The 57,671-nt window shown below is 55.1% G+C and carries 54 protein-coding genes (1 of these 54 running past the window's edge); 17 read left to right on the forward strand and 37 right to left on the reverse strand.

The features are described from left to right. Positions 1 to 37 precede the first annotated feature (37 nt). The 3 genes from KTJ90_RS11885 (at position 38) to KTJ90_RS11895 (ending at position 1,931) form a co-directional block, all read left to right on the forward strand. Positions 38 to 208: a hypothetical protein gene (locus KTJ90_RS11885; protein ID WP_003851420.1), complete on the forward strand. Its 171-nt coding sequence runs from the start codon at positions 38 to 40 to the stop codon at positions 206 to 208. Between the two features lie 335 nt (positions 209 to 543). Then, complete coding sequence (locus KTJ90_RS11890) at positions 544 to 1,605, forward strand: glycosyltransferase family 9 protein (protein WP_286866267.1); 1,062 nt, start codon at positions 544 to 546, stop codon at positions 1,603 to 1,605. After that, a complete protein-coding gene (locus tag KTJ90_RS11895; RefSeq protein WP_283543298.1) occupies positions 1,605 to 1,931 on the forward strand; it encodes a DUF1493 family protein in 327 nt (108 codons plus the stop codon). Before KTJ90_RS11890 ends, KTJ90_RS11895 begins: the two co-directional genes overlap by 1 nt. Here the strand turns inward: KTJ90_RS11895 and KTJ90_RS11900 are convergent. Both KTJ90_RS11900 and icd read right to left on the reverse strand, forming a co-directional pair. Beyond that, positions 1,928 to 2,938: a glycosyltransferase family 9 protein gene (locus KTJ90_RS11900; RefSeq protein ID WP_039661036.1), complete on the reverse strand. Its 1,011-nt coding sequence runs from the start codon at positions 2,936 to 2,938 to the stop codon at positions 1,928 to 1,930. The genes KTJ90_RS11895 and KTJ90_RS11900 overlap by 4 nt on opposite strands. A 720-nt stretch (positions 2,939 to 3,658) precedes the next feature. Continuing rightward, positions 3,659 to 4,909, reverse strand: a complete 1,251-nt coding sequence (gene icd, locus KTJ90_RS11905) for an NADP-dependent isocitrate dehydrogenase (protein ID WP_008925947.1) — start codon at positions 4,907 to 4,909, stop codon at positions 3,659 to 3,661. A gap of 104 nt (positions 4,910 to 5,013) precedes the next feature. On the opposite strand from icd, the gene rluE reads away from it, so the two are divergent. The 8 genes from rluE to KTJ90_RS11945 all read left to right on the forward strand — a co-directional run bounded on the left by rluE (position 5,014) and on the right by KTJ90_RS11945 (position 12,868). Further along, entirely contained in the window at positions 5,014 to 5,676 is a 663-nt protein-coding gene (rluE, locus tag KTJ90_RS11910) for a 23S rRNA pseudouridine(2457) synthase RluE (RefSeq protein WP_219848843.1), read from the forward strand. A gap of 44 nt (positions 5,677 to 5,720) precedes the next feature. Beyond that, positions 5,721 to 6,194: an NUDIX domain-containing protein gene (locus tag KTJ90_RS11915; protein ID WP_003849831.1), complete on the forward strand. Its 474-nt coding sequence runs from the start codon at positions 5,721 to 5,723 to the stop codon at positions 6,192 to 6,194. Positions 6,195 to 6,236: 42 nt separating this feature from the next. Continuing rightward, positions 6,237 to 7,349, forward strand: a complete 1,113-nt coding sequence (gene mnmA / locus KTJ90_RS11920) for a tRNA 2-thiouridine(34) synthase MnmA (RefSeq protein ID WP_003849832.1) — start codon at positions 6,237 to 6,239, stop codon at positions 7,347 to 7,349. Positions 7,350 to 7,391: 42 nt separating this feature from the next. Beyond that, positions 7,392 to 8,033 carry a high frequency lysogenization protein HflD gene (gene hflD, locus KTJ90_RS11925; RefSeq protein WP_008925946.1) on the forward strand — a complete coding sequence of 214 codons (642 nt, stop codon included), beginning with the start codon at positions 7,392 to 7,394 and terminating at the stop codon, positions 8,031 to 8,033. A gap of 43 nt (positions 8,034 to 8,076) precedes the next feature. Continuing rightward, positions 8,077 to 9,447, forward strand: coding sequence for an adenylosuccinate lyase (gene purB, locus KTJ90_RS11930; RefSeq protein ID WP_003849835.1), 1,371 nt, complete (start codon positions 8,077 to 8,079; stop codon positions 9,445 to 9,447). A gap of 104 nt (positions 9,448 to 9,551) precedes the next feature. Further along, positions 9,552 to 10,220 (forward strand): two-component system response regulator PhoP, encoded by a 669-nt coding sequence (gene phoP, locus KTJ90_RS11935; RefSeq protein ID WP_003849836.1) that lies wholly within the window; start codon positions 9,552 to 9,554, stop codon positions 10,218 to 10,220. 2 nt (positions 10,221 to 10,222) lie between these two features. After that, on the forward strand, positions 10,223 to 11,683 hold the full coding sequence (phoQ, locus tag KTJ90_RS11940; protein WP_003849837.1) for a two-component system sensor histidine kinase PhoQ: 1,461 nt from the start codon (positions 10,223 to 10,225) through the stop codon (positions 11,681 to 11,683). Positions 11,684 to 11,740: 57 nt separating this feature from the next. Continuing rightward, positions 11,741 to 12,868, forward strand: a complete 1,128-nt coding sequence (locus KTJ90_RS11945) for a ribosomal protein uL16 3-hydroxylase (RefSeq protein WP_008925944.1) — start codon at positions 11,741 to 11,743, stop codon at positions 12,866 to 12,868. Between the two features lie 70 nt (positions 12,869 to 12,938). Here KTJ90_RS11945 and pepT read toward each other — a convergent pair whose 3' ends face one another. From pepT to lolC, 5 genes are all read right to left on the reverse strand, one after another. Then, positions 12,939 to 14,168 (reverse strand): peptidase T, encoded by a 1,230-nt coding sequence (pepT, locus tag KTJ90_RS11950; RefSeq protein WP_039661035.1) that lies wholly within the window; start codon positions 14,166 to 14,168, stop codon positions 12,939 to 12,941. Positions 14,169 to 14,647: 479 nt separating this feature from the next. Beyond that, complete coding sequence (gene cobB, locus KTJ90_RS11955; protein WP_003849841.1) at positions 14,648 to 15,481, reverse strand: Sir2 family NAD+-dependent deacetylase; 834 nt, start codon at positions 15,479 to 15,481, stop codon at positions 14,648 to 14,650. Positions 15,482 to 15,627: 146 nt separating this feature from the next. Continuing rightward, complete coding sequence (gene lolE, locus KTJ90_RS11960; RefSeq protein ID WP_499024738.1) at positions 15,628 to 16,872, reverse strand: ABC transporter permease; 1,245 nt, start codon at positions 16,870 to 16,872, stop codon at positions 15,628 to 15,630. After that, entirely contained in the window at positions 16,872 to 17,576 is a 705-nt protein-coding gene (gene lolD / locus KTJ90_RS11965) for a lipoprotein-releasing ABC transporter ATP-binding protein LolD (RefSeq protein WP_003849843.1), read from the reverse strand. Before lolD ends, lolE begins: the two co-directional genes overlap by 1 nt. Further along, positions 17,569 to 18,768, reverse strand: coding sequence for a lipoprotein-releasing ABC transporter permease subunit LolC (lolC, locus tag KTJ90_RS11970; protein WP_033743171.1), 1,200 nt, complete (start codon positions 18,766 to 18,768; stop codon positions 17,569 to 17,571). The genes lolD and lolC overlap by 8 nt, the downstream gene beginning before the upstream one ends. 273 nt (positions 18,769 to 19,041) lie before the next feature. On the opposite strand from lolC, the gene KTJ90_RS11975 reads away from it, so the two are divergent. Next, on the forward strand, positions 19,042 to 19,251 hold the full coding sequence (locus KTJ90_RS11975; protein ID WP_003849845.1) for a hypothetical protein: 210 nt from the start codon (positions 19,042 to 19,044) through the stop codon (positions 19,249 to 19,251). Between the two features lie 228 nt (positions 19,252 to 19,479). Continuing rightward, positions 19,480 to 22,923, forward strand: a complete 3,444-nt coding sequence (gene mfd / locus KTJ90_RS11980) for a transcription-repair coupling factor (protein ID WP_078804281.1) — start codon at positions 19,480 to 19,482, stop codon at positions 22,921 to 22,923. Positions 22,924 to 23,066: 143 nt separating this feature from the next. On the opposite strand, the gene KTJ90_RS11985 is transcribed toward mfd, so the two are convergent. From KTJ90_RS11985 to hinT, 8 genes are all read right to left on the reverse strand, one after another. Next, positions 23,067 to 23,609 (reverse strand): glycine zipper 2TM domain-containing protein, encoded by a 543-nt coding sequence (locus KTJ90_RS11985; RefSeq protein ID WP_003849847.1) that lies wholly within the window; start codon positions 23,607 to 23,609, stop codon positions 23,067 to 23,069. A gap of 560 nt (positions 23,610 to 24,169) precedes the next feature. After that, positions 24,170 to 25,474, reverse strand: coding sequence for an NAD(P)/FAD-dependent oxidoreductase (locus KTJ90_RS11990; protein WP_003849848.1), 1,305 nt, complete (start codon positions 25,472 to 25,474; stop codon positions 24,170 to 24,172). Between the two features lie 212 nt (positions 25,475 to 25,686). After that, positions 25,687 to 26,229, reverse strand: coding sequence for an alpha/beta hydrolase YcfP (gene ycfP, locus KTJ90_RS11995; protein ID WP_003849849.1), 543 nt, complete (start codon positions 26,227 to 26,229; stop codon positions 25,687 to 25,689). 40 nt (positions 26,230 to 26,269) lie between these two features. Next, positions 26,270 to 27,310 (reverse strand): beta-N-acetylhexosaminidase, encoded by a 1,041-nt coding sequence (gene nagZ / locus KTJ90_RS12000; protein WP_078804280.1) that lies wholly within the window; start codon positions 27,308 to 27,310, stop codon positions 26,270 to 26,272. Between the two features lie 39 nt (positions 27,311 to 27,349). Continuing rightward, positions 27,350 to 28,132 (reverse strand): protein kinase family protein, encoded by a 783-nt coding sequence (gene thiK, locus KTJ90_RS12005; RefSeq protein WP_499026515.1) that lies wholly within the window; start codon positions 28,130 to 28,132, stop codon positions 27,350 to 27,352. A gap of 16 nt (positions 28,133 to 28,148) precedes the next feature. Next, the gene (gene lpoB / locus KTJ90_RS12010; RefSeq protein ID WP_003849852.1) at positions 28,149 to 28,745 is read right to left on the reverse strand and encodes a penicillin-binding protein activator LpoB; all 597 of its coding nucleotides are present in this window, start codon (positions 28,743 to 28,745) and stop codon (positions 28,149 to 28,151) included. Between the two features lie 11 nt (positions 28,746 to 28,756). After that, positions 28,757 to 29,125 (reverse strand): YcfL family putative periplasmic lipoprotein, encoded by a 369-nt coding sequence (locus KTJ90_RS12015; RefSeq protein WP_003849853.1) that lies wholly within the window; start codon positions 29,123 to 29,125, stop codon positions 28,757 to 28,759. Positions 29,126 to 29,140: 15 nt separating this feature from the next. Further along, complete coding sequence (gene hinT / locus KTJ90_RS12020; RefSeq protein WP_003849854.1) at positions 29,141 to 29,491, reverse strand: purine nucleoside phosphoramidase; 351 nt, start codon at positions 29,489 to 29,491, stop codon at positions 29,141 to 29,143. A 359-nt stretch (positions 29,492 to 29,850) separates the two neighbouring features. Here hinT and KTJ90_RS12025 point away from each other — a divergent pair, with 359 nt between their 5' ends. After that, complete coding sequence (locus tag KTJ90_RS12025; protein ID WP_008925937.1) at positions 29,851 to 31,449, forward strand: MFS transporter; 1,599 nt, start codon at positions 29,851 to 29,853, stop codon at positions 31,447 to 31,449. 3 nt (positions 31,450 to 31,452) lie between these two features. Then, complete coding sequence (bglB, locus tag KTJ90_RS12030; RefSeq protein WP_105099311.1) at positions 31,453 to 32,592, forward strand: beta-galactosidase BglB; 1,140 nt, start codon at positions 31,453 to 31,455, stop codon at positions 32,590 to 32,592. A gap of 52 nt (positions 32,593 to 32,644) precedes the next feature. Here bglB and ptsG read toward each other — a convergent pair whose 3' ends face one another. From ptsG to yceD, 14 genes are all read right to left on the reverse strand, one after another. Further along, positions 32,645 to 34,081, reverse strand: a complete 1,437-nt coding sequence (gene ptsG / locus KTJ90_RS12035; RefSeq protein WP_003849857.1) for a PTS glucose transporter subunit IIBC — start codon at positions 34,079 to 34,081, stop codon at positions 32,645 to 32,647. A gap of 289 nt (positions 34,082 to 34,370) precedes the next feature. Further along, positions 34,371 to 35,162, reverse strand: coding sequence for a metal-dependent hydrolase (locus tag KTJ90_RS12040; protein ID WP_140915877.1), 792 nt, complete (start codon positions 35,160 to 35,162; stop codon positions 34,371 to 34,373). An 18-nt stretch (positions 35,163 to 35,180) separates the two neighbouring features. Beyond that, complete coding sequence (gene holB / locus KTJ90_RS12045) at positions 35,181 to 36,170, reverse strand: DNA polymerase III subunit delta' (protein WP_078804279.1); 990 nt, start codon at positions 36,168 to 36,170, stop codon at positions 35,181 to 35,183. Continuing rightward, positions 36,170 to 36,802 carry a dTMP kinase gene (tmk, locus tag KTJ90_RS12050; RefSeq protein WP_003849860.1) on the reverse strand — a complete coding sequence of 211 codons (633 nt, stop codon included), beginning with the start codon at positions 36,800 to 36,802 and terminating at the stop codon, positions 36,170 to 36,172. Before tmk ends, holB begins: the two co-directional genes overlap by 1 nt. Next, entirely contained in the window at positions 36,792 to 37,811 is a 1,020-nt protein-coding gene (yceG, locus tag KTJ90_RS12055) for a cell division protein YceG (RefSeq protein ID WP_003849861.1), read from the reverse strand. Before yceG ends, tmk begins: the two co-directional genes overlap by 11 nt. After that, positions 37,808 to 38,623, reverse strand: a complete 816-nt coding sequence (gene pabC / locus KTJ90_RS12060; protein WP_003849862.1) for an aminodeoxychorismate lyase — start codon at positions 38,621 to 38,623, stop codon at positions 37,808 to 37,810. Before pabC ends, yceG begins: the two co-directional genes overlap by 4 nt. Positions 38,624 to 38,714: 91 nt before the next feature. Beyond that, entirely contained in the window at positions 38,715 to 39,956 is a 1,242-nt protein-coding gene (gene fabF, locus KTJ90_RS12065) for a beta-ketoacyl-ACP synthase II (protein ID WP_008925932.1), read from the reverse strand. Positions 39,957 to 40,041: 85 nt separating this feature from the next. Beyond that, positions 40,042 to 40,278 carry an acyl carrier protein gene (gene acpP, locus KTJ90_RS12070; RefSeq protein WP_003849865.1) on the reverse strand — a complete coding sequence of 79 codons (237 nt, stop codon included), beginning with the start codon at positions 40,276 to 40,278 and terminating at the stop codon, positions 40,042 to 40,044. Between the two features lie 154 nt (positions 40,279 to 40,432). After that, positions 40,433 to 41,167 carry a 3-oxoacyl-ACP reductase FabG gene (gene fabG, locus KTJ90_RS12075; RefSeq protein WP_003849866.1) on the reverse strand — a complete coding sequence of 245 codons (735 nt, stop codon included), beginning with the start codon at positions 41,165 to 41,167 and terminating at the stop codon, positions 40,433 to 40,435. 10 nt (positions 41,168 to 41,177) lie between these two features. Further along, entirely contained in the window at positions 41,178 to 42,110 is a 933-nt protein-coding gene (fabD, locus tag KTJ90_RS12080; protein WP_003849867.1) for an ACP S-malonyltransferase, read from the reverse strand. A gap of 16 nt (positions 42,111 to 42,126) precedes the next feature. Further along, a complete protein-coding gene (locus tag KTJ90_RS12085; protein WP_003849868.1) occupies positions 42,127 to 43,080 on the reverse strand; it encodes a beta-ketoacyl-ACP synthase III in 954 nt (317 codons plus the stop codon). Then, positions 43,081 to 44,121, reverse strand: a complete 1,041-nt coding sequence (gene plsX, locus KTJ90_RS12090; RefSeq protein ID WP_003849869.1) for a phosphate acyltransferase PlsX — start codon at positions 44,119 to 44,121, stop codon at positions 43,081 to 43,083. 25 nt (positions 44,122 to 44,146) lie between these two features. Continuing rightward, positions 44,147 to 44,317 (reverse strand): 50S ribosomal protein L32, encoded by a 171-nt coding sequence (gene rpmF, locus KTJ90_RS12095; protein WP_003849870.1) that lies wholly within the window; start codon positions 44,315 to 44,317, stop codon positions 44,147 to 44,149. A 14-nt stretch (positions 44,318 to 44,331) separates the two neighbouring features. After that, positions 44,332 to 44,853, reverse strand: a complete 522-nt coding sequence (gene yceD, locus KTJ90_RS12100) for a 23S rRNA accumulation protein YceD (protein ID WP_008925931.1) — start codon at positions 44,851 to 44,853, stop codon at positions 44,332 to 44,334. Between the two features lie 140 nt (positions 44,854 to 44,993). Here yceD and KTJ90_RS12105 point away from each other — a divergent pair, with 140 nt between their 5' ends. Beyond that, positions 44,994 to 45,581, forward strand: coding sequence for a Maf family protein (locus KTJ90_RS12105; RefSeq protein ID WP_003849872.1), 588 nt, complete (start codon positions 44,994 to 44,996; stop codon positions 45,579 to 45,581). Between the two features lie 13 nt (positions 45,582 to 45,594). On the opposite strand, the gene rluC is transcribed toward KTJ90_RS12105, so the two are convergent. Then, positions 45,595 to 46,551, reverse strand: coding sequence for a 23S rRNA pseudouridine(955/2504/2580) synthase RluC (gene rluC, locus KTJ90_RS12110; RefSeq protein ID WP_003849873.1), 957 nt, complete (start codon positions 46,549 to 46,551; stop codon positions 45,595 to 45,597). 573 nt (positions 46,552 to 47,124) lie between these two features. Between rluC and rne the strand changes: the two genes are divergently transcribed. Further along, the gene (gene rne, locus KTJ90_RS12115; RefSeq protein ID WP_499024751.1) at positions 47,125 to 50,577 is read left to right on the forward strand and encodes a ribonuclease E/G; all 3,453 of its coding nucleotides are present in this window, start codon (positions 47,125 to 47,127) and stop codon (positions 50,575 to 50,577) included. Between the two features lie 431 nt (positions 50,578 to 51,008). Here rne and flgL read toward each other — a convergent pair whose 3' ends face one another. From flgL to KTJ90_RS12150, 7 genes are all read right to left on the reverse strand, one after another. Next, the gene (flgL, locus tag KTJ90_RS12120; protein WP_078804277.1) at positions 51,009 to 51,974 is read right to left on the reverse strand and encodes a flagellar hook-associated protein FlgL; all 966 of its coding nucleotides are present in this window, start codon (positions 51,972 to 51,974) and stop codon (positions 51,009 to 51,011) included. 14 nt (positions 51,975 to 51,988) lie between these two features. Then, on the reverse strand, positions 51,989 to 53,638 hold the full coding sequence (gene flgK, locus KTJ90_RS12125; RefSeq protein ID WP_078804276.1) for a flagellar hook-associated protein FlgK: 1,650 nt from the start codon (positions 53,636 to 53,638) through the stop codon (positions 51,989 to 51,991). Between the two features lie 123 nt (positions 53,639 to 53,761). Next, positions 53,762 to 54,724 carry a flagellar assembly peptidoglycan hydrolase FlgJ gene (flgJ, locus tag KTJ90_RS12130; protein ID WP_003849878.1) on the reverse strand — a complete coding sequence of 321 codons (963 nt, stop codon included), beginning with the start codon at positions 54,722 to 54,724 and terminating at the stop codon, positions 53,762 to 53,764. Next, positions 54,724 to 55,833: a flagellar basal body P-ring protein FlgI gene (locus tag KTJ90_RS12135; protein ID WP_003849879.1), complete on the reverse strand. Its 1,110-nt coding sequence runs from the start codon at positions 55,831 to 55,833 to the stop codon at positions 54,724 to 54,726. The genes flgJ and KTJ90_RS12135 overlap by 1 nt, the downstream gene beginning before the upstream one ends. Positions 55,834 to 55,842: 9 nt before the next feature. Beyond that, a complete protein-coding gene (locus KTJ90_RS12140; protein ID WP_008925927.1) occupies positions 55,843 to 56,553 on the reverse strand; it encodes a flagellar basal body L-ring protein FlgH in 711 nt (236 codons plus the stop codon). Positions 56,554 to 56,613: 60 nt separating this feature from the next. Further along, complete coding sequence (gene flgG, locus KTJ90_RS12145; RefSeq protein WP_003849881.1) at positions 56,614 to 57,396, reverse strand: flagellar basal-body rod protein FlgG; 783 nt, start codon at positions 57,394 to 57,396, stop codon at positions 56,614 to 56,616. A gap of 17 nt (positions 57,397 to 57,413) precedes the next feature. Beyond that, a protein-coding gene (locus KTJ90_RS12150; protein ID WP_008925926.1) for a flagellar basal body rod protein FlgF crosses the window boundary here: on the reverse strand, positions 57,414 to 57,671 show its 3' end. 498 nt of this gene lie beyond the right edge of the window; only the last 258 of its 756 coding nucleotides appear in the window; its start codon lies off the right edge, out of view — the gene reads right to left on this strand; the stop codon is at positions 57,414 to 57,416.

A 57,671-nucleotide genomic window follows, 5' to 3' on the forward strand; every position in this document is an offset into this window, starting at 1 on the left:
AGTTACGTTCTGTTTCTGACAACATCAAGGTGACCTTATGAAAACACTTTCTGCTCTGCTGCTGGTTGCAGCGACGTTTACCTCTCTGGCGGGCTGCTCACAGAGGAGTGACGCGATTAAAGCGGATGGCCGTCCTCATGCGCCAAGCGGTCAGTCTTCACCGGGCGGTACGCTGGGCGCCGGACCCGTGGGGCAGCCTCAGTCATAATTCCCAGCCCCGGCACCTATGCCGGGGTTCATTCATGGCGTTGTACTCTCACTCAATCACATAAAATATCTTCGCTAATGATTAATCTGCTAGTAGTCCTGCCTGAAATTAAAACCTGCCTAATTCATTAATAAAACTTCCCAGAAAATTTCAATTTAATTACAAATAATTAAATTGCATTTTTATTTAAGTAAAAAAATCGGCCAAAGTTCAAACGAAAATTCAACGACTCAGAAAAACATTTCGTATTAATGAACTTTATCTGTAGCGTCAATCTCTAACACTCCATAATATTTTCATTTTAATAACATTATTAAGTTCAAGAGAATTCTGACGTGAAGAAAAAAAAGATTTATCTGATAGACCGACTTTTAACGCTTTATTCTCGATTTTCCACCAGAAAAAAACCTCAGGACCTTAAGACGCTGACGCCCGATACGGTGGTGATCTACTCCACGACGGCGCTGGGGGATTTCCTGATGAACACCCCGGCTATCTGTAGCCTGAAAAAGCACTATCCTGAGAGCAAATTTGTCCTGGTCTCCAGCAAGAAAAATAAAGACCTTGTCAGCCGTTATGATTGGTTTGACAGGATCTATATATGGGATAACAAAATTGCGAATTTCCTGCCGCTGTTTTTCAAACTGCGTCGCCACAAACCTGACCTCTCAGTCATATTACACGCCCATTTCCCCTACGATATTATGAGTTCAGTACTGACGGGCAGTAAGGTCATTGTGCGCGACCATTATGGCAGCGAGTCGCCGGTGTTAAATAAATATCTGGATCACTATTCAGGCTATTTTGACGACCATACCATCAAGCGTAAGCTGAAACTGATTGAAGCCCTGGGTGCAGAGACAGAGCAGACCCGGATGCATCTGCCCGAGACGAATAGCAGCCTGCCCCCTAAAGCTAACCATCGCCGTATCGGTTTTCAGTTGGGCGCATCGAAAGATATTCGCCGCTGGCCGCTGGCCTCTTTCCAGCAGCTGGCAATGACCCTGCTGGAACGCTGGCCCGACACTGAGATTATCATTACGGGTACCGCCGCTGAACAACCGCTGGAGCGGGAATTTATCGAAAGCCTGCCGCTGGAATACCGTAAGAATGTTACATCCATGGCAGGGAAAACTAATCTCAGTGGGTTGATTAACCTGATTCGCACACTGGACCTGCTGGTCACCGGTGATACCGGTCCACTGCACATCGCCGTAGCAGCGCAGACGCCAACGGTTAGCCTGTTCTCAACCGCCAATCCTCGCTATACCGGCCCCTGCCAGGACAGCGATCGCCACATTATCATTCATCGCCCGGATAAAACGGCGTCACAGCATCCGATGGCAAATATCAGGGTCGAAGAGGTCGGGCAGGCCGTGGCTAAGCTGGTGGGTTAATGAACGATTTTTCTCAAGCCATTGTTGCGCTGATTGAGTATCACAATCAGCCAACCACGCTGGGCTGGTTCCGGAAAGTGGATCGGAGAAATTTTCATCTGCAGCAATTACCGCTGAATGAGGTAGAGTTTGCCCTTCTGATGAGCGATTTCTTTAGCACTTTTGGCGTCAGCGCAGAGCACTACAATGAAGCGCGCTATTTTCCGGCCTCTGCCCCGCGGCGCTTCCTGCCTGACCGGTGGTTCAGCGCAGGCACATATTGTCCATTAACCGTTGCCATGCTGTGTGAAGCGGCCAGACAGGGACACTGGCCTGAAAATGATTAGGGAATAATGGTCTGGACGAAGGCGTCATAAACTTCGCGACTGCTCAGCGCGTTGACCTCACGTGACGCTGGTTGCAGAACCTGATAGTTAACCTGCCACGGATGCCAGCACGCCGGATCGCTGTCGCCAAACAGCGCCACCACCGGTAATCCCAGCGCGGCACCCATGTGCATTGCCCCACCATCACTGCTCACCAGCCCCTGACACAACGACATGGCTGCAATCAGCTGCGGCAGGCTGGTGGTTGACACCGCCTTGATCGGCAGGTGCGGGCAGAGCGCCATAATTTCATGTGCTTTTTCGTCATCACCTGGATGACGCGGATTATCGCGACTGCCGGGTGACCACAGCAGCATAATCTGACAGGCATGCCGCGTTGCAATCTTTTCAGCCAGTTCGGCAAATCGGGTGGCTTCCCACTGCTGGCTCGGCTTACGGGCGCTGATCTGTAAGGCATAGACCGGCACAGTGGAATCAATCGCACAGGTATCACGCAGGCTGGCGGCAATTGCCGTATCCGGCAACAGCGTCAGTTTGCCCGGCGCTATGGCGCTGAGACTGAAGGGCCGCCCCAGACTGAACAGGGTTTCGCTGATATGACACGGAGACTTGCCCGGCGGGGGCAACAGATCGGTAATTAGCGGATGCGACTGTTCACCTAAAGCAATCACTCTGGTGGGCCGCACCGTTTTAACCCACTTCATACCGTGCTGATCCCAGCGGCTTTTTGCCAGAATCACAGCGTCATAACGTTGCTTTTTCAGGGTCAGCATCAGCTTCAGTCGCTGTAAAACACAAGCCAGCCGGCTCTGCCCTGCCTCGCGGTGATGCAGCTTGGTGTAAAAGAAGAGCTGCCGGATATCGGGATTATGCTGCAACACGGGCGCAGCGTAATTGTTGGTCAGCACATCGACCTGATGCTGGCCAGATTGCGCCAGCGCACTAATGAGCGGCGTGGTCAGTAACGTGTCGCCAATATTATCCCGACAAATAATTAAAACCCGCATATCTGACATCCTCTGCGCACAGGCTACGCCGTACTGGCTGAATTAAAGTAAGACTTGCCCATTCAACGTTCTGAACGCGTTAACGTAACGGCACAAGTCAGCAAATTAGTCAGCGCAGATTGAGGTTGGTTCAATAGTCACGATATTCTGGAAAGACGTTGGCCATTTTAAAATCCCGTTCTCTGACTGATTCATTAGCCGGACTGTTGATTGAAAAAGTAAATAACACTTCAAAACTCAATGCCGACAAACACGCAATGAATTTTTTCAGACATGACTTCATGACTATGAATTAATTACCCACTTATAACGCCGGCAAAACCTGAGCAGAAAAAAGGCGAAAGATATTCAGCGTCATTAACTATTTAACGTTCTGAAAACTTTTCTCTGAGTACGCTATTTCATTAATCATTATTCAGATGATGCTGGAGGGAAGATTGACGATCGCGGTGTTTCTTTTACCGTGTAATCAGGCAGAGGAACGTATAGAAATATTACCGTGATACGCAGCGATAAATGATTCATCCACACACTTACCTGAAAAGACACCTGCAGCATGCGGTGCGAAAGCAATAAATGTCGTTGGGTTTTCTGCGTCTTTAAAGCGTGCGTCTGCTGAATCTGTTATGACTAAAAATGATGCGGAAGAAAGCGCGAGGGGTGAAAGCAGAAACAAAAAAACCAGCACAGCGTTGAACGCTATGCTGGCTCAGGCAGACATTACATATTTTCGATGATCGCGTCACCAAACTCTGAACATTTCAGCAGTTTAGCGCCATCCATCAGGCGTTCGAAATCGTAAGTCACGGTTTTGTTAGCGATAGCGCCTTCAACACCTTTAACAATCAGGTCAGCCGCTTCGAACCACTCCATGTGACGCAGCATCATTTCCGCTGACAGAATGACTGAACCTGGGTTCACTTTATCCTGACCAGCATACTTAGGTGCTGTACCGTGGGTTGCTTCGAACAGTGCACATTCGTCACCGATGTTCGCGCCTGGGGCGATACCGATACCGCCAACCTGCGCCGCCAGGGCGTCAGAGATGTAGTCACCGTTCAGGTTCATACAGGCGATAACATCATATTCTGCCGGACGCAGCAGGATCTGTTGCAGGAACGCATCAGCAATCACATCTTTAACGATGATCTCTTTGCCGGTGTTCGGGTTCTTAAACTTCATCCACGGGCCGCCGTCGATCAGTTCGCCGCCGAACTCTTCTTTCACTAACTGGTATCCCCAGTCTTTGAAAGAGCCTTCGGTGAACTTCATGATGTTGCCCTTGTGAACCAGGGTCAGTGAATCACGATCGTTGGTGATGGTGTATTCTACTGCCGCGCGTACCAGACGTTTGGTACCCGCTTCTGAACACGGCTTAACGCCGATACCGCACTGCTCAGGGAAGCGAATTTTCTTCACGCCCATCTCTTCGCGCAGGAACTTGATCACTTTGTCCGCTTCGGCAGAGCCCGCTTTCCACTCGATACCCGCATAGATATCTTCGGAGTTTTCACGGAAGATCACCATGTCGGTCTCTTCAGGGCGTTTAACCGGGCTTGGCGTGCCTTTGTAGTAACGTACAGGACGCAGGCAGACGTAGAGGTCAAGCTCCTGACGCAGTGCCACGTTCAGTGAACGAATACCGCCGCCGACCGGGGTGGTCAGTGGGCCTTTGATGGCCACGCGATATTCTTTGATTAAGTCGAGCGTTTCCTGTGGCAGCCAGACGTCCTGGCCGTAGAGTTCAACTGACTTCTCACCGGTGTAAATCTCCATCCAGGAGATTTTACGCTCGCCGTTGTAGGCTTTCTTCACCGCCGCGTCGACGACTTTCAGCATGACCGGGGAAACATCAACACCGATACCGTCACCCTCAATGTAAGGAATGACTGGATTGTTTGGCACGGTAAGCTTGCCCTGATTCAGGGTGATTTTCTGACCTTCCGCCGGAACAACTACTTTGCTTTCCATTAACCTCTCCTGGGCGTTTGTTAATGATTTGTAAGATGCGCGTCAATACTACTTGAATATTTCGGCCACGCCAATCACCGCAATTTCACGTTATAATGCGCCGATTGTCTCTGACTGCAAAGCCCATGCGAAAAACAACTCAACGAATTCACCAGGATAAACGATTCAGCCGCCCGACGCGTGATGCGCGACGCCCCCCTGCTCGCCCTGCGATGCCGCGCCGTGTGATTTTGTTTAACAAACCGTTCGACGTGCTGCCACAATTCACCGATGAAGCAGGTCGCCGCACCCTGAAAGATTTTGTCAGCGTCGCAGAAGTCTATGCCGCAGGCCGCCTCGATCGCGACAGTGAAGGTTTGATGGTGCTGACCAACGACGGCGCGCTGCAGGCCGCGCTGACGCAGCCCGGTAAACGGACCGGCAAGGTCTATTATGTGCAGGTAGAAGGCGAGCCACAGGAGGCGGATCTGCAGCCGCTGCGGGATGGGGTTAATCTTAAAGATGGCATGACCCTGCCCGCTGGCATAGAGAAAGTGCCTGAGCCTCAGTGGCTTTGGCCACGTCAGCCGCCGATCCGCGAACGTAAAAATATCCCGACGCAGTGGCTGAAAGTCACACTGTATGAAGGCCGTAATCGTCAGGTACGCCGGATGACAGCCCATATTGGTTTCCCCACCTTACGGTTAATTCGCTACGCGATGGGACAGTATTCACTCGACGATCTGGCTCCCGGTGCATGGCGCGAACTCAGCAATATTGCGCCTTGAGCTTCTATCTTTTATAACCTCAGGTTAACAATTGCGGAGAAGAGATGTTTAAACCTCATGTTACTGTCGCCTGTCTGGTTCAGGCTGAAGGTGAACTGCTGGTGGTAGAAGAGACGATTAACGGTCGTGCCACCTGGAACCAGCCAGCCGGACATCTCGAAGCGGATGAAACGCTGCTGGAAGCTGCCGAACGTGAACTCTATGAAGAGACCGGCATCGCCGCTTCGATGCACTATTTCATCGGAATAAACCAGTGGATCGCGCCCGACAGTACGCCTTTTGTGCGTTTTTTATTTGGCGTCGATCTGGCGGAGAAAGCACCAACCCAGCCGCAGGACAGCGACATCGATTGTTGCTGGTGGCTGCCGCCAGCGCAGATTCTCACTGCCTCCAACCTGCGTTCGCCGCTGGTTGCGGAAAGCGTACGGCTGTGGCAACAGGGCACGCGCTACCCGCTACATCTTGTCAGCCCGTTCCAGTGGCCGTTTCACGAGGGTGCGCGCCTGCCTTCTGCATGATAGAATGCGCCGCCTGTTTTTTTATCGTAATGCGAGCGTGTCATGTCTGACAACAGCCAGAAAAAAGTGATCGTCGGTATGTCCGGCGGCGTCGATTCTTCCGTTTCCGCCTGGTTACTGCAGCAGCAGGGTTACCAGGTTGAAGGCCTGTTCATGAAGAACTGGGAGGAGGACGATGGCGAGGAGTATTGTACCGCCGCGGACGATCTGGCGGATGCGCAAGCGGTCTGCGACAAGCTGGGTATGAAGCTGCACAAAGTTAACTTTGCGGCTGAATACTGGGATAACGTCTTTGAGCATTTCCTCGAAGAGTACAAAGCGGGCCGCACGCCTAACCCCGATATTCTCTGCAACAAAGAGATCAAATTCAAAGCGTTCCTGGAGTTCGCCGCAGAGGACCTGGGCGCAGATTTCATCGCCACAGGTCACTACGTGCGCCGCCATGACGTGGACGGCCAGAGCCAGCTGTTACGCGGTCTGGATGGCAACAAAGACCAGAGCTATTTCCTCTATACGCTGAGCCACCAGCAGATCGCCCAGAGTCTGTTCCCGGTCGGCGAGCTGGAAAAACCGGAAGTGCGCCGCATTGCCGAACAGCTGGACCTGATCACCGCGAAGAAGAAAGATTCGACCGGCATCTGCTTTATCGGCGAACGCAAATTCCGCGACTTCCTGGCGCGCTATCTCCCCGCTCAGCCTGGCGAGATTGAAACCACGGAAGGCCAGATTGTCGGTGAACATCAGGGGCTGATGTACCATACTCTGGGACAGCGTAAAGGCCTGGGGATTGGCGGCCTGAAAGAGAGCAAAGATGATCCCTGGTATGTTGTCGACAAAGATGTGGCACGTAACCGCCTGATTGTCGCCCAGGGCGGCGATCATCCGCGGCTGATGTCCGTAGGCCTGATTGCACAGCAGCTGCACTGGGTTGATCGCCAGCCGATTACAGCCCCGCTTCGCTGCACTGTGAAAACCCGCTATCGTCAGACCGATATTCCCTGTGAGATTATTCCACACGGCGACGATCGCATTGAAGTGCGTTTCGATGAACCCGTCGCTGCGGTCACGCCGGGTCAGTCTGCGGTGTTTTACCTTGGTGACGTTTGCCTCGGTGGCGGTATTATCGAACAGCGCCTGCCGTTAGTGGCGGAGTAAGCGGGAACAGCCCGCGTTGATGACGCGTAAACAGGAGTAACCGTGGCGAAAAATTATCAGGAAATTACGCTGGCGCTGGCGGGCATCTGTCAGTCCGCCCATCTGGTGCAGCAGCTGGCTCAGCAGGGTCACTGCCAGCCAGAGGCGCTGACCGTGTCGCTGCGCAGCGTGCTGGACCTTAATCCTGGCTCCACGCTGGCGGTGTTTGGTAACAATGAAGCCAACCTGCGCCTCGGGCTCGAAACCCTGATGGCGGTGCTGAACAGCAGCAGTCGCCAGGGCGCAGGCGCAGAACTGACGCGTTATACCCTGAGCATGATGGTGCTGGAGCGCAAGCTTAGCGCCAGTAAATCCGCCATGGCCACACTGGCACAGCGCATTACACAGCTGGATCGCCAGCTGGCGCATTATGAACTTGAGTCCGACACCATACTGAGCGCGATGGCGGCCATCTATGTAGATGTGATCAGCCCGCTTGGCCCACGTATTCAGGTTACCGGTTCGCCTGCGGTGCTGCAGAATACGCAGGTGCAGAGTAAAGTGCGCGCCACGCTGTTAGCCGGTATCCGTGCGGCTGTCTTGTGGCAGCAGGTCGGTGGTGGCCGACTGCAACTGATGTTCTCGCGTCAGCGTTTGCTGCGTGAAGCAAAAACCCTCTTATCCCGGCTGCCACTGACTTACTAAGTCGGTGCGGCAAAACACGCTAAATGATTCAGGAGTTGCACTGATGGAATTATCCTCTCTGACCGCCGTTTCACCTGTCGATGGTCGTTACGGCGATAAAGTCAGCCCGCTGCGTGCGATTTTCAGCGAATACGGTTTGCTGAAATTCCGCGTTGAGGTTGAAGTTCGCTGGTTACAAAAACTGGCCGGGACCGCAGAGATCAAGGAAGTTCCTGCATTTGATGCCGACGCAAACGCTTTCCTTGATGCGATTGTCGCCGGTTTTTCTGAAGATGATGCGGCACGCATTAAAGCTATCGAGCGCACCACTAACCACGATGTGAAAGCGGTAGAGTATTTCCTGAAAGAGAAAGTCGCCGATCTGCCTGCCCTGCACGCCGTTTCTGAATTTATCCACTTCGCCTGCACTTCAGAAGATATTAACAATCTGTCGCACGCGCTGATGCTGGAAACCGCCCGTCGTGACGTCATCCTGCCCTACTGGCAGCAGCTGATCAGCGCTGTCAAAGGCCTTGCCAGCGAATACCGTGATATCCCGCTGCTCTCCCGCACCCACGGCCAGCCAGCCACGCCGTCGACCATGGGTAAAGAGATGGCTAACGTGGCTTACCGTCTGGAGCGTCAGTTACGTCAGCTGAAGCAGATCGAGGTGCTGGGCAAAATCAACGGCGCGGTCGGTAACTACAATGCCCACATTGCCGCCTATCCGGAAGTGGACTGGCATGAACTGAGCGAGAACTTTGTCACCTCGCTGGGGATCACGTGGAACCCCTACACCACGCAGATTGAGCCGCACGACTATATCGCTGAGATGTTCGACTGTATCGCCCGCTTTAACACCATCCTGATCGATTTCGATCGCGATATCTGGGGCTATGTGGCACTGAACCATTTTAAACAGAAAACCATTGCGGGCGAGATTGGTTCATCCACCATGCCGCATAAAGTGAACCCTATCGACTTCGAAAACTCGGAAGGCAATCTGGGTCTGGCGAATGCCGTAATGCAGCATCTGGCCAGCAAGCTGCCGGTTTCACGCTGGCAGCGCGATCTGACCGACTCCACCGTGCTGCGTAACCTCGGTGTGGGCGTCGGTTATGCGCTGATCGCCTATCAGGCCACCCTGAAAGGCATCTCGAAGCTGGAAGTGAACCGTGACCGCCTGCTGGATGAGCTGGACCACAACTGGGAAGTGCTGGCAGAACCGATTCAGACGGTGATGCGCCGTTACGGTATTGAAAAACCTTATGAGAAGTTGAAAGAGCTGACGCGTGGTAAACGCGTGGATGCCGCTGGTATGCAGGCGTTTATCGACAGTCTGGCGTTGCCAGAAGAAGAAAAAGTCCGTCTTAAGCAGATGACGCCAGCAAACTATATTGGCCGCGCTATTCAGATGGTTGACGATCTGAAATAATACCCGCCGCAGACCGGCCCCGTCCGGTCTGCGTTAACATCTTGTTTAATACATTTCGCGTATACTTTCTGCAGGTTGACTCAAACAGAGTGTAAGGAATTTCTATGCGTGTTCTGGTTGTTGAAGACAATGCCCTGCTGCGCCATCATCTCGCCGTCCAGTTACGTGACATGGGCCATCAGGTCGATGCCGCCGAAGACGCCAAAGAAGCCGACTATTTTCTTCGCGAACATCTGCCCGATATCGCACTGGTCGATCTCGGCCTGCCGGATGAAGATGGCATGTCGCTGATTCGCCGCTGGCGCAGTGATGCCGTGCGTCAGCCGATTCTGGTGCTAACCGCCCGCGAAGGCTGGCAGGCGAAAGTGGAAGCGCTGGAAGCCGGAGCGGATGACTACGTCACCAAGCCGTTTCACATTGAAGAGGTCGCGGCACGTCTGCAGGCGCTGATGCGCCGTAACAGTGGGCATGCGTCGCAGATCATCGATATGGCACCGTTTCAGGTGGATCTCTCGCGCCGTGAACTCACGGTCAATGAAGAGCCGGTGAAGCTTACCGCCTTTGAATACACCATTGTCGAGACGCTGATCCGTAACGCGGGCAAAGTGGTCAGTAAAGACTCGCTGATGCTGCAGCTTTATCCTGACGCTGAACTGCGTGAAAGCCACACCATCGATGTTCTGATGGGGCGTCTGCGCAAAAAAATTCTGGCGTTGCACCCAACCGACGTCATCGCCACTGTCCGTGGCCAGGGTTACCGCTTTGATCTCTGACCATGTCCTGGTTTAACCGTTATCGCCCTATCTCGCTGCGCGCCCGCTTTCTGCTGGCGTCTGCAGCAATAGTTCTCTTCCTCTCGCTCTCTTACGGCATGGTCGCCGTGATTGGCTATGTGGTGAGTTTCGATAAAAACACCTACCGCGTCATGCGCGGCGAGAGCAATCTGTTCTTTACGCTGGCGCAATGGCATGACAACACGCTCACCATCGCCCAGCCGGAACGGATGACACTCAATTTCCCGACACTGGTGTTCATTTACGATGAGCACGGTAAGCTGCTGTGGCAGCAACGCGATGTGCCTGAGATCCGCAAAAAAATCCGTCGTGAATGGCTGCTGAAGCCCGACTTTTACGAGATTGATACCAGCAACCGCACCAGCATGGTGGCGATGGGCAATAACGTAAATGCTAAGCAGCGGCTCAACGACTGGGACACGGACAGCAACGACACCTTTACCCACTCAGTTGCTGTTAACCGTTACGATGCCACCACCAATCTCCCTGCGCTCACCATCGTGGTCGTCGATTCGATCCCGCAGGAGCTGCAGCATTCTGATGTGGTCTGGTCATGGTTCAGCTATGTGCTGGCGGCCAACCTGATACTGATTATTCCGCTGTTGTGGCTGGCGGCGCACTGGAGTCTGCGGCCGATTGGCGCGCTGACACAGCAGGTGCGTGAACTGGAGACCAGTCAGCGCGAGAACCTGGCAGATAATCCACCGCAGGAGCTGCGCAGTCTGGTGCGCAACCTCAATCTGTTACTGACGAATGAGCGGCAGCGTTATACCCGCTATCGCACCACGCTTTCGGATCTGACCCACAGCCTGAAAACCCCGCTGGCCGTCTTACAGAGCACCCTGCGGTCGCTGCGAAACGGCAAAGAGCTGACAATAGAGCAGGCTGAGCCGGTCATGCTGGAGCAGATCAGCCGTATCTCGCAGCAGGTCGGATATTATCTGCATCGCGCCAGTATGCAGGCCGACCACAACCCCTTGCAGCGCGACATCCATTCCGTGTCCGGTTTGCTCGACAGCCTCTGTTCGGCGCTGAATAAAGTCTATCAGCGCAAGGGTGTGGCGATTTCGCTGGATATATCCCCGGAGCTGACCTTTGTGGGCGACCAGAATGATTTTATGGAAGTGCTGGGCAACGTGCTGGATAACGCCTGCAAGTACTGCCTGGAGTTTATCGAAGTCAGCGCTTATCAGAGCGAAAATGCACTGCATCTCTATATCGACGATGATGGTCCGGGCATTCCTGAAAGCAAGCGTGATTTAGTCTTCGTCCGGGGTCAGCGCGCCGATACCCTGCGTCCCGGTCAGGGGCTGGGTCTGGCGGTGGTGCGCGACATTCTGGAGCAGTATGAAGGCAACGTGATTGCCTCCAGCAGCGCACTTGGCGGAACACGCATGGAAGTAGTCTTTCAGCGCCAGGAAGTCGAACATCGCCGCGAGTAGAAAACCCTCAGGGCTGTTATACTTGCTGGCATTTACAGCCCTAAGCGGAACCCTTTTATGGACTATCAGCTCGATATTAACTGGCCCGATTTTATTCAGCGCTACTGGCAGAAACGCCCGGTAGTGCTGAAGCGTGGTTTTAAAAACTTTGTCGATCCTCTTTCACCGGATGAACTTGCTGGTCTGGCGATGGAAAACGAGGTGGACAGCCGCCTCGTCAGTCATCAGGATGGCAAATGGCAGGTCAGCCACGGCCCGTTCGAGAGCTACGATCATCTGGGAGAGAACAACTGGTCGCTGCTGGTCCAGGCGGTCAATCACTGGCATGAGCCTTCTGCCGCGCTGATGCGCCCTTTCCGTTTCCTGCCTGACTGGCGCGTCGATGACCTGATGGTATCTTTTGCCGTGCCTGGCGGCGGTGTCGGCCCCCATTTCGATCAGTATGATGTATTTATCATTCAGGGTACCGGTCGCCGTCGCTGGCGCGTTGGTGAGAAAGTGCCGATGAAGCAGCACTGCCCGCACCCGGATCTGCTGCAGGTTGAACCGTTCGATGCCATCATCGATGAAGAAATGGAACCGGGCGATATTCTCTACATCCCGCCAGGATTCCCGCACGAAGGTTACTCACTGGAAAACGCCCTGAACTACTCCGTGGGTTTCCGCGCTCCAAGCGGCCGGGAGTTAATTAGCGGCTTTGCTGATTACGCGCTGGCCAATGAGCTGGGCAGCCTGCGCTTTAGCGATCCGGATGTGCCTTCTCGCGACTGTCCATCACAGATCCTGCCGCAGGAGATTGAAGGCGTTCGTCAGCTGATGCTGGATGTGGTCAATCAGCCAGAGCATTTTGAGCAGTGGTTTGGCGAATTTATTTCGCAGTCGCGTCACGAACTCGACGTCGCGCCGCCGGAACCGCCTTATCAGCCTGACGAAATTTATGATGCCCTGCAACAGGGTGATACCCTGAGTCGGTTAGGTGGCCTGCGTGTTCTGACCCTTGGCGACGCGGTTTATATTAACGGCGAGCGGGTTGAGTGTTCACGCCCCGATGTGATGGCAGTACTGGCAAATCACTATCGCATCACACTCGACGATCTGGGTGATGCGCTGGATGATCCCGCCGTACTGGCGCAGATCGCCGGTCTGGTGAATGCCGGTTACTGGTTCTTTGGCGACGACGAATAATCAATACAGCGCTATCGGGCGCTGCTGCTGAATCAGGCTCTCTGACCCTTGTGGCAGAGAGCCTTTTTATTTAACTCTTCTTCTGCGCTGCCAGCTCTGACAGACGCACAATCACTTCCACCGACTTCGCCATGATATTCAGCGAGGCGAATTCATGCTTGCCGTGATAGTTATAGCCGCCGGTAAAAATATTCGGGCAAGGCAACCCTTTCCACGACAGTGACGAGCCATCTGTACCACCGCGAATCGGTTTCACCACCGGTTCAATGTCACAGTCACGCATCGCCTGTAAAGCCAGGTCGATAATGTGCGGGAACGGCTCGACCTTTTCACGCATGTTGCGATAGCTGTTAGTGATCTCAACCGTGACGGAGCAGTCCGGGTGCAACGTTTTGTTAATCTCCGCTGCAATCTGCAGCAGCGTCTGTTTACGCTGTTCAAAACTCTCTGTTTCGAAGTCACGAATGATATAGAGCATCTCAGCGTGTTCTACACTGCCTTTGATCTGATGCAGATGATAGAAGCCCTCATAGCCGTCGGTATATTGCGGTTTTTCACTGGCCGGAACGGCAGCATGGAACTGATTTGCCAGCTCCAGCGCATTGACCATCACGCCTTTTGCGGAGCCCGGGTGCACGTTATTACCGACAATTTTGACGGTGGCGGAGGCGGCATTGAAGTTCTCATACTCGAACTCGCCCAGATCGCTGCCATCAATGGTGTATGCCCAGTCAGCCGCGAACGCGTCCACATCAAAATGTGAGGTGCCACGACCAATCTCTTCATCGGGCGTAAAGGCGACGCGGATCGCACCGTGCGGCGTGTCGCTTTTTGCCAGGTGCGCCATCGCCGTCATGATCTCGGCAATACCCGCTTTATCGTCCGCACCCAGCAGGGTTTTGCCATCGGTGGTAATGAGCGTGTGTCCAATCAGCTTGTGCAGCACCGGGAACATCACCGGCGAGAGAATCTCGTTGCCATTACCCAGGGCAATGTCTCCGCCGCGATAATTTTCGATAATCTGGGGGTTCACATGTTTTGCCGTAAAGTCAGGCGATGTATCCATGTGTGAGATAAAACCGATGACCGGCGTCGGCCAGTCGACATTGGCGGGCAGTGTGCCCATGACGCAGCAGTGATCGCTTAGGGTGACATCGACAAAACCCAGCGCCAGCAGCTCTTCCTGAAGCTGACGCGCCAGCGTCCACTGCCCTTCACTGCTGGGGACCTGACGAGCCTGCGGCTTAGCCTGCGTCTCAACTGCCACATAACTTAAAAAGCGCTCAAGTAACTGTTCCATAGCCCATCCTTTAAAAGTGCCGTCCGATATTATTCACAGACCCGGCGGTTATAACGTTGCGTAAAATCATCTGGAGACAGGTTAGCGCTGTCGATAACCTTTGGGAAAGCAATAAGCCCGAAATAAACGCCTTATTACAAGATTGTTGCAGCAAACCTCGCAATGTTAATAACAAAGAGGCGGTTTGACCCGGCGAGAAAATCACCGCAGCGTGCAGACTCAACACAACGGTTACAGGGTCAGAGGAGAAAAGCGTCCCGTGGCTGGGACAAAAATCCGGGCGCGTTTTGAATAACGTAAGCGTCGGCCTGTTTACGGGCGCACCTCAGGGATGAGGTGCGTCATCGTGCGGGCCAGGCAGTTATGGATGACGGTTTTGCGGCTTTCCGATCTGACCGTGTTCCCGGTGCAGGCTGGATCTCACCACTAATCGGGCCAGATTTTGCCTGTAACCTCGGGTGCGGTTATAGCCGCCCCGCTTACTTATAAAGCCCGCGCAGCAGCTTATGCACAAACTCCGGCACCACTTCGCTCGCCAGACCATAGTGCCGCTCGGCAAATTCGTTGCCCACCTGGCTCGGTTCCAGATTCAGCTCAACGGTATGCGCGCCCTGGATTTTGGCTTCATGGACAAAACCTGCGGCCGGATAAACGTGGCCTGAAGTGCCGATAGCAATAAAGTAGTCCGCCTGTTCCAGCGCCTGATAAATCTGCTCCATGCCCAACGGCATTTCGCCAAACCACACCACATGCGGCCGTAGTGCAGAGGGGAACTGGCAACAGGTGCAGCGATCGTCCGGCGTGATATCACCGGTCCACTCAATCACCTGACCGCTGGTGACACAGCGCACTTTTAACAGCTCACCGTGCATGTGCAGCACCCGACTGTTTCCGGCTCGCTCATGCAGATTGTCGATGTTTTGCGTGACCAGCAGGAAATTGTCGCCTAATACCTGCTCCAGTTCTGCCAGCGCCAGATGAGCGGCATTGGGCTGAATCTCCGCCTCCTGTAACTGCTGGCGGCGCGCATTATAGAAGCGCTGCACCAGCGCAGGATCGCGCCTGAAGCCTTCAGGCGTTGCAACATCTTCCACGTGGTGCTCTTCCCACAGGCCGTCAGCCGCGCGGAAGGTCCGGATGCCGGACTCCGCTGAAATGCCTGCGCCGGTCAGCACCACAACATGCGGCTGAGGATGGGCGGCAAGTTCGGCCTGACGATCGCGCTCAAAAATGCGCTGGCGAAAGCGCTGATGCACTTTTCTCCGGGTTTTCTTCAGGCGGGCAAGTCGTATGCGGCGACGTGGTGTACGCATAAAATCTCCTGGCGTAGCGGCTGCGGTGAGCCGCTCTAAACAGATTCCGGGTCAACATCACCCGATAGTAACGGTTGCTGAGGGCACAACCCAACAGCAAAGGTCTTAAACAGATGCGGCGCGAAAACCTCTCGCGCCGCATTTTTTCACTGACCGCTTAATACCCGAGCCGGGTCAATGCGGCTGGCACGTCTGGCGGGATACCAGCTCGCCAGCAGGCTCAGCAGAATCGCCGTAATCAGTACTGAGAACACATCAATCCAGTGCAATTCCGACGGCAGGAAATCAATGAAGTAAATATCCCCCGCCAGCAGATGATGGCCGGTAATCGACTCCAGTCCGCGCACCAGCGAGGTCAGGTTAAGCGCCACCAGCACGCCCACGACCACGCCGCTGACGCTGCCCAGCAGACCCGCCAGCAAACCGTACCAGATAAAGATGGCGCGGATCAGCCGATCTTTAGCGCCGAGTGTGCGCAGCACTGCAATGTCACTGCTTTTGTCTTTTACCGCCATTACCAGCGTGGAAACGATGTTAAAACAGGCAACGCCAATCACCAGCACCATCGCCAGATACATGATCGCGCGGATCATCTGAATGTCGCGATACATATAGCCGTAAGTGCTAATCCAGCTCTTGATGTAGACGTAAGAGCGGGTCGCCTCACCCGCATCGCGCACCAGTTTGACCGCCTGGAAGGGGTCGGTCATCTTCAGGGCGATGCCCGACACGCTGTCACCCATCTCCAGATAGTGCTGCGCATCGGCCAGCGGCACCAGCGCCAGACTGTGATCGAGCATGCCGCTCAATTGCAGGATACCGCTGACCTGAAGCCGGATACGTTTTGGCTGCAGCAGTTTGTTATCACCATCGTTATTGGGGATCATAATGGTGATCCAGTCGCCCTGCTTCACATTCAGCGATTTCGCGATGCCGCCGCCCAGAATGATTTGCTGCTTACCGGCGGCAAAAGTGGACCAGGCGTTATTGGCGACAAACTGTGGCAGTGCGCTGAGACGCGGCTCTTGTGCGGGATCAACGCCTTTAACCTGCAGCGCTTCCAGCCGGGCACCGCTCTCAATCAGGCCAGTGAAGTTCACGTAGGGCGCTGCCGCTGCAATGCCGGGCACCTTTTCAATCGGGGCAATCATCGACTGCCAGTGCTGAAACGGCTGATTGACCGCCTCGATCTCACCGTGCGGCACCACCGCCAGAATGCGATTGTTCAGCTCACGCTCAAAACCGTTCATGGCGCTCAGACCGATAATCAGCACCGCCACGCCCAGCGCAATCCCGATAGTAGAGATCACCGAAATCAGCGAGACCATGCCGCCACGACGGCGGCCGCGGCTAAAGCGCAGGCCCAGCAACAGGGATAACGACGAGCCCATTACAGCGCTCCTGCCATAGTAAGCTGCTCGCTTAACTGACCGTCACGCATCTCCATCTGTCGCGTCATGCGTTTTGCCAGCATCAGATCGTGCGTGACCACCAGAAACGCGGTGCCCTGACGCACGTTCAGTTCGCCCAGCAGTTCAAAAATAGCGTCAGCGTTGCGCGCATCCAGGTTGCCGGTTGGCTCATCCGCCATCACCAGACGAGGACGGTTGACCAGCGCACGGGCAATCGCCACGCGCTGGCGTTCGCCGCCTGACAGTTCAGAAGGCCGGTGCGTGGCGCGATGGTCCAGACCGACTGCCGCCAGCATCTCACGGGCGCGATCCTGCGCTTCCGCTTTCGCAGTTTTGCCAATGAGCAGTGGCATCGCCACGTTCTCCAGCGCACTGAAGTCCGGCAACAGATGGTGGAACTGATAGATAAAGCCCAGCTCGCGGTTACGCAGTTCGGCTTTGGCTGATGAGGACATGGCATTCAGTGACTGACCATCAAACACCACGTCACCCGAGGTCGGCGCATCCAGACCGCCCAGCAGGTGCAGCAGCGTACTTTTACCGGAGCCTGAGCTGCCAACGATAGCCGTCAGTTCACCGGGCTGGAGGCTGAAAGCCACATTGCGCAGCACATCGGTCTGCACGCTGCCTTCCTGATAGCGTTTGCACAGGTCGCGGCACTGCAACAAAGGAGTGTTACTCATAACGTAAAGCCTCAGCAGGTTGAACGGCGGCAGCGCGCCACGAAGGATAGAGCGTAGACAACAGCGCCACAATCATCGCGCTGAGGGCGATAGTGACCACCTGCCACACATTAATATCAACCGGCAACGCGGCCCCATCAAGGAACAGGCCAATTACCGGCATTAAGTTGTTGAGCTGGCTGGCGAGCAGGACGCCGAGCAGCGTGCCGAGCAGCGTGCCGATAATCCCGGCGCTGGCACCCTGAACCATAAACACCGCCACGATTTGCCGGCGTGTCAGGCCCTGGGTCTGGAGGATCGCCACTTCGCCCTGCTTCTCCATGATCAGCAGGCCTAATGACGTGATGATGTTAAAGGCTGCGACGGCGATGATCAGGCTCAGCAGCAGGCCCATCATGTTTTTCTCCATGCGCACTGCCTGGAAAAGATCGCCTTTGCGCTCACGCCAGTCTTTCCAGATAAGGCCCGCAGGCAATGTCTGCTGACTCAGACTGTCGACTGATAGCGGTTTATCCAGCCACAGTCGCCAGCCAGTAATATTCCCGGCCGGATAACGCATGACGCGCGACGCATCCTGCAGATTGACCAGAATCTGATACCCGTCGACTTCGCTATTGGCAGCATAGGTGCCCGCTACCGTAAACAGACGCTGACTCGGCACCCGCCCCATTGGCGTGAACTGGCTGACAGACGGCACCATCAAACGCAGCTGATCGCCACGTTTTACGCCAAGTTGTGATGCCAGCTGTTCGCCGAGAATGACATTGTACTGTCCGGGCTGCAGCACGCTCTGCTGGGTATTCACCAGGAACGGCGTCAGCGGATCTTTTTCATCCGGATTAATGCCCAGCATTACGCCAACGGAGACGCTGCGCGGGCTTTGCAGCACCACATTGGCGGTGGTCAGCGGCGCGATGCGGTTAACGCCCTGCAGATTCAGCGAGGCGGCGGGTTGCTGTTGGGGATTGAGACTGCCTTTGTCGCTGGTAATCAGCGCCTGCGGCATCAGCCCAAGAATATTGCCTTCGAGTTCACGCTCAAAACCGTTCATCACCGATAACACGGTGACCATCGCCAGCACGCCAAGCGTAATGCCAATCGTTGAGAGCCAAGAGACAAAGCGACCGAAGCGATCCGATGCTCGTCCGCGCATGTAACGCAGACCGATAAATAGCGCGACAGGTTGATACATGGAATCCAGTAAGCCGTTGCCTGAAAATAGGTAGTGGGATGATAAAGGAGCGGCTGGCTTTATGAAACCTCTAACCCTCTGAGTCGGCAGCAAAGTTGCATCCGGATGCGTCATCTCTTGCCTCAAAGCCGCGGAATAGCCGATAAAGCCGCCGCTTATTGGCTGATTATTCAGCGCAGGTGGGGTGTAGACTATAATCAGTAACAGGATAAGGGGTGAATTTATCGCACAGCGGTAGAGGTAGAGGTAGAGGTAGAGGTAGAGGTAGCGACCATGTTGAAATTTCCCAAAGGCAGTATCGTCAAACATAAATCCGGGGAGATCAGAGGCGAAATTATCAATGTCTTTGAGCAGGGAAACGCACCCGCCGGCTACTACGTAAAGTGGGACGACGGCAACCTCAGCTACCATCCTGAGCAGGAACTATCCTGGGCAAATATCGACCGCCCACGCATGCATTACACACAGCAATCCATAAAATAAAATGCCCGCTTAACCCCGTCGCTGCATAGCGACGGCGGTTTTTTATGTTGCCTCGCCAGACTCCGTCTATTCTCTCTCTATCCGCTGCATTACCGCTGACGCCAGGTAATGGCTGACCAATCCCTGGATTCAGCGCGGCGCGGCAGGAAAATTGTGCCGCAAAGGTGATCCCCCTGACATAATATGGAATGATTACGTCCTGGAAAAATGGAGCAACCCCGAGATCCCATGCCCGAACAGACTCGTTATACCCTGCCCGTTAAATCCGGCGACCACCGTCAGCTTGGCCAGATTATAGGCGCAGCGCACGCGGTGGAGTGTGCCAGCATTACCGAACACCATGCGGGTCCGGTATTGATGATTACCCCCGATACCCAAACCGCCCTGCGTCTGCTGGATGAGATCCGTCAGTTTACCGATCTGCCGGTGACGCACCTCGCTGACTGGGAGACACTCCCCTACGACAGCTTCTCGCCGCATCAGGATATTATCTCCGCGCGCCTGTCGACACTCTACCAGCTGCCGGTGATGCAGCGCGGTATGCTGATCATGCCGGTCAACACCCTGATGCAGCGCGTCTGCCCGCACAGTTTCCTGCATGGCCATGCGCTGGTGATGAAGCAGGGACAAAAACTGTCACGCGACCGGCTGCGCGACCAGCTTGAGCAGGCCGGTTATCGCCATGTCGATCAGGTGATGGAGCACGGTGAATACGCCACGCGCGGCGCCCTGCTCGACCTGTTCCCGATGGGCAGCGATCAGCCTTATCGCATCGACTTTTTCGATGATGAGATTGATAGCCTGCGCCTGTTCGACGTCGACAGTCAGCGTACGCTGGAAGCCGTCCCGGAAATTAACCTGTTGCCGGCCCATGAGTTTCCCAGCGACAAAGCGGCTATTGAGCTGTTTCGCAGCCGCTGGCGCGAAATTTTTGATGTGCGCCGCGAGTCGGAGCATGTCTATCAGCAGGTAAGTAAAGGCACGCTGCCTGCGGGCATTGAATACTGGCAGCCGCTCTTTTTTGAACAGCCATTACCGAGTCTGTTCAGCTATCTGCCTGATAACACCCTGATTGTGAACTGTGGCGATCTGGAAGGCAGCGCCCGCCGCTTCTGGCAGGATGCTGAGGTGCGTTATGAGAATCGCCGCGTTGATCCGATGCGTCCGCTGCTGGAGCCGGTTACCCTGTGGCTGCGTCCCGATGCCCTGATGGGTGAGCTTAAAGCCTGGCCGCGCATTCAGATGACCAATGAAGTGCTGCCCGACAAAGCGGCGAATACTAACCTCGGTTACACCCCGCTGCCCGACCTTGCCGTTCAGGCGCAGGCGAAAGCGCCGCTCGACCATCTGCGTCAGTTTATTGAAACCTTCAGCGGTGCTGTCGTCTTCTCGGTTGAAAGCGAAGGCCGCCGCGAGACCCTGCAGGAACTGCTGGCCCGGATTAAACTGCGCCCTCAGCCGGTACATCGTTTCGATGAAACTGTCGACGATCGTTTCAGTCTGATGATTGGCGCCAGCGAGCGCGGTTTCATTGATACCCAGGGTAACCGGGCACTGATTTGCGAAAGCGATCTGCTGGGCGAACGCGTCAGCCGTCGCCGTCAGGATACCCGTCGCACTATCAATCCGGACATTCTGATCCGTAACCTGGCGGAGCTGAGCCCCGGCCAGCCGGTGGTGCATCTGGAGCACGGTGTGGGGCGCTATATCGGCCTGACGACGCTGGAAGCGGGTGGTATTCAGGCGGAATACCTGATGCTCTCCTACGCCAATGACGCCAAACTCTATGTGCCGGTTTCGTCCCTGCACCTGATCAGTCGCTACGCGGGTGGCGCGGACGATAACGCCCCACTGCATAAACTGGGCAGCGATGCCTGGTCACGCGCCCGGCAGAAAGCGGCTGAGAAAGTGCGTGATGTGGCGGCGGAACTGCTGGATATCTATGCCCAGCGCGCCGCCAAATCCGGCTTTGCCTTTAAGCATAATCGTGAACAGTATCAGCTGTTCTGCGAAAGCTTCCCCTTTGAAACCACACCGGACCAGGCGCAGGCAATCAATGCGGTGCTGAGTGATATGTGCCAGCCTCTGGCGATGGACCGCCTGGTGTGCGGCGACGTCGGCTTTGGTAAAACCGAAGTGGCGATGCGCGCGGCGTTTCTGGCGATTGAGAACCATAAACAGGTGGCCGTGCTGGTGCCGACCACCCTGCTGGCACAGCAGCACTACGATAACTTCCGCGATCGCTTCGCCAACTGGCCGGTCCGCATTGAGATGCTCTCCCGTTTCCGTACCGCCAAAGAGCAGGCACAGGTGCTGGAACAGGCCAGTGACGGCAAGATCGACATTTTAATCGGCACCCATAAGCTGCTGATGAGCGATCTCAAATGGCACGATCTCGGCCTGCTGATTGTTGATGAAGAGCACCGCTTCGGAGTGCGTCACAAAGAGCGCATCAAGGCGATGCGTGCCGATGTGGACATTCTGACCCTGACCGCCACGCCGATCCCGCGTACGCTGAATATGGCCATGAGCGGCATGCGCGATCTCTCGATTATCGCCACACCGCCTGCCCGCCGTTTAGCGGTAAAAACCTTTGTGCGTGAATTTGACGATCTGGTGATCCGTGAAGCGATCCTGCGTGAAGTTCTGCGTGGCGGACAGGTCTACTATCTTTACAACGACGTTGAAAATATTGAGAAAGCGGCGCAGCGTCTCAGCGAACTGGTGCCGGAAGCGCGTGTGGCGATTGGTCATGGCCAGATGCGTGAGCGCGATCTGGAACGGGTGATGAACGATTTCCATCATCAGCGTTTTAACGTGCTGGTCTGTACCACCATTATCGAAACCGGTATCGACATTCCGACTGCCAATACCATCATCATTGAGCGGGCCGATCACTTTGGTCTGGCACAGCTGCATCAGCTGCGTGGTCGCGTTGGCCGTTCGCATCATCAGGCTTATGCCTGGCTGTTAACGCCGCATCCAAAATCGATGACCGCCGATGCACATAAGCGACTGGAAGCGATCGCCTCTCTGGAAGATCTGGGAGCCGGTTTTGCGCTGGCTACGCACGACCTGGAGATTCGCGGTGCCGGCGAGCTACTGGGTGATGAGCAGAGCGGACAGATGGAGACGCTGGGCTTCACACTCTATATGGAACTGCTGGAGAATGCGGTCGACGCGCTAAAAGCGGGTCGCGAGCCGTCACTGGAAGATCTCACCAGTAATCAGACAGAGGTAGAGCTGCGGATGCCAGCCCTGCTGCCAGAGACGTTTATCCCGGATGTCAGCACCCGTCTTTCGCTCTATAAGCGCATCGCCAGCGCAGAGGTTGAAGAGGAATTACAGGAGCTGAAAGTGGAGATGATCGACCGATTTGGCCTGCTGCCCGATCCAGCCCGAAATCTGCTGGACGTGGCGATTATCCGTCTGAAGGCCCGTGCTGTCGGTCTGCGTAAGATCGAAGCCAGCGACAAAGGCGGTTATTTCGATTTTGCGCCGAAGAACAATGTGGATCCAGCATGGCTGATCGGCCTGTTGCAGAAAGAGCCACAGCAGTGGAAGCTGGATGGCCCGACACGCCTGCGGTTTACCCGCGAGCTGTCGGAAAGGAAAATACGGATGGAGTGGGTGCAGGGCTTTGTTTCACAACTGGCTGAGCATCAGGCGTAACACCTCTGCCCGCGCACTACTGAGCTAATCGGTAAAGCGCGGGAAATGGCGATAAAAAAAGGCGCATCATACGATGCGCCTTTTTCATTATTTCACTATTACGTCGTGCTGTGTGGCCGCGAGTGCAGCAAAGCTTTGCCCAATTACGCCTGATCGCCGTTGAGAACCAGCTGACCATTGCGATCCAGAGGAATACGCGTGCCGGGGTCATTTTCCATGCGGATTTTACCCTGCTGATCGCCTATTTTATAGGTCACGTCATATCCCAGTTTTTTCTCTTGTTTATCATAAACTGTTTTGCAGCGCTGTTCGGTTGTGGTGTAGGTATCCCGATCCTGCAGTCCACCCTGGACCTGATTACCGGCATAACCGCCCGCTACCGCACCCGCTACTGTCGCTACATCCCTGCCGCGACCGCCACCAAACTGGTGACCCAGCACCCCACCTGCCACTGCACCTAATACAGAGCCAGCAAGACGGTTTTCATCCTGTACGGCCCGACGGTGGGTCAGTGTGACGTTCCGGCACTCCTGACGTGGCTGTTTGATGCTCTCTTTGATTGGTGTTGCAGAGAGTACCTGAGCGTATTGAGGACCGCGATCAAACACATTCATGCCTGCTACGGCTGCAACACCCAGCGCTGCTGCTACACCAATACCGATACCCGCTAACATTGATTTATTCACAGGAAGTTCCTCCTGAAAAGTGTTACCGCGCAATCCTGCTGTTAAAGCATCCTCGTTAACTGAGGTATAACCGGCGTGCGCGACGCGCCGTGTTTGTTGAGATGAAGTTTTACAGATGGACCGAAAATGCAACATCAGATAAATGGAGGAAATTGGTCACTTTGCTATCAGGGCCAGTTTTTAGGAGAGTTCTGATGAGATGTAAGCCAGAAGTAATCGACGCCAGAATTTACTTTAATCACTTCAAATTCAATACATTAAGAGATGACCAATATTGGCGCTACGCCCTGATCATATTGACACGTGAACCCTGTCAGATTCGATACAGTGAGCCGATTCGCAGGAACAATAAGCGGCTGTAAACCAGTCAGACTGGTGATATCCCATTCACGCTGACGCCTCAGGGTTCGCGCGGCATAGCTGACTGAACGGGGCTCCAGCGCGACGAATAAACCGTTGCACGGCTGTCCGCCAGCCGCGACTCCCGGCCAGTCTGGCGCAAAAAAAAAGCCCCCTCAATATCGAGGAGGCTTAGCCTTGACCAGACTGATTACGCTTGCTTAGTGCAGCTTAAGCCGGGGACGGATCACCCGGTTAATGCTGCCCACCAGCATCATCAGGCCAGTTTTAAAGTAGCCGTGCAGCGCGACCTGGTGCATACGGTAGAGTGAGATGTAGACAAAGCGTGCAATACGCCCTTCCACCATCATCGAGCCACGCATCAGGTTACCCATCAGGCTGCCGACCGTACTGAAGCGGGAAAGCGACACCAGCGAGCCATGGTCTTTATAGACATAGGCTTTCAGCGGTTTACCGTGACGCTGCGCCAGGATGTTTTCCATCGCGCGTGAGGCCATCTGGTGCGCCGACTGGGCACGTGGCGGAACAAAACCGCCGCCTGGCAGGGCGCAGGAGGCACAGTCGCCAATGGCGTAAATGTCATCGTCCAGCGTGGTCTGCAAGGTCTCTTTCACCACCAGCTGGTTGATACGGTTGGTTTCCAGTCCGCCAATCTCTTTCAGGAAGTCAGGCGCTTTGATCCCTGCTGCCCAGACCATCAGGTCGGCTTCGATAAACTCGCCGCCTTTGGTATTCAGGCCATTACGCTCAGCGCTGGTGACCATGGTCTGCGTCAGAACGCGCACGCCCAGTTTGGTCAGCTCCTGGTGCGCAGCAGCAGAGATGCGCGGTGGGAGTGCAGGCAGAATACGTTCGCCCGCCTCCACCAGCGTCACGTTCAGCGCTTCGCGTCCGAGGCCTTTGAAGCCGTAGCTGTGCAGCTGTTTCACCGCGTTGTGCAGCTCCGCTGACAGCTCAACGCCTGTTGCGCCGCCGCCCACGATAGCGATGTTCACTTTCTCGACCTTGCCTTCGCTGGCAGAGAATTTCAGGAACAGGTTGAGCATTTCGTTGTGGAAACGACGCGCCTGATGTGGATTGTCCAGGAAGATGCAGTGATCTTTGACACCCGGCGTTCCGAAATCATTGGAGGTGCTGCCCAGCGCCATGACCAGCTGGTCGTAGGCCACTTCACGCTGTGGCACCAGCACTTCGCCCTGTGCGTTCAGCACTTCGGCCAGGCGGATCACTTTGCGGCTGCGATCAATATCGGTGAGCGAACCCAACTGGAACTCAAAACCGTGGTTGCGGGCATGGGCCAGATAGCTCAGTGCGTCAATGCCTTCATCCATCGAACCCGTGGCCACTTCGTGCAGCAGCGGCTTCCACAAATGGCTATGGTTACGATCAACCAGGATAATCTCGGCTTTCTTTTTACGACCCAGTTTATGGCCCAATTGCGTCGCCATTTCCAGGCCGCCCGCTCCCCCGCCGACAATAACAATTCTCTTAACAGACGTAGTCAACAAAGACCCCCTCAAATTGTGAACCAAAAGTTAACCAAAGGTTAAATTAAACCTTAAGAAACATAGGGTTGGCGAAGTTAAAATCGCAATCTGCGGCCAGAATAGCATGGCGGGAAGAGGAGAACATAAGAATATTGATATACATCAAAGCGGAGAAATAAAACTCAGATAATTACGTAACGAAAACAGGCACCTTGCGGTGCCTGACAGGTTTAACCTGATGTTTTAAAAGATTTTATCCGCTGAAGGTGTGGGGATATGTTTTTGAATTTGTGCCCTTCTGTCTCATCCCAGACGATGTCATAAAACGGATGCAGCTGGTCGGCGATGCGCTGGCTGTCCAGCGCCTCATCATGACGGGAGAGGAAGGTCAGACAGCGGTCACGATTGCGCTCGCGAAAATCGCTGACGCATTTGGTGGCGATGTCCTGATACTCCTCGGGACGGTCAATCTTCCCTTCCATATTCTCCTGCGGAAAGAGGTTGGGATTGAAGATCGCCTGGCGGATGCCGCACAAAAACCCGATGCGCTCTGACCAGAAGCCGCCCAGCCCGACACCGCAAATCAGAGGGCGGTCATCGTCGGACAGCGTCAGCATCTTATCGGTCTCTTTCAGCAGAAACTGCATATCATGTTTAGGATGGCGGGTGCTGTAACTGATCAACCTGACGTCAGGATCGATAAATTGCAGTTGCAGCACCTTTTCGTGATTGCCCGGACTGTTGGAATCAAAACCGTGCAGATAAATGATCATAATAATCCTCAGGGTTGAGATAGCGCCGGGCAGTCACTGCTTACCACGACGCCTTGTGAGCCAGCCAGCGTTCCTGAAGCGCACTCAGTTGCTGGGCATTGGATTTCCAGCGATGCGTAGCCTGCAGCTCACCGCGGGTAAACCTGCCCTGATGATACAGCTGCGTCACGCGCTCTGACCCGACCGGGATCAGGTTATCCAGCACACTGATGGCTCCCTGGCGCTGATTGCAGACCAGAATCATGTCGCAACCGGCAGAAAGGGACTGCTGCGCCCGCTCAGAATAGCTTCCCATCACGGCGGCGCCCTCCATCGACAAATCGTCGGAGAAAATCACGCCATTAAAGCCCAGTTGCTCGCGCAACACGGTTTTCAGCCAGTATGGCGAGCCGCTGGCGGGCAGCGGATCAACGTCGGTGTAGATGACGTGAGCAGGCATGATGGCATCCAGCGCCTGCTCGGTGATCAGCTTGCTGAAGATCGCCATGTCATGCTCACGCAGCGTTTTTTCGTCGCGCGGATCCCGTGGCGTCTCTTTATGCGAATCGGCGCTGACCGCACCATGCCCTGGGAAATGTTTACCTGTGGTCTTCATGCCCGCCTCGTGCATCCCCGCAATAAAGCGGCGGGCAACAGCAAGAGCAATGGCCGGATCGGCGTGGAAAGAGCGGTCGCCGATGGCAGCGCTGATATGACCAATGTCGAGCACCGGCGCAAAGCTGATATCGATATCCATCGCGATCATTTCGGCCGCCATCTGCCAGCCCGCCTGCTGCGCCATCTCACCTGCGGTGTCTGCATCGTGAAGCGCGGCGAAGGATTGCATCGCGGGCAGTTGAGTAAAGCCGTCACGGAAACGCTGAACGCGACCGCCCTCCTGGTCCACCGCAACCACCAGCCGGGAGTGAGAGGCCGCGCGGATCTGCCGCACCAGCTCTGCCAGCTGAGCCGGGTCGTGATAATTTCGGGCAAATAAAATTAAGCCGCCGACCAGCGGGTGCTTCAGGATGTCGCGCTCTTCGCCATCCAGTTCATAGCCCTCAACGTCAAGCATCAGCGGGCCGGGTAAATGTGTTCTCATAACCTGAATCCTGTGGCGTTATGCAGCTGCATAACGCGATTAAATCTGTTCCCAGCTCTGTCGGGCCAGCTGGTGTAATGTTTCGTTTTCACTCTGACTGGCACGCAGCTGATACCAGCTGGCCATCAGCAAGCGCAGCCAGGGTTGCCAGCGTCTGACCTGCTGCACCAGCGCGGGAAGCGGCAGCTGCATCGCCGCTGCATACTCTGCCAGCCATTCGGCATCGTGCTGCGGATCGCTGGCACAGACGGCCGCCAGTTCCAGCGCCACGTCGCCATCGGCGGCATACTCCCAGTCAATCAGACGCAGGCCTTCGGGACCTTGTATGACATTACCGGCATGCAGATCCATGTGCAGCGGTGCCAGCCTCAGCGGCCGGGGCTCACCCTGCTGCGTCAGGCGCCTGAGCGCTCGCAGCCAGCGATGATGCCGCTGAGGTGTAAGCTGCCAGTAATCCCACAGTAGCGATAACATCGACAGTTGATAGCCGGTCAGCGGCTGCTGGTGCAGTTGCTTCAGAAGGGCCACGATCTGCGGACGTTGCTCGCCGAAGCGTTGTGCATCCAGCGCCTCGCCCGCGCACCAGGTCAGGATAATTCCCTGACGATGTGACTCTACGGGCTGCGGCGCCAGCCCCGTGGTTCTCAACTTTCGTAACAGTCGGAATTCTCGCTGCCGGTCCACAAAGGGAATAGCCGGTTGCGGTGTCGCCCGAACGATAAAGGTGCCGGACGGGCTGACAATCTTCTGGCTGTGTCCGGTCAGACCGGCCAGCGGCATAATCAATGCTTTGTCTGGTTCGCCCGTGACCTGTTCAATGATCCGCTGGAATGCCGGATTAATTCTGAGCAATGCCGTTGCCGGACCAGATGATCTCGCCGGTCTGAACCAGCATCAGCTGCATCTGCAGGGTCGGTGTTTTAACATCGCCACGCGCGTTACTGTAGAGCACATACTGTGCGTTGAGGTTACGCGCCAGGCCAATGGCTTTACTGCGCGAGTTCAGGCTGTCATCCGGCGATAATCCCAGCGTCTGCTTGGCCTGTGCCAGTTGATCTGCAGAGACGAGGGTGAATTTACCGTTATTATTCAGCGCATTCTGGATTGCTGCCGTGGCTTTGTCGCTTTGCAGCGAGCCATTGGTGCTGTTTTTGATCCGATCGACCAGCAGCACGCTGCCAGGCTCGGCGCTGGCGGCCTGTAACATCTGCGCCACCAGCGGCTGAACGGTGGCATCCCAGTTGATAGTCACCAGTTTTGGCGGCTGCGGCACAGGCTGCGGTTGCGGTACCGGTTCAGGTTGCGGAACGGGCTGGGTTGGCTCAGCAGGCTGGGTCGGTTCAACCGGTGCAGGCTGCTGCTGTTGTTTCACAACACAGCCGGTCAGAATGAGCGCCATCAGAAGCGTTCCGGTACGATTAAAACTGCGTATCACGATGAAAATCCTTAAAGATAGAGATAAAGACGAACCTTACTGGCAGTCAGGTTACCCATTTGCGAGGCGGCGACTATGCTGCCCTGCGCCGGAACGGTGACTGTCTGCGCCGGTTCCTGCGGGGTGATTTCCAGCCCTTTGTCGTCATACCAGTAATAACGGTAGTGCACAACGACCGGTGTTTCGCGCTGATTATAGAGCACGCTGGTGGCACGTTTGAGTCCATCGTTCTCATCCAGCGTCGGCTCATCGGTAATAATCCCTGCCGACAGCACAGAGGACTCCATCACCAGTGACTGTGACGTATTGATCATCGGTTTATCACTGCTGCAAGCCGTCAGGCAGAGCAGGATCGGCAGGCCAGTCAGCCAGGATCGCATAGCACGTTTCCGTTATCAGTTAGAGAGCATCGGACCCAGCGGTTCGCCGCCCAGCAGATGCATATGAATGTGATAAACCTCCTGACCACCATGTTGATTGCAGTTCACAATCAGACGATAACCATTTTGGTCGATACCTTCCTGGCGGGCGATTTTCGCCGCGGTGGTAAACATGCGTCCCAGCGCGTGCTCGTGCGCGGCTTCCACCTCGTTGACCGTGGGGATCAGCACATTCGGCACGATTAAAATATGCGTCGGTGCTTTAGGCGAAATATCACGGAAGGCCGTGACCAGCTCGTCCTGGTAAACCACATCAGCGGGGATTTCGCGGCGGATAATTTTACTAAAAATGGTTTCTTCAGCCATGGTGCAATTCCTTTAGCCTGAGTCGTAATCAATCAGTATGCGGGAGAAATTTGTTTTCTTTCAACCTCAGTACCACTTTTCTTGCATTGTTCGCGTGCCTTTGCAGCAGCCCCTCACTCCCCTGCCTGAAACCCCAGTATGAATACCCATAAAGCAGCCGCCATCACATAAAAATGAAACGCTGTTTTATAAATTAGAATTATGCCCCCCTTTTCTTTGCCTGATTGCCACTTCAACGCTTTTGGTTGCCAGATTGCGAAGGTTTAACCGCCGCGTCAGCTCTACTTTGCTAATCAGTCCGGGGGAGATGTCTGGCGTCACCCGGTCAAATTGCCCCATAACATTAAGGAGCCTCACACATGCGCTCACGTAAAATTGGTCCTGGCCACTATCTGGCCTATGGATCTGGCGATTTTCTCGGAGCAGGCACAACGGCGCTGACTGCCGCCTGGTTACTCTATTTTTACACGACCTTTTGTGGATTAACCCCCATTCAGGCCACGCTGATTTTCGCCGCCGCTCGCGTGCTGGACGCCGTGGTCAGCCCGCTGATGGGCTTCCTTACCGACAACTTCGGTTCAACCTGGCTGGGCAAACGTTTTGGCCGCCGGAAATTCTTTATCCTGCTCGGCATACCCTGTGTCTTCAGTTATAGCCTGATGTGGGTTAGCGACATGAGTTTCTGGTGGTATCTCTGCACTTACCTGCTGTTTGATATCGTCTACACCATGATTCTGGTGCCTTATGAAACGCTGGTGCCGGAAATGACCGACGACTTTAAACAGAAGACCCGCTTTTCCGGGGCGCGAATTGGTCTGGCACAATTATCAGCGATACTGGCCGCATTCTTACCCGGTATTTTGCTGAGCATGCTGGGCAAAGAAAATCCCCTCTCCTTTTTCTATGCCAGCCTGGTGTTCTCAGTAATTTGCGCGCTGGTACTGACGCTGGTGTGGTGCTTTACCTGGGAACGTCACCCCGATGACTTTTCTGCCGAATCACGCCGTGCGGAGCAGGAAAAGCAGCAGCTGACGCTGATGCAGAGTCTTAAACGGCTCTATGTCGAACTGGCCTCAACCTTACGTATCCGTATCTTCCGGCAACACCTTGGCATGTATCTCGGCGGCTATATTGCTCAGGATGTGTTTAACGCCGTCTTTACATGGTACGTGGTGTTTGTGCTGATGCAGAGTGCACAGGTTGCCTCCAGCCTGATGGGCACAATGGCAGTCTTGCAGTTTATTGCTGTGATGGTGATGATCCCGCTCTGTATCCGTATGGGACCGGCCCCTGCCTATCGTCTGGTCGCCATACTCTTTGGCCTCGCCGCGCTCTCCTATGCCGGTCTTTGGTATACCGGAATGAACGACAACATGTCTCTGCTGCTGGTGATCTCTGCCGTCGCAGGCCTGGGGCGTGGCGGCATCAACTATGTGCCGTGGAACACCTACACCTATATCGCCGATGTGGATGAGGTGATCACCGGTCAGCGCCGTGAAGGGATATTTGCCGGCATCATGACCCTGACGCGTAAAGCGTCCCAGGCGGGTGCCGTCATGCTGGTGGGCATCGTGCTGCAGCTCTCCGGCTTTGTATCTGGCCAGGCCACGCAGGCGCCGGGCGTCAGCCACACTATTCTGGCGATTCTCAGCATCGGCACGGTGGCCGTGCTGACCTGCGGCTTTATTGTCTCACTGCGTTTTAAACTGAATTTGCAGACGCACACCGTGCTGCGCCAGGAGACGCTGAAGATGCGCGAGGCAGGCCGTATCGTGCCGGAAAGTCTCACCCCGGAAGCACGGAGCATTGTCGAAACGCTGGCAGGCATGCCTTACGAGAATCTGTGGGGTAATAACAACATTGGCTTCCTTAATCGCAACAAGCCCGCGCCGCAAAAACTTACCGCACATCCCGTATTAACCCCTTCTTTAAACACCACCTTAAAACGACAGGAATAGACCATGACTGTATTTCCCGTTAAACACAGCAACTTATTGTGCCAGCCTGAGTATCTGCTGCCACGCAGCGAACTGGTTCAGCTGATTCAGAAACTGACTCAGAATCTGGTCAATATCACGGATGAAACAGGCGAATTTTTATTACGGCTGGACGATGGCCGGGTGATTGATACTAAAGGCTGGGCGGGTTGGGAATGGACACACGGCATCGGCCTGTACGGCATGCTGCACTACTATCAGCAGACCGGTGACGCGCAGACGCTGGCCATCATTGACAGATGGTTTACGCAGCGTCTGGCGGAAGGCACGCCGACCAAAAACGTGAATACCGTGTGCCCCTTTCTGACGCTGGCTTATCGTTATGAAGAGACCAGAAACCTGGCCTGGGTGCCGGTGCTGGAGCGCTGGGCAGAATGGGTCATGTATGAAATGCCGCGTACTGAACAGGGCGGCTTGCAGCATATTGTCTATAACAATGAGAACACCCAGCAGCTCTGGGACGATACGCTGATGATGAGCGTAATGGCGCTGGCTAAAATTGGTCAGTTGCTGAAGCGCGATGAGTGGGTTGAAGAAGCGAGCTATCAGTTTCTGCTGCATACCCAGTATCTGATGGATCGCGAAACCGGCTTATGGTTTCACGGCTGGAACTTTGATGGCCGCCATAACTTCGCCAATGCGCGCTGGGCGCGCGGCAACAGCTGGGTGACGATTGTCATTCCCGACTTCCTGGAGATGATGAACTGGCCTGAACATCACGCGACCCGTCGCTTTCTGCAGCAGGTGCTGGAGAGCCAGGTCAACGCGTTGAAGGCCTGTCAGCACAGCAGCGGATTGTGGCACACCCTGCTCGATGATCCGCACAGCTATCCGGAAGCGTCTGCCACCGCCGGGTTTGCCTATGGCATCCTGAAAGCGGTGCGCAAGCGTTATCTGCCCGCTGCGTATCGAGAGGTGGCAGAAAAAGCGCTGCACGGAGTAATTGCCAATATTGATGAAGATGGCGAGCTGAAGCAGGTCTCTTTTGGTACTGCAATGGGCAGTGACCTGGACTACTACCGCACGGTTCCCCTGACCTCCATGCCGTACGGTCAGGCGATGGCCCTGCTCTGTCTGACTGAGTATCTGCGTGTTTACCTCTGAGTCCTGGCCAAAAAAAAGCCCCGCTTAGCGGGGCTTTTTCATCTCTTAATGATTACATGCTGCGGATGTAATCATCCATATCGGTTTTCAGGTTATCGGATTTGGTTCCGAAAATTGCCTGTACACCGGAACCCGCAACCACCACGCCACGAGCGCCGAGGTTTTTCAGCTCAGACTGATCCACTTTCGCTACATCAGCAACGCTGACACGTAAACGGGTGATACAGGCATCCAGGTTGGTGATGTTCTCTTTACCACCAAACGCAGCTACCAGTTTGCCCGCCATCTCCGTTCCGGTCGCGGTAGACTGCTCGCTGCTGCTGCTCTCTTCACGGCCAGGCGTTTTCAGATCCAGTTTCGCAATCAGGACGCGGAATACGGTGTAGTAAACCAGGCCGTAGATGATGCCGATAATCGGGAACAACCAGATTTTGCTGCTGTTGCCGCTCAGCACGATGAAGTCGATCAGACCGTGTGAGAAGCTGGTGCCATCACGCATTCCGAGCAGGATACAGATTGGGAAGGCCAGACCTGCCAGCAGCGCATGGATCACATACAGAATCGGCGCCACGAACATGAATGAGAATTCAATCGGTTCGGTGATACCGGTCAGGAATGAGGTCAGCGCAGCAGAGATCATGATGCCGCCAACTTTGGCACGGTTTTCAGGTTTCGCTGAATGCCAGATAGCAATCGCGGCTGCTGGCAGACCGTACATTTTGAACAGGAAGCCACCTGAGAGTTTACCTGCGGTCGGGTCACCTGCCATGTAACGTGGGATGTCGCCGTGGAATACCTGACCTGCCGCATTGGTATATTCACCAATCTGCATCTGGAAAGGTACGTTCCAGATGTGATGCAGACCAAATGGCACCAGCGCGCGCTCAACAACGCCGTAGATACCAAAGGCAACAACCGGGTTCTGATAGGCCGCCCACTGTGAGAACTCCTGAATCGCAGCACCGACGGGTGGCCAGATAAAGGAGAGCAGCACACCCAGCACAATCGCCGCCAGGCCAGAGATAATCGGCACAAAGCGTTTACCGGCAAAGAAGCCCAGATATTCTGGCAGCTTGATGCGGTAGAAGCGGTTGAACATGTAAGCGGCGATGGAACCGGCGATGATACCGCCCAGCACCCCGGTATCGGCGAGGTGTTTCGCCTCGATCTCTGCCGCTGGCAGATGCAGCACCAGCGGTGCAACGACCGCCATGGTTTTCACCATGATGCCATACGCGACAACGGCGGCCAGTGCCGAAACGCCGTCGTTGTTAGTAAAGCCCAGCGCCACGCCGATAGCAAAAATCAGTGGCATGTTGGCGAACACCGATCCACCCGCTTCTGCCATTACATGGGAAACCACTGCTGGTAACCAGCTGAAATTGGCTGAACCGACCCCTAACAAAATACCGGCAATCGGCAGAACCGATACCGGCAGCATCAGCGATTTACCGACCTTTTGAAGGTTGGCAAAAGCATTTTTGAACATAGCGTGAAGCTCCTGAGTATGAGTGCATATTTGCGCAGAGCGCGTGGCAAAGAGGGAGGGTTCTTTGCCGGGCTGGCGGTGACCGCCTTTTGATTTATTACGAAGGGTAAAATAAATCCCGAATTGTTACTTTGACGGCTATCACGTTTCAACAAACAGAGCCGCGCACTTTACGAAATTTCTGACTGATCCGCACGAGTAATCGACGATAAAAAGCTGACCCTGGCTGAATAGACAGGGTCATATAAGCAGGTTGCAGATTAATTACAGAGAGTGAAATAAAAGACGGTTAGCCGCCCAGCTTACTCATGGGGATATGAAACAGCGTTGAAAAGTTTTGAGTGGTGGCAGCGGCCAGCGTTTCCATATCCACGCCTTTTAATACGGCCAGATATTCGGCAACATCGCGCGTATAAGCGGGCTGATTCTCTTTACCGCGATACGGCACGGGTGCCAGATAAGGTGAATCCGTTTCCACCAGCATCCTGTCCAGCGGCACATAACGCGCAGCTTCGCGTAACTGTTCAGCATTGCGGAAGGTGACAATACCGGAAAATGAGATGTAAAAGCCCATATCCAGCAGCTTTGCGGCGGTGGGCTGATCCTCGGTGAAGCAATGCAGCACGCCGCCACAACGCTCGACCTGCTCTTCACGCAAAATCGCCAGCGTATCTTCGCGTGCATCCCGGGTATGAACAATAATCGGTTTATTCAGCGCGATGCCGGTACGGATATGTTCCCGGAATGAGCGCTGCTGCTGATCTTTGGTCTCTGGCTGATAGTGATAATCCAGCCCGGTTTCACCCAGTGCCACGACCTGAGGATCGGCAGAGAGCCGGCGAAACTCCTCAACGTCATAGGCCTCTTCCTGATTCAGCGGATGCACGCCGCAGGAGAGGGCAATGTTTTTTCGATCGCCAACCAGACTTTTCAGGGTGTGAAAACCCGGCAGCGTGGTGGCAATAGCCAGCATAAATTTCACGTCACGCGCTGCTGCTTTAGCGATCACATCATCAAGGTCACGGTGGTTCTTTTCATAATCCAGGCCATCAAGATGGCAATGGGAATCAACAATAAACATAATTACTCTCAGGTAGGTTTAGCCGACCAGCGCGGGCTTCTGTAGGTCCGCCCAGCTCAGGAGCTGATCGGTCAGCAATAATTCGCGATTGACTGACGCCACATGCAGTAACTGCTCACGACAGCGCATCCATGCCTGGGTGCTGCTGTTGAGCGCACTGGCGGAAAAGTAACCGGCCAGGAGCTGCACCACATCCTGTCGATCAATATTACTCAGCCATTGTCCCGCATTTTGCTGCCATTTCATGGCATCCAGCAATAACGAGAGCAGCCAGCCGATACGTGCGGCCGCGTCGTCCGCGTTCAGTGCAGGCAGCAGTTGCAGGATGTCCTGCTGTAACGCAGCGGGCAGCGCGTCACAAAGCTTCTGACGGGCTTGCCACGGTCCGGTTTCCAGCAGGCTCAGTGCCGCTCCGGGTGCGCCCGCGCCCAGGCGCAACGCTGCCAGCAGCATCTGTTCATCGTGGGAGGATTGCTTCTTCAGCCAGAGCAGACTTTGTCCTTCGTCCGGCGGTGTCAGATGAAGCGTCATGCAGCGGCTGCGCAGCGTGGCCAAAAGGCGTGAGGGGTCACGGCTGCTGAGGAAGAACCAGCTGTTGGCAGGCGGCTCTTCAAGGGTTTTCAGCAGTGCGTTAGCTGCGGCTTCCGAAAGCTGCGCAGCATCTGGCAGCCAGACCACTTTCGCGCCGCCCTGCTGACCAAAGTGATACATCTTTTCCGTCACCTGACGCACCGCATCAATGCCCAGGGTACTTTTGCCCTTCTCTGCCTCAAGTCGATACCAGTCAGGATGGGTGTTGGCCTGCATCAGCTGACAACCGTGGCACTCTCCGCAACTTTTCAGGCCATCCCGCTGCTGGCACATCAGCCAGCGGCTCATTCCCCAGACCAGTGCCTCATCGCCCATGCCCGCCATCGCCTGGATCATCAGCGCATGGTGCGCGCGATTTTCCTGGTGCTGACTGATCACCTGACGGTAAGGCTGATTCAGCCACGGATACCAGTTCATCACGCCTGCTCCGCCAGCCAGCTATCCAGCGTCGCTTTAAGTGACGCGGTCACTTCTTCCAGCGACTGAGTGGCATCAATGGTAAGAATGGTGGGATCGTCTGCTGCCAGCGTCAGATAGCGCGCGCGGGTGCGCTCAAAGAAGCGCAATGACTCCTGCTCAATACGATCCAGCTCGCCACGTGCACGGGCACGCTGGAGACCAATATCAGGTGTCACATCCAGATAGAGCGTCAGGTCGGGACGGAAATCGCCTAAGACAGCATCACGCAGCGTCTGCATCAGTTCACTGTCGAGTCCCCGACCGCCGCCCTGGTAAGCCTGAGAAGAGAGATCGTGTCGATCGCCAATCACCCAGGCACCGCGAGCCAGCGCAGGTTTGATGACGGTCTCCACCAGCTGAACGCGCGCTGCATAGAGCATCAGCAGCTCTGCTTTATCCGTAACCTGCTCACCCTCAATCCCCTGCTTGACCAGTGTCCGCAGCTGTTCTGCCAGCGGCGTGCCGCCCGGTTCACGGGTAAAGACCAGATCGTTGATGCCCCGGGCGCGCAGCGTGGCAACAATAGCATCACGCGCAGTGGTCTTTCCGGCGCCTTCCAGGCCTTCAATGACGATAAACTTACTGTTCATTTTTTTCCTTCAGTGTCTGCCGGTAAATCTGCACCGCTTTGTTATGGCTGGCAAGGTTGGTGGTGAACGTATGTCCACCCTTCCCGTCTGCAACGAAGTAGAGATAGTTCGTTTTTTCAGGATGCGCTGCTGCCTGCAGCGATGCTTTGCCCGGCATGGCAATCGGGCCAGGCGGCAGCCCGTTAATCGTGTAAGTATTGTACGCGCTGGCGGTTTCAAGATCTTTGCGGGTCAGCGTGCCGTTATAACTGTCACCCATGCCATAGATGACGGTGGGATCGGTCTGCAACCGCATTCCCGTGCGCAGGCGATTAATAAACACCGAGGCGACACGTGCGCGCTCTTCGCTGACACCGGTCTCTTTCTCAATGATGGAGGCCATCGTCACCATATCCTGTGGCGTTTTATAGGGCAGATTGTCCGCCCGTCCCTGCCACACCGCATCAATGGTCTTTTTCATCCGATCATGCGCCCGCTGCAACAGCGCCATATCGGTGGTGTTCGCCGTGTAGAGATAGGTATCCGGGAAGAAGTTGCCTTCCAATTGTTCAGGCTCCACCTTGAGTGCGCTGGCCAGGGTGGCGAACTGATCGTCTTTCAGGGTGTGCCGGATGTAGGGCGCTTTACGCAGTTCACTCAGCCACTCTTTGAGCCGCTGACCTTCGACGAACCGCACCGGGAATTGCGCCTCTTTGCCGCTGGCCAGCAGCTGTAACAGCGAGCGTACGGTCATGGTTGGCTCAAGGCGATAAGTGCCCGCCTTAAAGGTCGCCAGTTCCGGCTCCAGACGCAGCAGCGCACCAAACCAGATACTGTGGGGAATAATTTTCTGCTCTTCCAGCTGCGCTTCAAGCGCAACCCGCCCCGTGCCGGCAGGCAGCGTATAAATCGTTTCCTGTTTCAGCGTCAATGGGGTGGCAGCAAACTGCTTAACCTGCCAGTAACTCAGCACCGCTGCGAGAACGACGATTGCCAGCAGGCTGACGAGAATCTTTTTACTTCGAATCATGATGCATCCATTATTTGTTCACAGCTTGCCAGCAGCTGCTTAAACAGCGAGCGCTCAGTAAACTGCACCGCTTCTATCTGTCGGACCGGCAGAACCGGCATCAGCGCGTTACATATCACCACTTCATCGGCGGCCAGCAGTTGCGCCGGTTCGCTTTTCACTATCTGGCAAGCCTGACCTGCGGCAGCAAGTTGCGCCATAAGACTCCGCCGCATAATGCCATCGACACCCGATGCCGAGAGATCGGGCGTGAAAATCTGCGTGCCCTGACGCCAGAATAAATTGGCCGCACAGCATTCCACCACCCAACCTTCAGTGTCAAGCACCAGCGCCTCGTCGGCGTCTGTCTGGTCAAGATGAGCCCGGATCATCACCTGCTCCACGCGGTTCAGGTGCTTGATACCGGCAAATTGCGGGTTTCGCGCCAGACGAATCGGACTAAGCCGGAGTCGGGCACCACGCTGCTGTATATCGGTGTAGTGTTGTGGCCAGGCGGCCAGAGAGACGATTCGCACAGGTTCGCCACAGCCGCGACGGCTGTAACCCCGCCCGCCGCTGCCCGCGCTGATAATCACTTTCAGCACCGCCTGGGTTTGTTCATAAGCGGCCTGCTTCATCTCGGTCTCAAGCTGATGCCAGTCGACGCCAGCGATCCATAACCGCTCACAGCAATCTTTAAGGCGCTGAATATGGCTTTCCAGCATCACAATTTTACCCTGACGCACGGCGGCGGTAGTAAAACAGCCATCGCCGAACTGCAGTGCGCGGTCGCTGGCGGCCACTGTCGATTGTCTGAACCCGTTAATCCACATCGTTCTCTCCTGAGCGTGACCTCTGATTTCACCGCATTTTGCAGGATAAAAAAAGGCCCGCATCGCGGGCCTTTTTAGCAATCAGCAACGATTACACTTTACGGAAAATCAATGAACCGTTGGTTCCGCCGAATCCGAAAGAGTTACACAGCGTGTATTCCAGACCAGAAACCTGACGCGCGGTGTGAGGTACGAAGTCAAGATCGCAGCCCTCATCCGGATTGTCGAGATTGATAGTCGGAGGAACAGCCTGGTCGCGCAGTGCCAGAATCGAGTAAATCGCTTCAACAGCGCCTGCGGCACCCAGCAAGTGCCCGGTCATTGATTTGGTTGAGCTGACCATCACACTGCTGGCCGCTGCCCCGAAGACCGATTTCACCGCCTGCGCTTCCGCTTTATCACCCGCTGGCGTGGACGTACCGTGCGCGTTGACATAGCCAATCTGCTCTGGCGTCATTTGGGCATCGCGCAGCGCATTGATCATGGCCGCCGCGGCACCTGAACCATCTTCTGGTGGTGAAGTCATGTGGTAGGCATCGCTGCTCATACCAAAACCTACGATTTCAGCGTAGATTTTTGCGCCACGCTTCTTCGCATGCTCGTACTCTTCGAGTACCACAATGCCGGCACCGTCACCCAGCACAAAACCGTCGCGATCTTTATCCCACGGGCGGCTGGCCGCTTGCGGGTTTTCGTTTCGGGTTGAGAGGGCACGTGCTGCACCAAAACCACCCACGCCTAATGGCGTACTGGCTTTCTCTGCGCCACCCGCCAGCATCACGTCAGCATCGTTATAAGCGATGATACGTGCAGCATGACCGATGTTGTGCACACCAGAGGTACAGGCTGTCGCGATAGAGATGCTTGGACCTTTCAGGCCATACATGATGCTGAGATGCCCCGCCACCATGTTAACGATGGTTGAAGGCACAAAGAATGGGCTGATTTTGCGCGGACCGCCGTTGACCAGTGAAGTATGATTCTCTTCAATCAGACCTAAACCACCGATGCCGGAGCCAATTGCCGCGCCAACACGGCCTGCATTTTCGTCGGTGACAACCAGACCACTGTCCTGCATGGCCTGCATACCGGCTACAATGCCGTACTGGATGAAGGCATCCATCTTGCGCTGATCTTTGCGCGAGATGTAGTCATCACAATTAAAACCTCTTACCAGACCTGCAAAACGCGTTGCATAAGCACTGGTATCAAAATGGTCGATCAGGGTAATGCCGCTCTGACCGGCAAGGAGAGCACTCCAGGTAGACTCTACGGTATTGCCGACAGGAGACAACATGCCAAGACCAGTCACAACTACACGACGCTTAGACACGTTCGTCCTCCAGGGAGGGGAAATAGGGAACTATGTGGGACAAACAAAAAAATCAGGCGGTCGAGCGACCGCCTGAAGATATTCATTAGCCTTTATGGCTATTGATATAGTCGATCGCTGCCTGAACGGTAGTGATTTTCTCAGCTTCTTCGTCTGGAATCTCAGTATCAAACTCTTCTTCCAGAGCCATCACCAGCTCAACGGTATCAAGAGAATCGGCACCCAGGTCTTCTACGAAAGATGCAGAGTTGGTGACTTCTTCCTCTTTCACACCCAGCTGCTCACTGATGATTTTCTTAACGCGTTGTTCGATATCGCTCATACTATTTAATTTCCTATCAAAACTCGCTTTCGCGATGGTTTTCGTAGTGTATAAAATGGTGAAAAAGATGCAACAAAATCCCGGCTGGTCGAACCACGATTTTGCGTTATTTTGCGGTTTTAACCGCAAATAAAGCAAATGATTTCGTGATTTATCAGACCATGTACATTCCGCCATTGACGTGCAGCGTTTCACCTGTGATGTAGGCTGCTTCGTCAGAGGCTAAAAATGCGACAGCATTGGCGATTTCCTGTGCATCGCCTAAGCGACCCGCAGGGACTTCCGCCAAAATACCGGAACGTTGATCTTCGTTCAGTGCCCGCGTCATGTCAGTCTCAATAAAGCCTGGAGCCACGACGTTGACGGTAATGCCACGTGACGCGATTTCGCGCGCCAGTGATTTGCTAAAACCAATCAAACCCGCTTTAGCTGCCGCGTAGTTTGCCTGGCCCGCATTACCCATGGTTCCAACAACGGAACCAATGGTGATGATACGGCCCACGCGCTTTTTCATCATGGCACGCAGGACCGCCTTAGAAAGGCGGAATACCGATGTGAGGTTAGTATCTAAGATATCCTCCCACTCATCGTCCTTCATGCGCATGAGGAGATTATCACGCGTAATGCCTGCATTATTGACTAAAATATCCACTTCGCCAAATTCCGCGCGAATATTCTCTAAAACGCTGCTGATGGAGTCAGCATCTGTCACATTCAGTAACAGGCCTTTACCCTTGTCGCCAAGGTAAGCACTGATGGCGTCGGCGCCATTCTGGCTGGTTGCAGTACCCACAACTTTAGCACCACGTGCCGCCAGGGTTTCTGCAATCGCACGACCAATGCCGCGACTCGCGCCGGTAACCAGCGCAACTTTACCTTCAAAGCTCATGATTTTCCTCTTATTCCTTACCGAGTGCAGCTGTCAGGGATGCTGTATCGTTAACGGCAGCCGCTGTCAGACTATCGACAATACGTTTCGTCAGACCGGTCAGGACTTTACCTGGACCCATCTCCAGGAGTTGCGTAACGCCCTGTTCTGCCATCGCTTCCACACTCTCAGTCCAGCGAACCGGGCTGTAAAGCTGACGAACCAGCGCATGCCGGATTGCCGCAGCATCGGTTTCTGCTTTCACATCGACGTTATTAATCACTGGCACCGCAGGCGCAGCAAACGTAATGTTTTCCAGCGCGACCGCCAGTTTATCCGCTGCGGGCTTCATCAGTGCGCAGTGGGAAGGCACGCTGACGGGCAGTGGCAGGGCACGTTTAGCGCCCGCGGCTTTACAGGCAGCACCTGCACGCTCAACGGCTTCTTTGTTACCCGCAATGACCACCTGGCCCGGCGAATTGAAGTTAACCGGTGAAACCACCTGTCCCTGCGCGCTCTCCTCGCAGGCTTTGCGAATAGCTGCGTCATCCAGGCCAATAATCGCCTGCATCGCGCCAGTGCCTTCTGGCACGGCTTCCTGCATCAGTTTGCCGCGCAGCTCAACCAGCTTCACGGCATCAGCAAAGCTGAGCACACCGGCGCAAACCAGCGCAGAGTATTCACCCAGGCTGTGACCGGCCATCAGGACTGGCTGTTGACCGCCCTGCTGCTGCCAGACACGATAGATAGCCACCGAGGCGGCAAGCAATGCAGGCTGAGTCTGCCAGGTTTTATTCAGCTCTTCAGCCGGACCCTGACTCACTAACTGCCACAGATCATATCCCAGCGCGTCCGAGGCTTCACGAAAGGTCTCTTCAACCAGCGGATAGGTCGCGGCTAATTCAGTCAGCATGCCCACGGTCTGTGAACCCTGACCTGGAAAAACAAATGCAATTTGCGTCATCTTTCGTTCCTGTCAATCAAAAGCGAACCAGCGCAGAACCCCAGGTGAATCCACCACCAAAGGCTTCCAGCAAAATAAGGTGTCCGGGTTTGATGCGGCCATCACGAACCGCTTCATCCAGTGCACTTGGCACCGATGCGGCAGAGGTATTGCCGTGACGATCCAGTGTAACGACTACTTTATCCATGGTCATACCGAGTTTTTTCGCGGTGGCGCTGATGATGCGCAGATTAGCCTGATGCGGCACCAGCCAGTCCAGCATTTCGCGATCGAGATTATTGGCCTGAAGCGTTTCGTCAACGATGTGAGCCAGCTCGGTAACCGCGACTTTGAAGACTTCGTTGCCTGCCATTGTGACATAAGCAGGCTGATCCTGATGAGCGCGATCCTGATAAGGCAGCGTCAGCAACTGGGCATAGCGACCATCAGCATGAAGATGAGTTGAGATAATCCCCTGCTCTTCGCTCTGACCCAGCACGACCGCACCAGCGCCATCACCGAACAGGATGATGGTACCGCGATCTTCAGGATCCAGCGCGCGCGCCAGAACATCAGCACCAATCACCAGAGCGTGTTTAACCGCGCCATTTTTAATGTATTGATCGGCCACGCTCAGCGCATAGGTAAAACCTGCACAGGCGGCAGCAAGGTCAAATGCCGCACAGTCTTTGATCTCCAGCATTTGCTGGATCATGCAGGCGGAGCTTGGGAAGGCGTGGCTGGAAGAGGTTGTGGCGACAATAATCAGCCCAATCTCGTTCGCGTCAACGCCGGCCATTTCAAGGGCGCGTTGCGCCGCACTGAATCCCATGGTGGCGACGGTTTCGTCAGGCGCAGCAATGCGGCGCTCACGGATGCCCGTACGGGTCACAATCCACTCGTCCGACGTCTCCACCATTTTTTCCAGATCGGCATTGGTGCGAACCTGGCTGGGCAGATAACTGCCCGTACCGATAATTTTGGTATACATCTAGGCTTTGTCACTCCTGGCTAATACAGCATCAAGGCGCGCAGCAATTCGCTCGGGAATTTGCTGCCTCACCGCCTGCTCTGCCTGTTCTATCGCCACGGCGAAAGCGTGTTGATTTGCTGCGCCGTGACTCTTGATCACTGTTCCGCGCAATCCTAACAGACAAGCGCCATTGTACTGGTCAGGGTTGAGTTGCCCGAAGCGCTTCGCCAGGCGTTTCTGGATTAAGCGTCCCAGCAACGTCAGCCACCATGACCGTTTTTTACCTTCCCCTGATGACTTCAGCAGAGAAAGAAACATTCTTACCACGCCTTCCATTGTCTTCAGCGTGACGTTTCCGACAAAACCGTCACAGACCATCACATCCGTTTTACCGGTAAGCAGGTCATTGCCTTCGAGGTAACCAATATAGTTGATTTGCGGTGATTCTCGCAGTACTACTGCGGCATCGCGAATAGTTTCCAGCCCTTTAGTCTCTTCATGACCAATATTGAGCAACGCGACACGGGGCCGTGAAATACCAAGCACATGCTCAGCCATTACCGACCCCATCACAGCAAACTGCACCAGCATGGCACTGTCTGAGTCAACATTCGCGCCCAAATCCAGTACCACCGTTTTACCCTGCTGCTGGTGCGGTAAAACGGACATCAGCGCCGGGCGTTTGATACCGTCCAGCGGTTTTAATAAGAGTGTTGATAGCCCCATCAGTGCACCGGTATTACCGGCGCTGATACAGGCCTGTGCACGTCCCTCTTTGACCATCTCCAGCGCGACACGCATTGAACTGCCGCGACTGTTCCGGATGGCCTGAGCAGGCCGCGCATCACTTGCAATAACCGATTCGGCAGGGATAACCTGCAAACGCCCCGTCAGGGAGGAATCCGCTTTGGCAAGCAATGGCATGAGGGTGTCGGGATTGCCGACCAGAAGAAGGAAAAGTTCCGAATGAGAGGCCAGTGCCTGCAATGCTGCAGGCACTGTCACGCAGGGACCGAAGTCCCCGCCCATGGCATCAATCGCCAGGGTCAAACGTGTCAAGGTATCGCCTTGCTAAGCAAGAAACTTACTTAACGATAACCTTGCGACCGCGGTAGTAACCATCCGCAGTGATGTGGTGACGCAGATGAGTTTCGCCAGAAACTTTATCTACTGACAGAGCAGCAGTGGTCAGCGCATCGTGCGAACGACGCATACCACGCTTAGAACGGGTGGGTTTATTCTGTTGTACGGCCATGGACCTTACTCCTATTACTTACGCTTTAAACTGGCTAATACGGCAAATGGATTTGGTTTCTCCGCCTCTGCAGGCAGTTTACCAAAGACCATGTCCGCCTCGGACACTTCACAGTGTTCAGAATCGTGCACCGGAACGACCGGCAGCGCGAGAATCAGTTCATCCTCGACAACCGCCAGCAAATCGATCTCACCAAACTCGTTGACATCGACCGGCTCGTACGCTTCCGGTAATGCTTCGGCCTGCTCTTCAGAAGAGACAGGGCTGAAGCAGTAACTCACTTTTACGTGATGGGGAAAGGTCTGGTTGCAGCGCTGACAACGCAACGTCACCTGTACTTCAGCAGTACCCGTCAGTACCGCCAGACGCTGGTTATCAACCGCAAACGACATGGCACAATCCACATCACTGTCCACACTAACGACCGACTCGGCCACACGCTCCACCTGTACAGATGTGTAGACACCCTGATAATCAAGGCGCTTCTGAGCGGTGCGGACAGGGTCCAGCGTTAGGGGTAATTTTACCTTTTGCATAGGGCGCGCATATTAACTTTGTAATGTCATAGAGTCAAAGAAAAAGGCCGTTAAACAGCATCTTTCAACCACTATTCGCATCCAGTGCGGCGCACAGTTTAAAATGACTGCCACCAATTCGCTATCACTATTGAAAAAAAATGACACCATCGATTCTTTTAGCTTCAACGTCGCCCTTCCGGCAGGCTTTACTGCATAAGCTTGGCTTGCCATTTATGACCGCCGCGCCGGAGGTTGATGAGTCCCCCGTGCCAGGTGAAACCGCCGAAGCGCTGGTAACACGCCTGGCCGTGGCAAAAGCGCAGGCGCTGGCAAAAACCTGGCCCAGCCACTGGATCATCGGCTCGGATCAGGTCTGCGTGCTGGATGGCACGATCACCGGAAAGCCTCACACGGCGGAGAATGCATGCGCGCAACTGCGTGCCGCCAGCGGTAAAGCCATTACCTTCTATACCGGTCTGGCCCTTTTTCATCCGGGCAGTGGCAGACTGCTGCAGTGCTGTGAGCCCTTTGTGGTGCATTTCCGCACCTTAACCGACGCCGAAATCGCTGGATACGTGGAAAAAGAACAGCCGCTGCAGTGTGCCGGCAGTTTTAAAAGTGAAGGGCTGGGAATTTGTCTGTTTGATCGACTGGAGGGCCGCGATCCCAATACGCTGATTGGGCTGCCGCTGATTGCGCTGAATGAGATGTTGCAGCAGGCCGGTATCAATCCTTTAACGGACTGATACCGGAGAGCCGTTACGCCTTCATCTGACGCAGTTTATTCAGGCATTGCTTCAGCCCGTCATCGAGTGGCGCTTCGACCCGCATTACTTCGCCCGTGCCAGGATGGGTAAAGGTCAGCGCCGCTGCGTGCAGGAACAGCCGTTTTAATCCGGTTGAGGCCAGCTGACTGTCAAAGTCACGTTCGCCGTAACGATCGTCAAAGGCGATGGGATGCCCGGCATGCAGTGTATGAACGCGAATCTGATGTGTGCGTCCGGTGACCGGACTCGCTTTTACCAGGGTGGCAAAGTCGAACCGCTCTTCCACTTTAAAGCGGGTTTCCGACGCCTTGCCTTCACTGCTGACGCGCACAACACGCTCTCCGCTCTGCAGGATGTTTTTCAGCAGCGGTGCCTGAACCACCTTCAGATGTGAGGGCCAGTTACCGCGCACCAGAGCCAGGTAATCTTTCTGCATGCCCTTTTCACGCAGTTGCTCATGCAGAGAACGCAGCGCCGAGCGCTTTTTAGCAACCAGCAGAATACCTGAGGTATCGCGATCGAGGCGATGCACTAATTCCAGAAAGCGCGCTTCAGGTCGCAGGGCGCGTAACCCTTCAATGACGCCAAAGCTAAGTCCGCTGCCCCCATGCACGGCGGTACCGGAAGGCTTATTCATTACCAGCAGCGACTCATCCTCAAACAGGATGGCATCAGCCAGTGAGGCAACCTTTGCCAGTTTAGGGGAAACAGCGTCTTCATCGCGTTCCGCTACCCGAACAGGCGGAATGCGTACCTCATCGCCCTCCTCCAGCTTGTACTCTGGCTTAACGCGCTTTTTATTCACCCGCACCTCGCCTTTGCGTACGATGCGATAAATCATGCTCTTTGGCACACCCTTAAGCTGGGTGCGCAAAAAGTTATCAATGCGTTGTCCGGCATTTTCAGCCGTGATGGCGACAAAATGTACGCCGGGATTCTCTGTTTTCATGGCGGCGATTCTAAATAGTGTCCCCTGATAGCGCCACCCCTTTTTCTGTGCTTAACTCAGGAGTTGGTGTGACGGCAAGTCGCCTCTCTGCTGGCTTTTTCAGCAAAGCGCTGCATTGTCGGACACATTAACGCGTTAAATGTAAAGAAACTTCACAAGCTGGCTAAAGTCGCCTTGCTATATGAAGGTTAGCAATGGAATAATGCCTGAGTTTCCTAACTGATGCATTTCAGGGCAGAAACCGAGCGAAATTGTCATTTTGCCGGATTGAGCAGACACGCAGCAATGGCGTAAGACGTAATGCGAAATCAGGCACTTAGCGGGCTGCGGGTTGCGGCCTGGACAGCAGTATGGGATGCACGGGTTTTCTTTATTCTCTCAGGCATTTCCACTATCTGGTGCTGTTTTCCCTTATGAAAAACAGGCCACCGACGTTATTTGCGCCCCTCGCGCGGTCGACAGCCGTGAGGTTGACGACATTGCACTAAGTCACGGGGCCATCGGTTGATACTCGTCCAGGGTAATTATGCCCGCAGCTGTAATCACTCATGAAAGAATAACGAGTAAGTCACGATGAAAAGAATGTTAATAAACGCAACTCAGCAGGAGGAGTTGCGCGTTGCCCTGGTTGACGGTCAGCGTCTGTACGATCTGGATATTGAAAGTCCTGGACACGAACAGAAAAAAGCCAACATCTACAAAGGTAAAATCACGCGCATTGAACCCAGCCTTGAAGCTGCGTTTGTCGATTACGGCGCAGAGCGTCACGGTTTCCTCCCGTTAAAAGAAATCTCCCGCGAATACTTCCCCTCCAGCTATAACGCGCATGGTCGTCCGAATATTAAAGACGTACTGCGTGAAGGGCAGGAAGTTATTGTTCAGATTGATAAAGAAGAACGCGGCAACAAAGGCGCTGCGCTGACCACCTTTATCTCTCTGGCGGGCAGCTACCTGGTCCTGATGCCGAATAACCCACGTGCAGGCGGTATCTCTCGCCGCATCGAAGGTGACGACCGTACCGAATTAAAAGAAGCGCTGTCGGCGCTTGACCTGCCGGAAGGCATGGGACTGATTGTCCGCACCGCCGGCGTCGGCAAATCGGCCGAATCGCTGCAGTGGGATTTAAGCTTCCGTCTTAAGCATTGGGAAGCGATCAAGAAAGCCGCTGAAAACCGTCCTGCTCCGTTCCTGATCCATCAGGAGAGTAACGTGATTGTCCGCGCTTTCCGCGACTATCTGCGTCAGGACATCGGTGAAATTCTTATCGATAATCCAAAGGTTCTGGAACTGGCGCGTCAGCATATTGCTGCGCTGGGCCGTCCGGACTTCAGCAGCAAAATTAAGCTCTACACCGGTGAAATCCCGCTGTTCAGCCATTATCAGATTGAGTCGCAAATCGAATCCGCTTTCCAGCGTGAAGTCCGCCTGCCTTCCGGTGGCTCGATTGTCATCGACAGCACTGAAGCGCTGACCGCGATCGATATCAACTCAGCACGCGCAACGCGCGGCGGTGACATCGAAGAGACGGCGTTCAACACTAACCTTGAAGCGGCCGACGAGATCGCCCGTCAGCTGCGCCTGCGTGACCTGGGCGGCCTGATCGTTATCGACTATATCGATATGACGCCGGTACGCCATCAGCGCGCAGTTGAAAACCGTCTTCGCGAAGCTGTTCGTCAGGACCGCGCCCGCATTCAGATCAGCCACATTTCGCGTTTCGGCCTGCTGGAGATGTCCCGTCAGCGCCTGAGCCCATCATTAGGTGAATCCAGTCATCACGTTTGCCCACGCTGTAGCGGCACCGGCACCATCCGTGATAACGAGTCACTTGCTTTGTCGATTCTGCGTCTGATTGAAGAAGAAGCACTGAAAGACAACACCAAAGAAGTTCACGCTATTGTTCCGGTTCAGGTTGCCTCCTACCTGCTGAACGAAAAACGTGAAGCGGTCAACGCGATTGAAAAACGCCAGGGCGGCGTGCGGGCAATCATCGTTCCTGATGACAAGATGCAGACCCCGCACTACTCCGTGCTGCGCGTACGTAAAGGCGAAGAGACCCAGACCCTGAGCTATCATCTGCCGAAGCTGCACGAAGCCGAAATGGCGATGCCGTCGGAAGAAGAGCATGCAGAGCGTCGTCGTCCTGAGCAGCCTGCTCTGGCCGCGTTTGTGATGCCTGATGCACCGCCGGCTCCGGTAGAAGTTGAGCCGGAAGCGCAGCGTGCTGAAGTTCAGCCAGCGGCAAAAGCTAAACCTGCGGTGGCTGCACCTGCGACGGCCAGCACCGGTTTCTTCGGGCGTCTGCTTGGCGGCCTGAAAAAAATGTTTGCCAGCGAGGAAGCCCCTGCTGCTAAACCTGTGACCGCTGAGGTTGCTGAACCGCAAAAAGCGCCTGAAGGTGAGCAGGAAAACAACAACGGTCGTGGCGAACGACGCAGCAACAATAACAACCGTCGCAATAACAATCGTCGTGAGCGTACGCCGCGTAACGGGGATAACGCTCAGTCGCGTGAGGGCCGTGAGCCTCGCGAAAGTCGTGAACCGCGTGAGAGCCGTGAACCGCGCGAAAGCCGCGAGCCACGTGAAAATCGTGAGCCGCGCGAGGGCAATAATAACAACCGTCGCAACAAGCGTGAGTCTCAGTCAGGTGAAGTGCGCGAAGAGCGTCCGGCACTGAGCGAAGAAGCGCGTCAGCAGCGTGATGAGCAGCAGCAACAGCGCCGTGAACAGCGCGCTGAACGTCAGCGTCGTCGTCAGGAAGAGAAACGCGCCGGTGAAGAAGCCGCCAAAGTAGCTGAGCAGCCAGCAGTGGTCGCAGAAGCCCCGGACGCGACCGAGGTGCAGGATGATGAGCGCGTACAGGTTATGCCGCGTCGTAAGCCGCGTCAGCTGAACCAGAAGGTGCGTGTTGATGATAACCGTCAACCTATGCCAGCCGAAGCCAGCGACTTTGTCCAGCCTGCCGAAGTGCGTCAGCCTCAGCCAGCTGAAGTTGCACAGCCGCAGCCTGAGTTCCAGGCGCAGCAGAGTGACGAACAGGATGACAACGACAACCGTGATAACGCCAATATGCCACGTCGCTCACGTCGTTCGCCACGCCATCTGCGTGTGAGCGGACAGCGTCGTCGTCGTTACCGTGATGAGCGTTACCCGACGCAGTCAGCCATGCCTCTGGCCGCAGCAGCAGCGTCTCCCGAGATGGCCTCTGGTAAAGTCTGGATTCGCTATCCGGTGAGCCAGGCCAGCGAAGAGCAGGTGCAGAATGTGACACACCAGACACCCGCGTACAGCGCGGAAGAAACAGCAGTGGCTACCCATGCACTGCCCGTGGCTGCCGCTGTGGAATCGGGTGTGCAGGACGCGCCAGTGCAGCATGCTGAGCCGCAGGCAGAAACGCCAGTGCCGGTCGTCAACACTGATGATACCCGTGCTATTGACGCCCCGGTTGACGAACAGCCTTCTGTGGTTCCGGCTGCCGATGAAGTGAAAGCAGACGCTGTCGCGGCTGAAGCCGTGCCTGCTGAACCCGTCACTGAAGCGCCGGTTATGACACCTGCTGTTGAGACGGTACAGCCTGCAGAGGTTGCACAATCATCAGAGGTTGAACAGCCTGCGGACGTTGCTGAGCAGTCAGCCACTGATGTCAGTGAAGAGATCGCAGCCGAGGTTGAAGAAGTGCTGAATGCGCCAGTCGCAGCAGAGGCTGAAACAGCACCGGTTCGTGAACCTCATGCTCCGGTTGCTGCACGTGATATCGCGCCGGCGGAACCTGTGAAGGCGACCGAACCTGCAGTGTCATTGCCTGCCGACGCATCTGTGCCAGCAGCTGCAGCTGTACCGAACGACGGTACACGCTGGAAGCATTTTGCTTCTGCGCCAATGACCAAAGCGCCTGCGCCAGTCTGGCAGTCAGAACCGGCTCCGCACAGTGATTGGGTGCGTGCACCGTATGAGTTCGACGGTCGCGGTTCTGCAGGAGCGCATAGCGCCACCCATCAGGCCACTGCACCGGCAACCAAGCCGTAACGCATAAGCTGTTGTGAACCGAACCCCGGCCTTAAAGCCGGGGTTTTTTTATGGCTGCAATTCTGCCCGCCAGCCGGATTACGGATAAACAGTCTCTGCAGGGGTCTCTTCAGGCAACAACGAAGGTTTACTCCGGCATTTCGGCAGGTAGGCTGTTGGGCTGTTGGGCTGTTGGGCTGTTGGGCTGTTGGGCTGTTGGGCTATTGGGCTATTGGGCTGTGGTGGGTGATTCCGGAGTCCGTGCGGTGAATACGTGAAAGCAGGATAACCATGCGAATTATTTTCCGCTGTCACAGAACCTGGTTTAAAAGCTAATGTTCCCGCCCGCCATCAACCGAATCGCAGGCAAAAAAAATCCCACCCTCCTTTAACGGGAGAGTGGGGAAAAGTAAGCGCATCCGGTTAAAGTACGCCTAAAATTTCAGGTCAGACTACGAATTCATCTGGAACAGTGACATCTTGGACATATCAGTAAAGGTCTTGTACGACGCCTGAAGGGCTGTCTGCTTCATGGTATAGCTGGACGCCGCCTCGGTTAAATCTACGTTAACCAGGTCACTCATCTGCGAGTTATAGATCACACTGCGGTCATCGCCCTGTGCATTCAGTGTATCGAGCTCTGAAAGCTGAGTACCAATCTCAGAACGTACCGTTAAAACATTATTCAGCGAGTTACCCAGGCCACGGTTGGTTTTATCCATCGCATCCTGGAAGGTCTGTTTGGTTGCAGCGTCTGCATCATCCTGCGGCACTTTCAATGCAGCAATGGCACTGTCCAGCATCGTAAACACATTGGTTTCGCTGGCGCTGCCATCCGGCTCTTTTTTAGCGTTACCGGAAATCGACATAAAGATACTGTCACCGGTATGCCCTACGGTCATGGTTCGGCTGGTGTCGACCTTCTGGGTGATTGCCTCGGTACCGCCTGTGTAGCTGACGCCGGTGCCTGCCGTGTCAACAAACGGCGCGCTGTCGGTTTTATAACCGGCAAAAATATAGCGGCCATTGGCATCCTGGCTGTTTGCCTGGTTCAGTAACTGAGCGCGAATGCCCTCCAGCTGAGTGGCAATCGATCCGCGGTCACTGTCGCTCAGGGTACCGGTTGAACCGTTAACGATCAGCCCCTGCGCCGCAATGATCCCATCGGTGACACCTTTCAGCGTATTCTCTTCCAGAGACAGGCCCTGATCGGCAAAGGTGCGCGCCAGCGCATATTGCTTGCCCTGCTGCTGGGTTTGTGACAACACCACAGCACGTGACGCCGCAATGGGATCGTCCGAAGGATTATTCACACGGCGGCCGCTGGAGAGCTCCTCGCCTGATTTCAGCCAGGAGGCCTGTGAGTCAGTGATGCCACGCACCTGCTGCTCAAAAATCATATTTGTACTGATTCGCATGTTATCTCCTGCCCTTAGCGAATATTGATCAATGCATTAAACACGGTGCTGGCGGTCTGCAGCACCTGCGCATTAGCCATGTAATATTGCTGATATTTAGTCAGGTTGGCGTACTCCTCATCAAGGTTTACGCCTGAGACCGATTGCTGACGTTGGGTCAGCTGACTGACCACGCTTTTCTGTGTATCGCTGGTGGTCTGCAGTGAACTGGTTTTGTTACCCACGCTACTGACGATAGCCGCGTAAGCCTGCGACAGCGTGGCGTTGCCACCGACCAGCTTCGCATCCTGCAGACTCAGCAGTTTTTGCGCATTGCGGTTATCACTCTCACCGCCAACGGCACCGGCAGCAGCGACCTCAGATTCATTGGTGATCGCGACGGACATGTCGTTGATCACGTTCTGGACCGGCTTCACCAGAAAACTGTCTTTAGCAGCCGGTGCAGGCGTGCCGGGAACGGTCAGCTTCAAACCATCAAAGCTCAGCGTGGTGTTGCCGCTGGCGTCTTTAACCTGTGCAATGGTCACAGCGGTGCTGTCAGAGGCACGGGTGGCGCTCCAGTTAGTACCGTCAAAGCTGACGTTATAGTTGGTCGCTTTCAGCGCGCTGGTATCGGTCCACTCAGCGGTAACGGAGGCGGCGGTGCTGTTTTTACTGTTGCTTACCACCAGCGGGCTGCCGATATTAAAGAAATCAACGCCCTGATCGCCGTTACTGTCGAAGCCCTGCTTGTGAACATCGTTAAAGCTGGTCGTAAACGCAGCTGCTAACTGACCCAGCTGGTTCTGCGCCAGATCCAAATCCTGACTACGGAATGCCAGCAGACCGCCCAGCGAGCCGGTGGTGATCAGCTTTTCCGGAATCTCGACGTTGCCCGCCTGTTTATCGACATAGCCGATAGTAGTGCGTGTCGGATCGCTGCTGGAAGGCATCGCCACCAGATCGTGAGATTTGTCGCCGTTTACCAGCGTCAGGCCATTCGCCATGGAGACCGTGTAGCCGCCATCCTGCTGCGACACTGTGACGCCAACTACGTTATTCAGGGTATTCACCAGCTGATCACGCTTATCAAGCAGATCGTTAGGAGCGGCACCGTTAGCGGTACTCAGTTTGCCAATCTGCTTGTTCAGATCGGCGATCTGGCTGGTAATGGTGTTGACCTGCTTGATGCTGGAACCGACGTCTGCATTGACGCTGTTCTGCATATTGTTCAGGTATTGCGCCGAGGTCTGGAACTGGCTGACCAGACCCTGTGCATTGCTGAGCATTGACTGACGTGCTGACGGATCGTTGGCATTGCTGACCACGTTCTGCAGGTTAGTAAAGAAGCCCTGCAGCGAGGTTGACAGGCTGGTCGTCGAAGTCGACAGCAGATCGTCAATGTTTGAAATCTGGCTGTGCTGGGTGCTTACCGCGCTGTAGTTCGCGCTGGAACCGCGTAACTGCGTGGCAATAAATGCATCATATTCACGTTGTACACCGGTGATATTCACGCCGTTACCATAATAGCTGTTGCCCTGCAGGGTACTGTTTGCCTGCGCCAGGACCGTGGTCTGACGTGAATAGCCCGCCACGGTGTAATTGGAAATATTGTTACTGGTGGTGCTCAGAGCGGCCTGCGCGGCACTCAGTCCGCTCATCGCGGAGTTAATTATGCTGGACATCTCGGTTCCTTACGTTCCCCGTTAACCGGGCTGGCAGACATCAAAGTGGGCGCCAGCAGGCGAAAACGCATCTGGCTATAGGGATGTTATCGGCTTGCTTAAGTGAAACTTGAGGCGCAATGATCAGAACAGGTCACCCATATCCTGGCTGTACGCTTTGACGACTTTGTCGCCCATACTTTTGAATTGCTGAATCATTCCCACCAGCTTTTGCGCATATTTCGGATCGGTGGCATATCCTGCCGCCTGTAATGCCTGCGCGCCCTGCTCTGCAGATGTGGCATTGGTCACCGCCGCATAGCGTGGGTTTTTGGTGAGAAGTTTGACGTAGTCTGTCAGCGCCTCGAAGTAGGAGTTATAAACACGGAAGCTGGCACGGACTTTCTTCGCTTCACCCTGCTCATATTCGGTAGTCATGATATCGGTGGTGTCACCTTTCCAGTCGCCGCTGGCTTTAATCCCGAACACGTTGTAGCTCGGTTTGCCGTCGCGGGTCAGGATCTGACGCTGGCCCCAGCCCGACTCCAGCGCAGCCTGCGCCAGAATCAGGTGATGCGGAATGCCACTCTGCTGACTGGCAGCCTGCGCCGGTTGCGTCAGCTGAGCGATGAACTCGCGGCTGTCGCTGGGCAGGCCTGTGGGTGACGCAACCGGCGGCAGACGCGGCATCGCCTTACGCACAATCTGCTCCAGCTGCTCCGCTGCCATGGGTTTTGCCCCGCTGGTGCTGAGAATAAAGCTGTTATCCAGCTTCATCGGCACCGTACCGGCTTTTTCATCCGGCGCGGTGGCAGGCTGCATCTGTTTGACGATGGTTTCCGCCAGGCCAAGGCCGCGCTTACCCATCTCCTGTGCAATCTGCTGATCATACATTGAGGTGAAAAGTTTGGTCTGTTCGTTGCCCATAATCCCGTCCTGCGGCAACGCCTCGCGCATACTCTTCAGCATCATTTGTACAAACATCCCTTCGACCTGACGCGCGACCTGCAACGCATGTGCTTTCGGATCGTTGCTGGCCTGGCGTTTCAGTTCATTCAGGGAGCGGCTGTCAAAAGCCGAACTTGTCAGAGATTGCATGTCAGCCATCAGATAATTTCCAGTTTGGCACGCAGACAGCCGGCACTCTGCATCGACTGCAGAATCGACATCAGTTCGATTGGTGACGCACCCAGCGCATTCAGTGCACGCACCACGTTATTCAGGTTGGCGCTGGCGTTAACACGTTGCAGCGCACCGCCGGTCTGGCGCAGATCGATCTGCGTCTGCGTCGTCGCGACCGTCTGACCACCGGCCAACGGTGTATCAGGCTGACTCACGTTCTGCTGCTGGTTAACCGTCACCGACAGGTTGCCCTGGGCTACCGCACACTGATTCAGCGTCACTTCACGGTTCATAACGACTGAGCCGGTACGGGAGTTGATGATCACTTTGGCATCTTCTACCGGAATCGACACATTAATGTTCTGGATCTCAGCCAGCAGGCGCACCTGCGCACCATTATTAGGTGACACGCGGATCTGCACAGTACGGGCATCCAGCGGCTGTGCCGCGCCGTAACCGCCACGGGCGTTGATTGCATCAGCAATACGCTGTGCCATTGAGAAATCTTCGCTGTTAAGCTGCAGGTTGATGGTGTTCTGCGTACCAAAGTTGCTCTGCAGTTCACGCTCTACGGTTGCCCCGCCGGTGATACGTCCACCGTTCAGCTGGTTAACCTGAACACTGCTGCCGCCTGCTGATGCACCGGCACCGCCGACCAGAATATTACCCTGCGCCAGCGCGTAAACCTGGTTATCAACCCCTTTCATCGGCGTCATTAACAGCGTGCCACCACGCAGGCTTTTGGCGTTACCCAGCGATGAGACCACCACATCCAGCGTCTGTCCCTGACGGGCAAACGAAGGCAGTTTGGCGGTGACCATGACGGCCGCCACGTTTTTCAGCTGCATGTTGGTGCCGGCAGGCACGGTAATACCCAGCTGTGACAGCATGTTGCTCACTGTCTGCGTAGTAAATGGCGTCTGGGTGGTCTGGTCACCCGTGCCATCCAGACCCACCACCAGGCCGTAGCCCAGCAGCTGGTTGTCACGCACGCCCTGTACGGTGGTTAAATCACGAATCAAATCGGCTTTGGCCAGCAGACTGACGCCCAGCAGCAGCGCCAGCCCGGCGCGTAACAGCGTTAACTTTTTCATTGAAACCTCTTACATCGGCGAGATGTTCAGGAAGAAACGCTGGAACCAGCCCATGGTCTGCGCCTCATTGATATAACCATTTCCGACGTACTCAATACGTGCATCGGCGACAGCGGTAGATAACACGGCGTTACTGGCGCTGATGGTGCGCGGATTGACCACGCCCGAGAAGCGAATGAACTCCGTGCCCTGATTAATGGCGATCTGTTTTTCGCCCACCACGTGCAGGTTGCCGTTTGACAATACCTGGTCCACGGTGACGGTAATGGTGCCGGTAAAGGTATTATTGGCAGATGCGCCGCCTTTACCTGCGAAATCGTTTTTGCCTTCGGCGCTGAGATTGGCTTTTTCGCCACCTGCACCGACCAGACCGGCCAGACCAGTCGGCACCCCGGTTATACCCAGGCTGTTGCTGCCATCGCGGCTGGCACTGGCCGAGGAGCTTTTGCTGGCGCTGACGTTTTCCTGCAGCGTAATGGTCAGGGTATCGCCGATGTTGCGCGGACGACGATCTTCAAACAGCGGCTGATAGCCGTAGTTAAGCGGCGCGACGCCCTGGAATATGGAGCCGTTGACCACCGGTGGCGCGGACGGCATGGGTTGCGCTGTGGTTGCACCTTCGACCAGCGGGGTACGCGGGACCAGAGCACATCCGTTAAGAGTTAGCAGCAACGAGGCGACTAACCAATGTCCAGGCTTGAGAATCTGTTGCTTCGCCACGGTGTCACGACCTTATTAATGTCTGTCATTCAGGCCAGCACGGGCTGGCCCTGTTCGGGATTAAAGCTGCGTTAATTTCGCCAGCATCTGATCGGAAGTGCTGATCGCCTTGCTGTTGATTTCGTAGGCACGCTGCGTCTGGATCATGGTGACCAGCTCTTCCGCTACGTTAACGTTTGAGGTTTCGGTGTAGCCCTGATAGAGCAGACCCGCGCCGTTCTGGCCTGGGGTGCTGTCTGTCGGTGCGCCCGATGCCTGTGTTTCTTTGTAGAGGTTTTCACCCACGCTATCGAGACCGGCATCATTCATAAAGGTGCTCAGGGTTAACTGACCAACCTGCGCGGCCTGAGCCTGACCCTGCTGCGTCACGCTGACCACACCGTCACGCGACACCGTAATGCTGGTGGCGTTAGCGGGAATGGTAATACCTGGCTGCACCGGGAAGCCGGAGTTGGTCACCAGCTGGCCGTTCTGATCAACCTGAAACGCGCCGTCACGGGTATAAGCCGAGGTGCCATCCGGCATCTGAATCTGGAAATAACCCTGGCCATTAATGGCGATATCTTTCGAGTTGCTGGTCTGCGACAGGTTGCCCTGAGTATGCAGACGCTCCGTCGTCACCGGACGGACACCGGTACCAATCTGCAAACCCGATGGCAGCGTCGTCTGTTCTGATGACTGGGTGCCCGGCTGGCGCATGGTCTGGTACATCAGGTCTTCGAACACGGCACGTGAACGCTTAAAGCCGTTGGTGCTGACGTTTGCCAGGTTGTTGGCAATGACGTCCATGTTCATCTGCTGCGCATCAAGACCGGTCTTAGCGATCCATAAAGAACGAATCATGTTGTTATCCTCGTGCCTCAGCCCATGCTCAGGAGCTGGTTGGCTTTTTGTTCATTTTCGTCGACGTTGGTGATGACTTTCATCTGCATCTCAAAACGTCGGGCGTTGGCGATCATATCGACCATGGTTTCTACCGGTTTGACGTTGCTGCCTTCCAGTACGCCAGGCATAACCTGCATGGTGGGATCCGCCTGTAACGCGGCTCCGCGGGTCGCCTGCGTCGACGCAGTAGGACGGAACATGCCGTCATCACTGCGCTGCAGCTCCTGCCCGGT

It is taken from the genome of Pantoea jilinensis (genome assembly GCF_019104105.1).
Classification (GTDB): Bacteria; Pseudomonadota; Gammaproteobacteria; order Enterobacterales; family Enterobacteriaceae; genus Pantoea; species Pantoea eucalypti.

Excerpts from the sequence above, each read along its gene's own strand:
- KTJ90_RS11885 (WP_003851420.1), top strand. The coding sequence starts at position 38 with ATGAAAACACTTTCTGCTCTGCTGCTGGTTGCAGCGACGTTTACCTCT.
- KTJ90_RS11895 (WP_283543298.1), top strand. The coding sequence starts at position 1,605 with ATGAACGATTTTTCTCAAGCCATTGTTGCGCTGATTGAGTATCACAAT.
- KTJ90_RS11900 (WP_039661036.1), bottom strand. The coding sequence starts at position 2,938 with ATGCGGGTTTTAATTATTTGTCGGGATAATATTGGCGACACGTTACTG.
- icd (WP_008925947.1), bottom strand. The coding sequence starts at position 4,909 with ATGGAAAGCAAAGTAGTTGTTCCGGCGGAAGGTCAGAAAATCACCCTG.
- KTJ90_RS11915 (WP_003849831.1), top strand. The coding sequence starts at position 5,721 with ATGTTTAAACCTCATGTTACTGTCGCCTGTCTGGTTCAGGCTGAAGGT.
- mnmA (WP_003849832.1), top strand. The coding sequence starts at position 6,237 with ATGTCTGACAACAGCCAGAAAAAAGTGATCGTCGGTATGTCCGGCGGC.
- purB (WP_003849835.1), top strand. The coding sequence starts at position 8,077 with ATGGAATTATCCTCTCTGACCGCCGTTTCACCTGTCGATGGTCGTTAC.
- phoP (WP_003849836.1), top strand. The coding sequence starts at position 9,552 with ATGCGTGTTCTGGTTGTTGAAGACAATGCCCTGCTGCGCCATCATCTC.
- phoQ (WP_003849837.1), top strand. The coding sequence starts at position 10,223 with ATGTCCTGGTTTAACCGTTATCGCCCTATCTCGCTGCGCGCCCGCTTT.
- KTJ90_RS11945 (WP_008925944.1), top strand. The coding sequence starts at position 11,741 with ATGGACTATCAGCTCGATATTAACTGGCCCGATTTTATTCAGCGCTAC.
- pepT (WP_039661035.1), bottom strand. The coding sequence starts at position 14,168 with ATGGAACAGTTACTTGAGCGCTTTTTAAGTTATGTGGCAGTTGAGACG.
- cobB (WP_003849841.1), bottom strand. The coding sequence starts at position 15,481 with ATGCGTACACCACGTCGCCGCATACGACTTGCCCGCCTGAAGAAAACC.
- lolE (WP_499024738.1), bottom strand. The coding sequence starts at position 16,872 with ATGGGCTCGTCGTTATCCCTGTTGCTGGGCCTGCGCTTTAGCCGCGGC.
- lolD (WP_003849843.1), bottom strand. The coding sequence starts at position 17,576 with ATGAGTAACACTCCTTTGTTGCAGTGCCGCGACCTGTGCAAACGCTAT.
- lolC (WP_033743171.1), bottom strand. The coding sequence starts at position 18,768 with ATGTATCAACCTGTCGCGCTATTTATCGGTCTGCGTTACATGCGCGGA.
- KTJ90_RS11975 (WP_003849845.1), top strand. The coding sequence starts at position 19,042 with ATGTTGAAATTTCCCAAAGGCAGTATCGTCAAACATAAATCCGGGGAG.
- mfd (WP_078804281.1), top strand. The coding sequence starts at position 19,480 with ATGCCCGAACAGACTCGTTATACCCTGCCCGTTAAATCCGGCGACCAC.
- ycfP (WP_003849849.1), bottom strand. The coding sequence starts at position 26,229 with ATGATCATTTATCTGCACGGTTTTGATTCCAACAGTCCGGGCAATCAC.
- nagZ (WP_078804280.1), bottom strand. The coding sequence starts at position 27,310 with ATGAGAACACATTTACCCGGCCCGCTGATGCTTGACGTTGAGGGCTAT.
- KTJ90_RS12015 (WP_003849853.1), bottom strand. The coding sequence starts at position 29,125 with ATGCGATCCTGGCTGACTGGCCTGCCGATCCTGCTCTGCCTGACGGCT.
- hinT (WP_003849854.1), bottom strand. The coding sequence starts at position 29,491 with ATGGCTGAAGAAACCATTTTTAGTAAAATTATCCGCCGCGAAATCCCC.
- KTJ90_RS12025 (WP_008925937.1), top strand. The coding sequence starts at position 29,851 with ATGCGCTCACGTAAAATTGGTCCTGGCCACTATCTGGCCTATGGATCT.
- bglB (WP_105099311.1), top strand. The coding sequence starts at position 31,453 with ATGACTGTATTTCCCGTTAAACACAGCAACTTATTGTGCCAGCCTGAG.
- ptsG (WP_003849857.1), bottom strand. The coding sequence starts at position 34,081 with ATGTTCAAAAATGCTTTTGCCAACCTTCAAAAGGTCGGTAAATCGCTG.
- KTJ90_RS12040 (WP_140915877.1), bottom strand. The coding sequence starts at position 35,162 with ATGTTTATTGTTGATTCCCATTGCCATCTTGATGGCCTGGATTATGAA.
- holB (WP_078804279.1), bottom strand. The coding sequence starts at position 36,170 with ATGAACTGGTATCCGTGGCTGAATCAGCCTTACCGTCAGGTGATCAGT.
- tmk (WP_003849860.1), bottom strand. The coding sequence starts at position 36,802 with ATGAACAGTAAGTTTATCGTCATTGAAGGCCTGGAAGGCGCCGGAAAG.
- yceG (WP_003849861.1), bottom strand. The coding sequence starts at position 37,811 with ATGATTCGAAGTAAAAAGATTCTCGTCAGCCTGCTGGCAATCGTCGTT.
- pabC (WP_003849862.1), bottom strand. The coding sequence starts at position 38,623 with ATGTGGATTAACGGGTTCAGACAATCGACAGTGGCCGCCAGCGACCGC.
- acpP (WP_003849865.1), bottom strand. The coding sequence starts at position 40,278 with ATGAGCGATATCGAACAACGCGTTAAGAAAATCATCAGTGAGCAGCTG.
- fabG (WP_003849866.1), bottom strand. The coding sequence starts at position 41,167 with ATGAGCTTTGAAGGTAAAGTTGCGCTGGTTACCGGCGCGAGTCGCGGC.
- fabD (WP_003849867.1), bottom strand. The coding sequence starts at position 42,110 with ATGACGCAAATTGCATTTGTTTTTCCAGGTCAGGGTTCACAGACCGTG.
- KTJ90_RS12085 (WP_003849868.1), bottom strand. The coding sequence starts at position 43,080 with ATGTATACCAAAATTATCGGTACGGGCAGTTATCTGCCCAGCCAGGTT.
- rpmF (WP_003849870.1), bottom strand. The coding sequence starts at position 44,317 with ATGGCCGTACAACAGAATAAACCCACCCGTTCTAAGCGTGGTATGCGT.
- yceD (WP_008925931.1), bottom strand. The coding sequence starts at position 44,853 with ATGCAAAAGGTAAAATTACCCCTAACGCTGGACCCTGTCCGCACCGCT.
- KTJ90_RS12105 (WP_003849872.1), top strand. The coding sequence starts at position 44,994 with ATGACACCATCGATTCTTTTAGCTTCAACGTCGCCCTTCCGGCAGGCT.
- rluC (WP_003849873.1), bottom strand. The coding sequence starts at position 46,551 with ATGAAAACAGAGAATCCCGGCGTACATTTTGTCGCCATCACGGCTGAA.
- rne (WP_499024751.1), top strand. The coding sequence starts at position 47,125 with ATGAAAAGAATGTTAATAAACGCAACTCAGCAGGAGGAGTTGCGCGTT.
- flgL (WP_078804277.1), bottom strand. The coding sequence starts at position 51,974 with ATGCGAATCAGTACAAATATGATTTTTGAGCAGCAGGTGCGTGGCATC.
- flgK (WP_078804276.1), bottom strand. The coding sequence starts at position 53,638 with ATGTCCAGCATAATTAACTCCGCGATGAGCGGACTGAGTGCCGCGCAG.
- flgJ (WP_003849878.1), bottom strand. The coding sequence starts at position 54,724 with ATGGCTGACATGCAATCTCTGACAAGTTCGGCTTTTGACAGCCGCTCC.
- KTJ90_RS12135 (WP_003849879.1), bottom strand. The coding sequence starts at position 55,833 with ATGAAAAAGTTAACGCTGTTACGCGCCGGGCTGGCGCTGCTGCTGGGC.
- flgG (WP_003849881.1), bottom strand. The coding sequence starts at position 57,396 with ATGATTCGTTCTTTATGGATCGCTAAGACCGGTCTTGATGCGCAGCAG.